59 protein-coding genes and 1 pseudogene (1 of these 60 running past the window's edge) are annotated in these 57,671 nt (G+C 40.5%); 40 read left to right on the forward strand and 20 right to left on the reverse strand.

What is annotated here, in order from left to right:
• The 6 genes from P2W72_RS01945 to P2W72_RS01970 form a co-directional block, all read right to left on the reverse strand.
• Positions 1–530 (reverse strand): sterol desaturase family protein (locus tag P2W72_RS01945; RefSeq protein WP_276359189.1); only part of this gene is annotated, 530 nt, incomplete at its 3' end.
• A gap of 97 nt (positions 531–627) precedes the next feature.
• A complete protein-coding gene (locus tag P2W72_RS01950) occupies positions 628–1,206 on the reverse strand; it encodes a class I SAM-dependent methyltransferase (protein WP_276359190.1) in 579 nt (192 codons plus the stop codon).
• 192 nt (positions 1,207–1,398) lie between these two features.
• Positions 1,399–2,415 carry a hypothetical protein gene (locus P2W72_RS01955; protein WP_276359191.1) on the reverse strand — a complete coding sequence of 339 codons (1,017 nt, stop codon included), beginning with the start codon at positions 2,413–2,415 and terminating at the stop codon, positions 1,399–1,401.
• Between the two features lie 230 nt (positions 2,416–2,645).
• The gene (locus P2W72_RS01960; protein WP_276359192.1) at positions 2,646–5,963 is read right to left on the reverse strand and encodes a vitamin B12-dependent ribonucleotide reductase; all 3,318 of its coding nucleotides are present in this window, start codon (positions 5,961–5,963) and stop codon (positions 2,646–2,648) included.
• A gap of 324 nt (positions 5,964–6,287) precedes the next feature.
• Entirely contained in the window at positions 6,288–7,718 is a 1,431-nt protein-coding gene (gene pyk / locus P2W72_RS01965) for a pyruvate kinase (RefSeq protein ID WP_276359193.1), read from the reverse strand.
• Between the two features lie 66 nt (positions 7,719–7,784).
• Positions 7,785–8,204: an IPExxxVDY family protein gene (locus P2W72_RS01970; RefSeq protein ID WP_276359194.1), complete on the reverse strand. Its 420-nt coding sequence runs from the start codon at positions 8,202–8,204 to the stop codon at positions 7,785–7,787.
• 147 nt (positions 8,205–8,351) lie between these two features.
• Here P2W72_RS01970 and P2W72_RS01975 point away from each other — a divergent pair, with 147 nt between their 5' ends.
• The 5 genes from P2W72_RS01975 to P2W72_RS01995 all read left to right on the forward strand — a co-directional run bounded on the left by P2W72_RS01975 (position 8,352) and on the right by P2W72_RS01995 (position 13,088).
• Positions 8,352–8,588 (forward strand): acyl carrier protein, encoded by a 237-nt coding sequence (locus P2W72_RS01975; RefSeq protein ID WP_008508386.1) that lies wholly within the window; start codon positions 8,352–8,354, stop codon positions 8,586–8,588.
• A 21-nt stretch (positions 8,589–8,609) separates the two neighbouring features.
• Positions 8,610–9,863: a beta-ketoacyl-ACP synthase II gene (gene fabF / locus P2W72_RS01980; RefSeq protein WP_276359195.1), complete on the forward strand. Its 1,254-nt coding sequence runs from the start codon at positions 8,610–8,612 to the stop codon at positions 9,861–9,863.
• 80 nt (positions 9,864–9,943) lie between these two features.
• Positions 9,944–10,672, forward strand: coding sequence for a ribonuclease III (rnc, locus tag P2W72_RS01985; protein ID WP_276359196.1), 729 nt, complete (start codon positions 9,944–9,946; stop codon positions 10,670–10,672).
• A gap of 2 nt (positions 10,673–10,674) precedes the next feature.
• On the forward strand, positions 10,675–12,348 hold the full coding sequence (locus tag P2W72_RS01990; protein ID WP_276359197.1) for a glycosyltransferase family 39 protein: 1,674 nt from the start codon (positions 10,675–10,677) through the stop codon (positions 12,346–12,348).
• Positions 12,349–12,419: 71 nt separating this feature from the next.
• Positions 12,420–13,088, forward strand: coding sequence for a lysophospholipid acyltransferase family protein (locus tag P2W72_RS01995; protein WP_276359198.1), 669 nt, complete (start codon positions 12,420–12,422; stop codon positions 13,086–13,088).
• Position 13,089: 1 nt separating this feature from the next.
• Here P2W72_RS01995 and P2W72_RS02000 read toward each other — a convergent pair whose 3' ends face one another.
• The gene (locus tag P2W72_RS02000; protein WP_276359199.1) at positions 13,090–13,863 is read right to left on the reverse strand and encodes a hypothetical protein; all 774 of its coding nucleotides are present in this window, start codon (positions 13,861–13,863) and stop codon (positions 13,090–13,092) included.
• A 108-nt stretch (positions 13,864–13,971) separates the two neighbouring features.
• On the opposite strand from P2W72_RS02000, the gene P2W72_RS02005 reads away from it, so the two are divergent.
• The 4 genes from P2W72_RS02005 to P2W72_RS02020 all read left to right on the forward strand — a co-directional run bounded on the left by P2W72_RS02005 (position 13,972) and on the right by P2W72_RS02020 (position 16,757).
• On the forward strand, positions 13,972–14,847 hold the full coding sequence (locus tag P2W72_RS02005; RefSeq protein WP_276359200.1) for a YicC/YloC family endoribonuclease: 876 nt from the start codon (positions 13,972–13,974) through the stop codon (positions 14,845–14,847).
• 76 nt (positions 14,848–14,923) lie between these two features.
• Entirely contained in the window at positions 14,924–15,505 is a 582-nt protein-coding gene (gene gmk, locus P2W72_RS02010; protein WP_276359201.1) for a guanylate kinase, read from the forward strand.
• Positions 15,506–15,521: 16 nt separating this feature from the next.
• On the forward strand, positions 15,522–16,094 hold the full coding sequence (gene nadD / locus P2W72_RS02015; protein ID WP_276359202.1) for a nicotinate (nicotinamide) nucleotide adenylyltransferase: 573 nt from the start codon (positions 15,522–15,524) through the stop codon (positions 16,092–16,094).
• Positions 16,095–16,154: 60 nt separating this feature from the next.
• Positions 16,155–16,757 carry a tRNA-(ms[2]io[6]A)-hydroxylase gene (locus P2W72_RS02020; protein ID WP_276359203.1) on the forward strand — a complete coding sequence of 201 codons (603 nt, stop codon included), beginning with the start codon at positions 16,155–16,157 and terminating at the stop codon, positions 16,755–16,757.
• An 89-nt stretch (positions 16,758–16,846) separates the two neighbouring features.
• Here P2W72_RS02020 and P2W72_RS02025 read toward each other — a convergent pair whose 3' ends face one another.
• Positions 16,847–17,557 (reverse strand): SAM-dependent methyltransferase, encoded by a 711-nt coding sequence (locus tag P2W72_RS02025; RefSeq protein WP_276359204.1) that lies wholly within the window; start codon positions 17,555–17,557, stop codon positions 16,847–16,849.
• A gap of 238 nt (positions 17,558–17,795) precedes the next feature.
• Here P2W72_RS02025 and P2W72_RS02030 point away from each other — a divergent pair, with 238 nt between their 5' ends.
• The gene (locus P2W72_RS02030; RefSeq protein ID WP_276359205.1) at positions 17,796–19,067 is read left to right on the forward strand and encodes a DUF6600 domain-containing protein; all 1,272 of its coding nucleotides are present in this window, start codon (positions 17,796–17,798) and stop codon (positions 19,065–19,067) included.
• Positions 19,068–19,185: 118 nt separating this feature from the next.
• Here P2W72_RS02030 and P2W72_RS02035 read toward each other — a convergent pair whose 3' ends face one another.
• The 12 genes from P2W72_RS02035 to P2W72_RS02090 all read right to left on the reverse strand — a co-directional run bounded on the left by P2W72_RS02035 (position 19,186) and on the right by P2W72_RS02090 (position 30,729).
• A complete protein-coding gene (locus P2W72_RS02035) occupies positions 19,186–20,442 on the reverse strand; it encodes an aminotransferase class I/II-fold pyridoxal phosphate-dependent enzyme (protein ID WP_276359206.1) in 1,257 nt (418 codons plus the stop codon).
• A gap of 26 nt (positions 20,443–20,468) precedes the next feature.
• Positions 20,469–21,803 carry an argininosuccinate lyase gene (gene argH, locus P2W72_RS02040; RefSeq protein ID WP_276359208.1) on the reverse strand — a complete coding sequence of 445 codons (1,335 nt, stop codon included), beginning with the start codon at positions 21,801–21,803 and terminating at the stop codon, positions 20,469–20,471.
• The gene (locus tag P2W72_RS02045) at positions 21,800–22,393 is read right to left on the reverse strand and encodes a GNAT family protein (RefSeq protein WP_276359209.1); all 594 of its coding nucleotides are present in this window, start codon (positions 22,391–22,393) and stop codon (positions 21,800–21,802) included. The genes argH and P2W72_RS02045 overlap by 4 nt, the downstream gene beginning before the upstream one ends.
• Positions 22,393–23,451, reverse strand: coding sequence for a M20 family metallo-hydrolase (locus tag P2W72_RS02050; RefSeq protein ID WP_276359210.1), 1,059 nt, complete (start codon positions 23,449–23,451; stop codon positions 22,393–22,395). The genes P2W72_RS02045 and P2W72_RS02050 overlap by 1 nt, the downstream gene beginning before the upstream one ends.
• Before the next feature lie 2 nt (positions 23,452–23,453).
• A complete protein-coding gene (proC, locus tag P2W72_RS02055) occupies positions 23,454–24,272 on the reverse strand; it encodes a pyrroline-5-carboxylate reductase (protein ID WP_276359211.1) in 819 nt (272 codons plus the stop codon).
• Positions 24,272–25,096 (reverse strand): acetylglutamate kinase, encoded by an 825-nt coding sequence (gene argB / locus P2W72_RS02060; protein ID WP_276359212.1) that lies wholly within the window; start codon positions 25,094–25,096, stop codon positions 24,272–24,274. Before argB ends, proC begins: the two co-directional genes overlap by 1 nt.
• Positions 25,093–26,055, reverse strand: a complete 963-nt coding sequence (locus P2W72_RS02065; protein ID WP_276359213.1) for an acetylornithine carbamoyltransferase — start codon at positions 26,053–26,055, stop codon at positions 25,093–25,095. Before P2W72_RS02065 ends, argB begins: the two co-directional genes overlap by 4 nt.
• A 22-nt stretch (positions 26,056–26,077) precedes the next feature.
• Positions 26,078–27,211: an aminotransferase class III-fold pyridoxal phosphate-dependent enzyme gene (locus tag P2W72_RS02070; RefSeq protein ID WP_276359214.1), complete on the reverse strand. Its 1,134-nt coding sequence runs from the start codon at positions 27,209–27,211 to the stop codon at positions 26,078–26,080.
• 89 nt (positions 27,212–27,300) lie between these two features.
• Positions 27,301–27,771 (reverse strand): four helix bundle protein, encoded by a 471-nt coding sequence (locus P2W72_RS02075; RefSeq protein WP_276359215.1) that lies wholly within the window; start codon positions 27,769–27,771, stop codon positions 27,301–27,303.
• Positions 27,772–27,823: 52 nt separating this feature from the next.
• On the reverse strand, positions 27,824–28,807 hold the full coding sequence (gene argC / locus P2W72_RS02080; RefSeq protein ID WP_276359216.1) for an N-acetyl-gamma-glutamyl-phosphate reductase: 984 nt from the start codon (positions 28,805–28,807) through the stop codon (positions 27,824–27,826).
• Positions 28,808–28,812: 5 nt separating this feature from the next.
• Positions 28,813–30,003 (reverse strand): argininosuccinate synthase, encoded by a 1,191-nt coding sequence (argG, locus tag P2W72_RS02085; RefSeq protein WP_276359319.1) that lies wholly within the window; start codon positions 30,001–30,003, stop codon positions 28,813–28,815.
• Between the two features lie 3 nt (positions 30,004–30,006).
• Complete coding sequence (locus P2W72_RS02090) at positions 30,007–30,729, reverse strand: GNAT family N-acetyltransferase (RefSeq protein WP_276359217.1); 723 nt, start codon at positions 30,727–30,729, stop codon at positions 30,007–30,009.
• Between the two features lie 773 nt (positions 30,730–31,502).
• On the opposite strand from P2W72_RS02090, the gene P2W72_RS02095 reads away from it, so the two are divergent.
• The 30 genes and pseudogenes from P2W72_RS02095 to P2W72_RS02240 all read left to right on the forward strand — a co-directional run.
• Positions 31,503–32,897 (forward strand): amino acid permease, encoded by a 1,395-nt coding sequence (locus P2W72_RS02095; protein WP_276359218.1) that lies wholly within the window; start codon positions 31,503–31,505, stop codon positions 32,895–32,897.
• 143 nt (positions 32,898–33,040) lie between these two features.
• Positions 33,041–33,307 carry a hypothetical protein gene (locus tag P2W72_RS02100; RefSeq protein WP_276359219.1) on the forward strand — a complete coding sequence of 89 codons (267 nt, stop codon included), beginning with the start codon at positions 33,041–33,043 and terminating at the stop codon, positions 33,305–33,307.
• 53 nt (positions 33,308–33,360) lie between these two features.
• Positions 33,361–33,849, forward strand: a complete 489-nt coding sequence (locus P2W72_RS02105; protein ID WP_276359220.1) for a nuclear transport factor 2 family protein — start codon at positions 33,361–33,363, stop codon at positions 33,847–33,849.
• A gap of 87 nt (positions 33,850–33,936) precedes the next feature.
• Positions 33,937–35,238, forward strand: a complete 1,302-nt coding sequence (locus tag P2W72_RS02110) for an amidohydrolase family protein (protein WP_276359222.1) — start codon at positions 33,937–33,939, stop codon at positions 35,236–35,238.
• A 24-nt stretch (positions 35,239–35,262) separates the two neighbouring features.
• Positions 35,263–35,427, forward strand: a pseudogene (locus P2W72_RS02115) (ORF6N domain-containing protein); the annotation flags it as partial.
• A 631-nt stretch (positions 35,428–36,058) separates the two neighbouring features.
• Positions 36,059–37,168 (forward strand): ATP-binding protein, encoded by a 1,110-nt coding sequence (locus P2W72_RS02120; protein ID WP_276359224.1) that lies wholly within the window; start codon positions 36,059–36,061, stop codon positions 37,166–37,168.
• Complete coding sequence (locus tag P2W72_RS02125; protein ID WP_276359225.1) at positions 37,161–37,838, forward strand: response regulator transcription factor; 678 nt, start codon at positions 37,161–37,163, stop codon at positions 37,836–37,838. The genes P2W72_RS02120 and P2W72_RS02125 overlap by 8 nt, the downstream gene beginning before the upstream one ends.
• Positions 37,839–37,940: 102 nt before the next feature.
• Positions 37,941–39,917: a KUP/HAK/KT family potassium transporter gene (locus P2W72_RS02130; RefSeq protein WP_276359226.1), complete on the forward strand. Its 1,977-nt coding sequence runs from the start codon at positions 37,941–37,943 to the stop codon at positions 39,915–39,917.
• A gap of 93 nt (positions 39,918–40,010) precedes the next feature.
• Entirely contained in the window at positions 40,011–41,069 is a 1,059-nt protein-coding gene (locus P2W72_RS02135; protein ID WP_276359227.1) for a porin, read from the forward strand.
• Positions 41,070–41,206: 137 nt separating this feature from the next.
• Positions 41,207–42,112: a prohibitin family protein gene (locus P2W72_RS02140; protein WP_276359228.1), complete on the forward strand. Its 906-nt coding sequence runs from the start codon at positions 41,207–41,209 to the stop codon at positions 42,110–42,112.
• A 382-nt stretch (positions 42,113–42,494) separates the two neighbouring features.
• Entirely contained in the window at positions 42,495–43,043 is a 549-nt protein-coding gene (locus P2W72_RS02145) for a hypothetical protein (RefSeq protein ID WP_276359229.1), read from the forward strand.
• Between the two features lie 54 nt (positions 43,044–43,097).
• Positions 43,098–44,159 (forward strand): outer membrane beta-barrel protein, encoded by a 1,062-nt coding sequence (locus tag P2W72_RS02150; protein WP_276359230.1) that lies wholly within the window; start codon positions 43,098–43,100, stop codon positions 44,157–44,159.
• A 35-nt stretch (positions 44,160–44,194) separates the two neighbouring features.
• Positions 44,195–44,812 carry a Pr6Pr family membrane protein gene (locus tag P2W72_RS02155; RefSeq protein WP_276359231.1) on the forward strand — a complete coding sequence of 206 codons (618 nt, stop codon included), beginning with the start codon at positions 44,195–44,197 and terminating at the stop codon, positions 44,810–44,812.
• A gap of 1 nt (position 44,813) precedes the next feature.
• Positions 44,814–45,401, forward strand: a complete 588-nt coding sequence (locus tag P2W72_RS02160; protein ID WP_276359232.1) for a Crp/Fnr family transcriptional regulator — start codon at positions 44,814–44,816, stop codon at positions 45,399–45,401.
• A 91-nt stretch (positions 45,402–45,492) separates the two neighbouring features.
• Entirely contained in the window at positions 45,493–46,029 is a 537-nt protein-coding gene (locus P2W72_RS02165) for a YceI family protein (RefSeq protein WP_276359233.1), read from the forward strand.
• 73 nt (positions 46,030–46,102) lie between these two features.
• On the forward strand, positions 46,103–46,894 hold the full coding sequence (locus P2W72_RS02170) for an SDR family oxidoreductase (protein WP_276359234.1): 792 nt from the start codon (positions 46,103–46,105) through the stop codon (positions 46,892–46,894).
• Between the two features lie 17 nt (positions 46,895–46,911).
• Positions 46,912–47,622 carry a pirin family protein gene (locus P2W72_RS02175; protein WP_276359235.1) on the forward strand — a complete coding sequence of 237 codons (711 nt, stop codon included), beginning with the start codon at positions 46,912–46,914 and terminating at the stop codon, positions 47,620–47,622.
• A gap of 20 nt (positions 47,623–47,642) precedes the next feature.
• Entirely contained in the window at positions 47,643–48,527 is an 885-nt protein-coding gene (locus tag P2W72_RS02180) for a pirin family protein (RefSeq protein ID WP_276359236.1), read from the forward strand.
• Positions 48,528–48,532: 5 nt separating this feature from the next.
• Positions 48,533–48,934: an OsmC family protein gene (locus P2W72_RS02185; protein ID WP_276359237.1), complete on the forward strand. Its 402-nt coding sequence runs from the start codon at positions 48,533–48,535 to the stop codon at positions 48,932–48,934.
• A gap of 201 nt (positions 48,935–49,135) precedes the next feature.
• Positions 49,136–50,281, forward strand: a complete 1,146-nt coding sequence (locus P2W72_RS02190) for a glycosyltransferase family 87 protein (protein WP_276359238.1) — start codon at positions 49,136–49,138, stop codon at positions 50,279–50,281.
• Positions 50,268–51,203, forward strand: coding sequence for a glycosyltransferase family 2 protein (locus tag P2W72_RS02195; protein ID WP_276359240.1), 936 nt, complete (start codon positions 50,268–50,270; stop codon positions 51,201–51,203). The genes P2W72_RS02190 and P2W72_RS02195 overlap by 14 nt, the downstream gene beginning before the upstream one ends.
• A 5-nt stretch (positions 51,204–51,208) precedes the next feature.
• Positions 51,209–52,003, forward strand: a complete 795-nt coding sequence (locus P2W72_RS02200) for a polysaccharide deacetylase family protein (RefSeq protein WP_276359241.1) — start codon at positions 51,209–51,211, stop codon at positions 52,001–52,003.
• 135 nt (positions 52,004–52,138) lie between these two features.
• Positions 52,139–52,582, forward strand: coding sequence for a 50S ribosomal protein L13 (gene rplM, locus P2W72_RS02205; protein ID WP_276359242.1), 444 nt, complete (start codon positions 52,139–52,141; stop codon positions 52,580–52,582).
• 8 nt (positions 52,583–52,590) lie between these two features.
• Complete coding sequence (rpsI, locus tag P2W72_RS02210; protein ID WP_276359243.1) at positions 52,591–52,977, forward strand: 30S ribosomal protein S9; 387 nt, start codon at positions 52,591–52,593, stop codon at positions 52,975–52,977.
• Positions 52,978–52,995: 18 nt separating this feature from the next.
• Complete coding sequence (rpsB, locus tag P2W72_RS02215) at positions 52,996–53,835, forward strand: 30S ribosomal protein S2 (RefSeq protein ID WP_276359244.1); 840 nt, start codon at positions 52,996–52,998, stop codon at positions 53,833–53,835.
• 96 nt (positions 53,836–53,931) lie between these two features.
• Positions 53,932–54,771 carry a translation elongation factor Ts gene (tsf, locus tag P2W72_RS02220; RefSeq protein ID WP_276359245.1) on the forward strand — a complete coding sequence of 280 codons (840 nt, stop codon included), beginning with the start codon at positions 53,932–53,934 and terminating at the stop codon, positions 54,769–54,771.
• A 134-nt stretch (positions 54,772–54,905) separates the two neighbouring features.
• Positions 54,906–56,015 carry an N-acetylglucosamine-6-phosphate deacetylase gene (gene nagA / locus P2W72_RS02225; RefSeq protein ID WP_276359246.1) on the forward strand — a complete coding sequence of 370 codons (1,110 nt, stop codon included), beginning with the start codon at positions 54,906–54,908 and terminating at the stop codon, positions 56,013–56,015.
• Between the two features lie 32 nt (positions 56,016–56,047).
• A complete protein-coding gene (gene pyrH / locus P2W72_RS02230; RefSeq protein ID WP_276359247.1) occupies positions 56,048–56,755 on the forward strand; it encodes a UMP kinase in 708 nt (235 codons plus the stop codon).
• A 72-nt stretch (positions 56,756–56,827) separates the two neighbouring features.
• A complete protein-coding gene (gene frr, locus P2W72_RS02235; RefSeq protein WP_276359248.1) occupies positions 56,828–57,391 on the forward strand; it encodes a ribosome recycling factor in 564 nt (187 codons plus the stop codon).
• 71 nt (positions 57,392–57,462) lie between these two features.
• Positions 57,463–57,671, forward strand: partial view of an ABC transporter ATP-binding protein gene (locus tag P2W72_RS02240; RefSeq protein WP_276359249.1) — the 5' portion only. Its footprint extends 1,540 nt past the window's final position; 209 of the gene's 1,749 nt are visible here — the first part of the coding sequence; the start codon lies at positions 57,463–57,465; the stop codon falls past the right edge of the window.

Below are 57,671 nucleotides of genomic sequence, written 5' to 3' on the forward strand. Positions count from 1 at the left end.
ATATACTCAAGCGTGCGGTAGATGATGTTTTCCATCCAATGGTAGCGAAGTAAAGCAGCAAAACCCATTTCTTTGGTACTATGATGCACTTTATGAAATTCCCACATCCAGTTAACATGGTGGTACATGCGGTGAATATTCCACTGCATAAAATCGCGTAAAACAAAGATAATGAGCAATTGCACCCATCCCGGCAGGTTCCCGACCTGAATGGCAACCAGATTATTTATGCCAAATAAGCTCAGAAAATCGCTAAAAGCCTGCACGGCTACCATCGAAAGAGCGTTGTAAACCAGGAGGGAAAAGAGAAAGTAATTCCAGAACAGGTAAAAGATATCGAGCCAGAAATGATCACGAATGAGGACCTGATTTTTGCGCCATGGAAAGGCAATTTCTGCCAGATAAATAAGTACTGAGGCAGCAATCAGCCAGTAAAAATAGTTATGCCAGCCCGGGTTCAGAATTTCATTTATAAAGTAATTCGCATAGCCTGTATAGCCATCCATTATTACTTTGACATACTTTTCCACGCTGCAAAGATTGAAATTTTGTTTGGAAATTATGGCCTGACTGAGATTTGGTGCTGAACATTTCTTAATCGGCACGAGCGGGGCCAGCAGCGAAAAATCATTTCTTTACTGCAATAATTATTCCTGTTGCCCAATGTTGTTTTGTTACAACTAAATCACTTCTGTTCTCCAAATATTTCACAAAATTGATGGCTTTTTCTTGATGTCCTTCTGGCCAATTTGGTTGTGGGAGCATATCATCAACAATATAAAAGCCACCCTTGCTTATCATCTCCAAAACTTCGTCTAAAAGAAGATATTTGCCATGCCAAGTGTCTGCAAAAATGTAATCAAATTTTTGTCCTTTGTTAGATTTAATCCATTCCTCTCCATCTGATTGAACTAAATCTAATCGCTTGTCTTGTCCAAGAAATGTTCTAGCAATCTGTAAAAGGGTTTCATCATTATCTAATGATATGATAGTTGAATCATTATCCATTCCATCAAGTATCCAAGATGTTGAAAGTCCAGTTCCTGTCCCAAGTTCAAGGAATTTGCCTGCTGGTTTTGAAGTTGCAAGTGTTCGCAACAAGGAGCACGTTAAAATATCGGAGGGCATTGTAAAGCCATTTTCCTTTGTTGCATTGTCGATGTCAAAATAGGAGTCAGGTACTGGTTGATAAATTCCGTCTGTCATTGTTTATTTATTTCGTCTGATAATTTGAACGTTTCTTTTCTTGCGGTTGCCATCAACGGTTTGGCGCTTGGCGCAGTGGCGGATTTCGGAGCACAAAACTGTCAATAAACTACAAAAGTTGATGCAAAGTAGAATGTTCAATTAACCACTTCACCCGCCATTGAGCCAAACGCCTGTTATGTACAGTAGCTTTTATTCTTGTCCTTTTGATGTAGAGTTTTTAATAATTTCTATAATCCTATTTGGTGAGTCACTTTCTCCGTCTTGGTTCAAATAGCCCGTTTGCTGGTTTGAAAAAATAGTATGAGTTGCCTCAAGTAATACAGCATTTTTTGTCTGAGTATCTGTTCCTGCTGCTTTTGAAAATGTCTCGAAAGTATTTAGTGCATTTTGCCTATGCTTATTCAATATTGAATTATGTTTGTGTGCTTTGTAATTTCTTGTACAGATCGCAAGTGCATAAAACATAACTGTCAATATAACTATTTTGGTTATTGTAAAATGAATTAAAAAGTGTGTCCCCTCGTCTGATGGTTTTATAAAAAGAAGCCCGATTCCGACTAATGTTATTGCAACAAGAACCCAAATTGTCCATTTGAGCCAATTTTCTGAAAGTTTCTTATGTTCACTTGCTTCTTCTTTAAAAATCATGTTGTGTTGGGCTACTCCAACTTCGACAGCAGCTTGTCTTGCTTTGTCAAGAACATCTTTTATTTCTGTTAAATATTTCTCCGATTCTTTCCTGGTTTTCTCTTTTTCTTTCTCCAATTCCGCTAATGCGTCATTGAGTTTAGTACGTTCTAATGAAAGGTCGTTTGAATTTAATAAACCTGTTGTCAATATTGGAATTGCTGTAGAGTAATATGATTCATATTGGTTTTCAAGTTGTGCTATTAAGCTATTTCTTTGATTTACTGGGTTATTTGTTGCAGGATTGAAAGATTTTATTTGGTCAAAGACACTTATTGCATGGTCAAGTTGGCCGTTAAAACCATTTAAAATGTTGTATGGCACATCTAAAAGTTCAACAGTGTTCACTCTCTTGAATAGTTCAATAATTATGACGAATAATCCTTCTGCACTTTTAAAACTTAGCTGTTGCCCAAGTTGTGGCTCTCTCGTCAGTTGGTCAATTGGTATAGTTAAAAACTGTTGAAGTTTGTTTTTTAACTGCTCTACAAGTTGTTTTTGTTGTTCTATTGTTGCCATGTTGTCTTTTTAGCTATTGTACATAACATATCGATTGCTGCAATCCTTTCCGTATTTAAACGAATCTACCCGTTTAATCACAGATTATCAACATCTTAACTATTTTGCACTCAATCCTGCTGTCGTAAAAAAGCCCCGCCATTTCCGGCAGGGCTTCAAATCTCAAAAGAACAAAAGGCTCTTTTCGTATCGCCAATTCGTAATTTTTAATTTTTAATTCGTAATTGACATTAACTACATCCTCCCTGAGTACCGCAGTTCAGACATTTGTAACAAGTACCTGATCTTACCATAATATGCCCGCAATTACCGCATGCCGGAGCATCAGACTGACCGCCACCTGAGATATCCAGAACAGGCTTCAGCTTCAGACTTGAGGTAGTGGTTGAAACAGTAACAGAAGCTTCAACGAATGTATTTGTTGTATCTGTATTCACATCATCGTCAGACATCTGAGGATTACCCAGAATAGCTTTCTGCTCAGTCATGACATGAACCAGATCAGTACGGTTCAGGTATTCATAGCCCAGCATTCTGAAGATATAGTCGATGATAGAAGTCGCGCTCTTGATATTATCATGTCCGCTAACCATACCTGATGGTTCAAAACGGGTGAAAGTAAATTTATCAACAAACTCTTCCAATGGCACACCGTACTGTAAACCTACTGAAACAGCAATTGCGAAACAGTTCATCAGTGAGCGGAAGGTTGCGCCTTCTTTGTGCATATCCACGAAGATTTCTCCCAATGTTCCGTCTTCATACTCTCCGGTACGAACGAATAAGGTTTGTCCGCCAACTGCAGCTTTCTGAGTAAAACCGCCACGCTTACCAGGCAGGTTTTTACGCTCCACAACAGAAGATAACTGACGCTTGAACTTGGTATCGGTTGAACGCTCAAGAATTGCTCTTGCGGCTTCCAGTACCTGATCAGCGGTAAGATCGCTCAGTTTAACATTTGCAGCCTGGCCAAGCACCTCTTCTACAGTATCAAGCTTATCTTCCTTGCTGTCTGATGATTTAGTAGAAAGCGGCTGAGATAATTTACAACCATCACGATAAAGTGCATTTGCCTTCAGCGCCAGTTTCCATGATAATTCATAACAATCTTTAATCTCATCAACCGTTGCCTCATTTGGCAGGTTGATGGTTTTTGAGATTGCACCTGAAAGGAATGGCTGTGCAGCTGCCATCATTTTGATGTGGCCGTGTGCATGGATATAACGCTCTCCTTTCTGACCGCATTTGTTAGCGCAATCGAAGATCGGTAAATGCTCTTCCTTCAGGTAAGGAGCACCCTCTACAGTCATAGTACCACAGATATATTCATTAGCTTCAGCAATTTGCTGGCGACTAAACCCAATAGCGCGAAGCAAATTGAAATCCGGTGAAGAATACTGCTCAGACTTGAACCCTAAACGGTTTAAGCACTCTTCGCCAAGGCTCCACTGATTGAATACGAAACCAATTTCGAAGGCTGCAAGCAGCGATTTATCGATTTTCTCCAGTTCATCCTGAGTAAATCCTTTAGCTGCAAGGCTGTCGAAGTTAATATGTGGCGCACCCTGTAAAGTTGCAGCTCCTTTTGCATAGTTAACAATCGCTTCAATCTCATGCTCTTTGTAGCCCTGATTACGCAATGCAGCAGGAACACCCTGATTGATGATCTTAAAATAACCACCACCTGATAATTTCTTGAATTTAACCAGTGCAAAATCAGGCTCGATACCGGTTGTATCGCAATCCATAACCAAGCCGATTGTTCCGGTTGGAGCAATCACTGTAGTTTGAGCATTACGGTATCCATGTTTCTCACCCAGTTCAACGGCCTTATCCCATGCATTGCATGCCGCTGACAATAAATAATCAGGACAGTATTTAGGGTCAATTCCGCGAGGTGCTATTTCAAGTCCCTCATAAGAATCATTATTATAAGCAGCATAACGGTGATTACGCATTACACGCATCATATGCTTCTTATTTTCATTGTATTTCTTGAAAGTACCCAGCTCTTTTGCCATTTCAGCAGAAGTAGCATAAGCAGTACCGGTCATAATCGCTGTAATCGCACCACCAATTGCACGGGCTTTATCGCTGTCGTAAGGAATACCTGCAACCATCAGCATAGAACCAAGGTTGGCATACCCTAAACCAAGAGTACGGTAATCATAAGATAATTGTGCCACCTCTTTAGATGGAAACTGTGCCATTAACACAGAGATCTCAAGTACTACTGTCCATACACGGCATGCATGCTCAAAGCCTTTTACATCAAATACAAGAGTATCGGCATCGAAGAAATGAGCCAGATTGATTGAAGCCAGGTTACAGGCAGTATTATCAAGGAACATATACTCTGAACATGGGTTCGAAGCGTTTATACGTCCGCCTTCAGGGCAGGTATGCCATTCGTTGATGGTAGTATCATACTGAATACCCGGATCGGCACAAGCCCATGCGGCAAAAGCAATATCCTGCCATAATTTCTCGGCAGAAATAGATTTTACCGGCTGACCACTGATTCGTCCAATCAGATCCCAGTTTCCACCTTCCTCAAGAGCTTTGAAGAATGTGTTTGGTACACGAACAGAGTTATTTGAATTCTGCCCTGAAACCGTACGGTAAGCTTCGCCTTCATAATCGGAAGAATATCCTGCCGCAATCAATGCTGCTACTTTTTTCTCTTCTTCAACTTTCCAGTTCACAAAGCCTTCAATCTCCGGATGATCAAGATCCAGACATACCATTTTAGCCGCACGGCGGGTTGTACCGCCTGATTTGATTGCTCCGGCAGCACGGTCGCCAATCTTCAGGAATGACATCAGGCCCGATGAATAACCGCCGCCTGATAATTTTTCACTTTCTCCGCGGATAGCTGAGAAGTTAGTTCCAACTCCTGAACCGTATTTAAAGATTCTTGCCTCTCTAACCCAAAGGTCCATGATACCGCCATCATTTACCAGATCATCATTTACAGAAAGGATGAAGCAGGCATGAGGCTGAGGGCGCTCGTATGCTGAGGTTGATTTCTCCAGTTTATCTGTATCCGGATTTACGAAGTAGTGACCCTGAGGCTTACCTGTAATGCCGTAAGAACTGTGTAATCCGGTATTGAACCATTGCGGTGAGTTAGGTGCAGCCAACTGTCCTACAATGGTATAAACCAGCTCATCATAGAAAATATCAGCATCTTCCTTGCTTTTGAAATAATTATAACGTTCTCCCCAAACTTTCCAGCAATTAGCCATACGGTGGGCAACCTGCTTAATGCTGTTTTCAGATGATGTTGTTCCGTCGGGCTGTGGTACTCCTGCCTTACGAAAATATTTCTGCGCAAGAATATCAGTAGCAACCTGACTCCAGCTTTCGGGCACTTCTACATTCTTCATTTCGAATACCGCATCACCTGCGGGATTACGTATCACCGAGGTACGCTTTTCATACTTGAAGAGATCGTACACATTTACACCCTCTTTGGTGAAATATCTTTGGAATCCGAGACCTTTTCCGGTTCCTTTTGCTGCTGTGTTTGTAGAAGCTTTGCCCATATTGAAAAATTTAACGTTGTAATTGAGTCAGTTACCCTAAAAAAAATGTTTGGGGGTTTTTAATCAAATCTATCAGTTGAGGACATTTTTATAGAATGTGAGTTTTCCACAGCTTGTTAGTGTATCATAGCCTCAGCACTTAAATAGGCATTAATGCCATGGATTAAAGCGAGTTAGCTATGTGGAAAACTCAAAAAAAGACCATTTTTATACTATTTTTATTACACCTGAATACACACAGAAAAGCCGGCTTTTTTTGCCGGCTTTTCACAGAATATTATAAGATCTTCCAGGCATCAAAAATGCACGAAAAGTATTTCAAAGTTATTCAACTATAGTAACCTTGATCATATTGGTTTTACCTTTTTTCTCAATCGGAATTGCTGCAGTATTGATGACCACATTACCAGGCTCAACAAGCTTCTCGGCTTTCAGTATCTGATTCACATCACGGAAAGTTTTGTCGGTACTCTCAAATTTATCGTAGAAGAACCCGCGTACTCCCCATAAAAGACTTAAGGTATTTAAAAGCTTACGATTACTTGTAAAAATAAAAGTAGCCGCTTTTGGACGATAGCTTGAAATTTCAAATGCCGTATATCCCGAAGAAGTCATTGAAATAATTCCTACAGCATTCGTTTTTTCTGCCAGGAATACTGCTGATCCGCAAACCGCATCTCCCATATATGTAGCAGAATTCTCATTCAGGTCTTTATGAGCATTGAAAGGATAATCGTTCTCTTCAACGTTCCTTACAATCTTATTCATAGTTTCAATAACAATCAGTGGATATTCTCCGACTGAGGTCTCGCCACTCAGCATCACAGCATCCGCTCCGTCAAGCACCGAATTGGCCACATCATTCACCTCAGCACGCGTAGGGCGCGGGGAAGTGATCATGCTTTCAAGCATCTGAGTAGCAACAATTACAGGTTTTGAGGCAGCACGGCATTTTCTGGCAATCATTTTCTGAAGCAAAGGAACCTGCTCCATAGGCATTTCAACCCCCAGGTCTCCACGGGCAACCATCACACCATCTGTTGCTTCAATAATCTCATTGATATTATCAATTGCCTCCGGCTTCTCGATTTTGGCAATAACCCTTGCCGATTTATCGCTTCTGGCAATAATCCTCTTCAGTTCTATGATATCATCAGCCGATCTTACAAATGATAAACCTATCCATTCCACATCATTTTTCAGGGCAAACTCCAGATTGGTAAGATCTTCTTCTGTTAAACTCGGAATAGACACCTTGGTATTGGGCAGATTTACTCCTTTACGTGATGTAAGAACTCCGCCATAAAGTACTTCGCATTGAACAGTATCTTTATTATTGGTACTTAATACACGCATCTGGATCTTACCATCATCCAGAAGGATGATTTCTCCGGAACGCACATCGCTTGGGAAACTCTGATAGGTTATATAGATCTGCTTCTCATCACCAACAAGTTCTTTAGTGGTGATTTCGATTTTGTGTCCGCTGGCAAGGTTAACTCCGCCATCTTTCACCAGCCCGATACGAATCTTCGGACCCTGAAGATCCGCCAGAATACCTACGTTGGTTTTATACTTCTTATTTATATCACGAATAATATCAATGACTTTTTGATGGTCTGCATGATCTCCGTGTGAAAAATTGAGCCTGCAAACATCAACACCGGCCTTGATCATGTTCAACAAGACTTCTTTCTTTGAAGAGGCCGGGCCTAATGTGGCAACAATTTTAGTTCTGTTGTGAACCGTTTTCATCTGCTTTCGTTTATTTAGATTGATTCCTGTCCTCATACGTGTACTTTATACACCATGTAGACAGGGCTAAAATATGAGATTTTCTTTGGATTTCAATTTTTTAGGATCTACTTCGGCTGCTACCAGCACTTCCGGAATCCTGTTTATACCATTAATAAGCTGCCTGAGGTCTTCATCATCAATATAATTCCTGATTAATAAAAAGAAATCCACTTTTTTCATTTCAGGTATTAAAAAACCCTCGGAGCCTTTATTTGCGAGAATATACAACTCCGTTTCAGATTCAGGAGGCAGATAAACATATCTGCTGAAATAGAAAGGATCCCCGGTTGTATCAAAGGGCAATTCGAGATCTGCTATCTTGCAAAAATCAGTCCCCAGCTGCCTGTTAAGCTTAAAACAGAACATATAATCTTTAAGCTGCGTAGTTATGGCAACCAGCACAAAGTCAAGATCAAGTTCAAATTTTAATGTAGTTTTATTCAATTTCTATCTCCTGTACAAAATTACAAAAGTAATATGCTTTAAGCCCCAAATTGTTGGATATTAAATTGCGAAAAACAAAAAGGTTTGAAAATTGATAGAATTTATTTTTCTTTGCACAGAATTATTTAACAATTAAATTAAAAAACCATGTCTGATATCGCTTCAAGAGTTAAAGCAATTATCGTTGAAAAATTAGGTGTTGACGAAAGTGAAGTTACACCAGAGGCATCTTTCACCAATGATCTTGGTGCCGATTCATTAGACACCGTGGAATTAATCATGGAGTTTGAGAAGGAGTTCAACGTGGCTATCCCTGATGACCAGGCTGAAACTATCGGTACTGTAGGTCAAGCTATCGCTTATTTAGAAAAGAACGTAAAGTAATTTACGATATCCTCATCATAAATGGAGCTTAAAAGAGTTGTTGTTACAGGATTAGGTGCGCTTACTCCAATCGGTAATACTCTTCCGGAATTCTGGAATAGTTTAATCAATGGGGTAAGCGGCGCCGCTCCTATAACTCATTACGATACTGAAAAATTCCGTACAAAATTCGCGTGCGAAGTTAAAAACTTCAATCCTGAAGAATTTATGGACAAAAAAGAGGTACGTAAACTTGATCCTTTTGTTCATTATGCAATTGTTGCATCTGATGAGGCTATTAAAGACGCAGGTTTAGACTTCCCTAATCTGGATACAAACCGTATTGGTGTAATCTGGGGTTCGGGAATCGGAGGTTTAAAAACTTTTACCGATGAAGTTGTAAACTTTGCCAATGGAGACGGAACGCCCCGTTTCAATCCATTCTTCATTCCAAAAATGATTCTGGACATCGCTCCGGGTCATATTTCAATCCGGCATGGTTTGCGCGGCCCGAATTTTTCGACTGTTTCTGCATGTGCTTCTTCAACCAATGCACTGATCGATGCATTCAACTATCTCCGCTTGGGGATGGCTGATGTAATTGTTTCAGGAGGTTCTGAGGCTATTATTAATGAGGCAGGTATGGGTGGCTTTAATGCGATGCATGCACTTTCGACCAGAAATGACGATCCTGCTACTGCGTCACGCCCATTCGACAAAGACCGTGATGGTTTTGTGGCAGGCGAAGGTGCAGGAAGTATCATTCTTGAAGAGCTTGAGCATGCAAAAGCACGCGGAGCAAAGATCTATGCTGAAATAGTTGGTGGCGGCATGAGTGCTGATGCAAATCATATCACTGCACCACATCCTGAAGGACTTGGAGCTAAACTGGTTATGACCAATGCGATGAGAGATGCGGGTTTAAAGCCTTCGGATATTGATTATATCAACGTTCATGGTACCTCTACTCCTCTTGGGGATATCAGCGAAGTAAAGGCTATTCTTCACCTTTTCCAGGAAGATGCATTCAAACTGAATATCAGTTCTACAAAATCTATGACCGGTCATCTTCTGGGTGCTGCCGGAGCTGTAGAAGCAATTGCTGCAATTCTTGCCGTTAAGAATGACATTATTCCTCCAACAATAAACCATTTCACTGATGATCCGGGTTTTGATCCAAGATTAAATTTTACATTTAACAAGGCTCAGAAACGTACGGTAAATGCTGCATTAAGTAATACATTTGGTTTTGGCGGACATAATGCTTCTGTTATCTTCAAAAAATATCAGGCCTGAGCTTATTAGCTGCAAATTTTCCCTTTCCGGATACATTAAACCTGTATATTAGTTTCTATTCACTTGAGTAACAGTAATTAATGCCGTTTTTCAGAATCTATAAGCTTTATTTTTCGCCTAACCGCAAGTATATCAGATCTCTGGAGAACCTCTTAGGTTTTGTTCCGGGCAATATCAGGCTCTACCGCATGGCATTCAGACACCGCTCTGTTGCTGTTCCGATAAAGAACGGAGCCAAAAACAGTAATGAAAGGCTTGAATTTCTTGGTGATGCTATTTTGGGATCCGTTGTAGCTGAGCTGCTTTTTAAAATGTATCCCTATAAGGATGAAGGCTTTCTGACTGAGATGCGCTCAAAAATTGTAAGCCGATCCAACCTGAATCAACTGGCAAAAAAACTGGGCATTGATGAGCACATTGAGTTTGATAATAAACTGCTGAACCATAACAGCAAGCAGGGTTCACTTCTGGGAGATACTTTTGAAGCTATGATCGGAGCTGTTTATATGGATAAGGATTATAATTTTACCCGAAATTTTCTTCTTAACCGTATCATCAAACCACATATTGATATCCATACGCTTGAGCTTACCGAAACTAATTTCAAGAGCAAGCTAATTGAATGGTGCCAGCGTCACGGAAAAGATATTACCTTTGAAATAATTCCAAACGAAGAGGGCGAAAACTCTAAACTATTCACGATCCAGGTGAATGTAGATGGCGAAAGTTGTGCTATCGGAAGAGATTATAATAAAAAGAATGCTGAAAAACTGGCAGCTGAAAAAGCCTGCGAGTTCTTAAAGATTTAAAAATGGAAAACAGCGCAGCAAAATCTTATCAGAAAAACCTGCTGACAGCCATTTTCATTCTAATCCCTCTTGCTTATTTCCTCCGTCTGAACTCCTATCAGCTGATCTTTGAGGAACCAAGAAGAGCTTTGGTAGCACTTGAAATGCTTTTGGCCGACAATTGGATAGTTCCCACGACGAACGGCGAACTTTATTACAACAAACCACCATTTTATAACTGGATACTGATCGGTTTCGTTGCAATTCTTGGTAAGGCTGAATGGGTTATCAGACTGCCTTCCATATTATCGCTTTTTGCAACTGCATTTATACATTACCGGATCAGTAAAAACTATATCGGCAAACAGGCTGCATTGTTTTCTGCTCTGTTTTACCTGACAAGTGCAGATATCCTGTTCTATTTTTCATTGCTGGGAGAGATTGATCTGTTCTATGCTCTGATTGTTCACCTTCAGGCAATCCTGATCTTTCATTTCTATCAGCAGAAAAAATGGCATTCATTGTTCATTTATTCTTACCTGCTGACCGCCGCCGGGGTACTCACCAAAGGTATACCGTCACTTTTTTTTCAGGCAATTACACTTTTAGTCATATTTACCCTGAATAAAGACTTCAAAAGGCTATTCTCTTTCTGGCATTTTGCAGGGATACTGCTGCTGATCGCCGGTGGAGGAGGATATTTTTACCTGTATTCAGGATACCATGATGCCGGGCCCTATCTTGCACGTTTGTTTACCGAAACATTTTCAAGAACCGGAATGGAATCAAGCCTGATGGATAACCTGAGGCATTTTCTGAATTTTCCGGTTCAGCTCATCAAAATTTCAGCACCCTGGTTCCTGTTGTTTTTACTGACAATAAATACAAACTGGAAAAGCATTTTAAACGAAAATCCATTCCTCAAATTTAGTCTCTGGTTCTGCCTGGCTAACGGTTTACTCTACTTCCTGTCGCCGGGAACAAGAGAACGTTATCTGTACATGTTTTTTCCGTTCATCTACTCTCTGCTAGCCTTCGCAGTTCATGAAAAAACTCCGGCAGGCAATAAAAAATGGATAAAGTATTTTTATCTGTTTATCGGAATCACTGTAAGTGCAGGATTAGCTGGAATAGCCGTTTTCGGAATAATCAGACAGGATTCATGGGTATACATCATACTATGCCTCACACCGGGACTATGTGTTGCGGCAGGATTATACTTCAGTAAACTGAAATCCAATGCAGACTGGATACTGGCAGCAGTTATGTTCATTCTGATAGCGCGAACAGGATTTGACATGATCATACTCCCAACAAAAAAAGAGCACGATCCCTATAAAGCTGATGCCATGAAAATGTCTGAGATTATTGGTAAAGAAGATATTTACCTTAGTGGTATACCTGAACATAAAGTGGATGATGTAAAATTTGCAGGCATGTATTTTACCAGATATGAAAGGGAGGAACCAACTTATATGGCCTTTCAAACTTCGTTTTACTTGTCGAGATTTACCGGAAAGATAGTAAAGTATACCCGGGACGAAAACGAAAAAGGTTTTTATATCAGGCTTGATGATAGTAAAGATCAGACAGAAAATAAATTTACCAAGCCTGATTCGATCCGGATATATTACCGTTTCAACAACCGCCTCAACAAGCAGGATCAATGGTATATTCTATATAAATACATCAGATAATGCCCGGGGCAATAAAAAAAATAGCTGCAGTCTTTTTTCTTTGTTGGAGCTTTTTTGTGTTTATAACTGCCATGATCCTGGTATTACCATTTATTCTGATACTTTCTGTACTGTTAAAGGGTAAAAAAGCACAGGATTCAATCTTCTTCTTTTTGAAAGTCTGGGCCCGGATATTTTCCATACTCTGTTTTTACCCGGTGCGTACTGTAAGCAGAAATAAAACCGATAAAGCATATATCTATGTATGCAATCATAACTCTTATCTGGATGCTATTGCGGTGGTTATAGCCATTGCAGGTTCTTTTAAACCACTTGGAAAGATAGAAATGGTTAAGACTCCTATCTTCGGACTGATCTACAAAAGAGTTGTGGTTCTGATTGACCGTAAAAGTAAAGAGAGCCGTGCACGTTGTGTGGAAGAACTCAAAACTGATCTGGCAGAAGGGCAATCCATTCTGATATTTCCTGAAGGAACGATGAACCGTACGAATGAAGTATTGACTGATTTTTACGATGGCGCATTCCGGATGGCAATTGAAACACAAACTGATATTGTTCCGATGGTAATATTGAATGCACGGAAACTGTTTCCCAGATCAAACCCGCTGGCCATTAAGCCAGGTCTGATCACCTGCGTTTTTAGCGAACCGGTGCAGGTACAGGGACTACAGGCAGATGATCTTGAAGCTTTGAAAATCCGGGTCAGGACAAAGATGGAAGAGATGATTAATAAAGGCTGATCTAATATTTCAGGTTCTTTTCTGAAAGGTCGGGAGCTTTAGGTAACGGAGGCAAACCCAAAATAGCTTTAGGACGGCCTTCCTGATTGAAACTCTGAGCCGATAATTTTATATATCTGATCAGTGAATATTCATCCCAATACTGAAATTGCTGATAATCAGGACGATATAAAATCATAAAATTCTTCAGATCTTCAGCTGCAAGTCCGCTTATTCGTTCCACAAAACCAGCATTAAAACGGCGGTCAATCTCAGTTTGCTGTAGTTCTCTGTTATAAAAAGAATTAAAACGGCGAGCTTGTGCAGGCGTTTTTCCAATCAGTTCATAAATTGCTGTCAGCGGCATAAAAATGTAGGAAAGCAATGGGGGTTTCCCGGCAAAATACGAACCCTTTTTCCTGTACTGATCTCGGACTTCCTGCAATTCCTGCTTTTTTGTCTGAGCCTCAATCCTGACTTCTTCCAGACGGATTACAGGTTGCAAGCGGATTACCAGATCTGAAAGATTGTATAAAATCACTGCCTGATCTGTATACCCTTCTTTCATGAAGCGTAGAGTATCACCTTTTGAAGCCTGAATATTGAATAAACCAAAGTCATTGGTCTGGGTTTTAAGATCTGCCTTTCTGTTGAGAACTGTTACACCCGAAATCTTTAGCGCACCCTTACTTTCTATAACCAGCCCTCTGACTAAGCTTTCCTGAGCATGGGCAGAAAAACTGCAGAATAGCAGCATCTGAAGGGCAAGGCAAAAAAAAGATAAACCTGGTTTCATCTGAGCATTTCTGTAGAATCAAAATTAACAAAAGCAGGCAATGGTTTATCTTAAATTATGTTAAAAGCCTTATTAATCAGGTTTCCAATTAAATCTTATCTTTACAAAATGATAAAATCCATGACCGGTTATGGCTTGGCTGCCAATGATTATGCCCGTGCAAAGTACACGGTAGAGATCAAATCTCTGAACAGCAAGTTTCTGGAGCTTTCTCTGAAAATCCCTAAATCATTTTCAGACAAGGAATTCCTGTTAAGGAATGAATGTACCAAACAGATTGAAAGAGGGAAGGTTAGCATCAGCATTAATATTGAATATGCTGAATCCACACAGAAGACATCTGTAATCAATCAGGATTTGCTGAAACATTATTTTGAACAGCTGAAAGCATCTGCCGATTCATTGGGTGATTCAGGAAGCAATCTGTTGCAGATGGCCCTGAACTTCCCTGAAGTTGTTCAGTATGCCGCAGACGAAGCCAGTGAGGATGAATGGAAAGCACTTCACTCGACCTTTGAACAGGCTTTAACAAACTTCCAGAACTTTCGCCGGGATGAGGGAACAGTACTTAAGCAGGACCTGATCCTGCGTATCAGCAATATACTGGAAGGCATGAGGCTTGTTTCTGAGCAGGAACCGTTGCGCATTCCGTCTATTAAAGATCGTCTGAATCAGTTTCTGGAAGATGCCGTCGGCAAAGAGAATATTGACCACAACCGCTTTGAGCAGGAGCTGATCTATTTTATCGACAAACTGGACATCACCGAGGAGAAAATCCGTTTGAAAAGTCATTGCGACTACTTCATAGCAGCACTTAACGATAAAGATGCAAACGGTAAAAAATTAGGCTTTATCTCTCAGGAAATCGGGCGCGAGATTAATACCATGGGTTCAAAAGCCAACGATGCCAAAATGCAGCAGATTGTTGTTGGCATGAAAGAAGAACTCGAAAAAATAAAGGAACAATTATTAAACGTATTATAAATCTCTAATTTACAATAACTTATAAAAAAAAATTAGCAATAAATCAAATTTTTAATTCTTAATTTTTAATTCTCAATTGAAAGGTAAACTCATCATATTTTCAGCACCTTCAGGAGCAGGCAAGACTACCATTGTACACCATCTGCTGAAGACTTTCCCTAACCTGTCATTCTCTATTTCAGCTACTACCCGTGAACAGCGCGGCGAAGAGGTGCATGGACAGGACTACTACTTCATCAGTCAGGAAAGCTTTCTGCATAAAATTGCCCAGAAGGAATTTGTTGAGTTTGAAGAGGTATATAACGGCACATTTTACGGCACACTGCGTTCTGAAATTGAGCGTATCTGGGCTCAGGGTAAACATGTAATATTTGATATCGATGTGGAGGGTGGCCTGCACCTGAAAAGAAAATACGGAGAGCAGGCTCTGGCAATTTTTGTTCAGCCCCCATCACTCGAAGTGCTGATTGAAAGGCTGACCGGAAGAGGGACTGATTTACCCGAAAAACTTGCCGAGAGAATCAGAAAGGCAGATAAAGAATTGAAATATGCCGATAAGTTCGATGTTATCCTGAAAAATTTTGAACTGGAAACCGCCTGTAAGGAAGCAGAGCAGTTAGTCTCTGATTTTCTGTCAAAAACTGATATTCTGTTGTAAATTCCGGCAACCAAATATGAAAGTAGGATTATTTTTCGGCTCATTTAACCCAATTCATACTGGTCATATGATCATTGCCAACTATATGGCAAATCATACCGATCTGCAGCAGGTTTGGCTGGTGGTATCTCCGCATAACCCACTGAAAGAGAAAAGCGACCTGATTAATATGTACGATCGTCTTGAAATGGCCAGGCTGGCAACCGAAGACGCAATGAACATCCGGGTCAGTGATGCAGAGCTCAAACTTCCGCAGCCTTCCTATACCATTGACACCCTGACATATCTGCATGAAAAATATCCTGAACACGAATTCAGCCTGATCATGGGTTCAGACAATCTCCTTTCACTGAAGAAATGGAAGAATTATGAACTGATCCTTCGCGATTATCACATCCATATTTATCCCCGTCCGGGATATGATAAGCACGATTTTAAAGATCATCCGTCGATCAGCTTTACCGAAACTCCTTTGATGGAATTATCTGCCACCTTTATCAGGAATGCGGTAAAGGCTAAAAAAAATGTCCAGTATTTCGTTCCTGATAAGGTTCTGAAATTTATTGAGGGGAAGAATCTATACAAATAAACCTGTATCCGGTTTTTATAGGCTGTCAGCGTTAACGCTGACAGGGTTAAAATAAAAAAAATGTCCAAAGAATCAACAATTCTAAAACTAAAACTCCCAACCGATCCTCTCTGGGTAAAAAACGTTGTGGAAAGCAATATTGAAGAAATTCTGACTGACCATGCTTTTTGCGAGCAGAAAGCGGCCAGTAATGCCATTACGCTGATCGTTCAGAATCCGAACCTTTCTGATCTGGTACAGGAAATGGCTATGCTGGTACAGGAGGAAATGGATCATTTTAAACGTGTACACGACCTGATTATTGCCCGCGGCTATGTATTAGGCCGCGAACGAAAAGATCATTACGTGAATGAGCTGATGCAGTTTATGATCAAAGGAGGAAGCCGCCATGCACAACTGATTGACCGTTTACTGTTCTCAGCCATGATTGAAGCGCGCAGCTGTGAACGATTCAAAGTAATGTCAGAACATATCAAGGATGAAGAACTTTCTGCATTTTACCATGAGCTGATGATCAGCGAAGCCGGACATTATACCATGTTCATCAAATTAGCCCGCAAATACGCAGAAGATATTGATGTGGATAAGCGATGGAATGAGTATCTGGGATACGAAGCAAAAGTGATTCAGAACTACGGAAAATCGGAAACAATTCATGGATAATTCTCTATAAAATACCAATTCCAAAACTACAAGAAGTAGCGTAACCCGTGAATAATCGAATCGGAGAAAAGCAGCTTTGTTTCCACGGGTTATTTTCCGTACAAAAGGAATATAGTAGGCCGCTTATGCAAATCAGGAACTTTTAATTTCCATTCCCTGATCCGTTTAGTTTGTACAAATTCTGTTTCAGCTGTCAGGTCGCAGGCGATACATAACCTGGTTTCAGCCTTGCAAGATCTTAATATTTCCTCCAGCATGGTATTGTTGCGAAAAGGGGTTTCAATAAAAAGCTGTGTCTGATGATGCCGCTCAGCAATTGATTCCAACTCCCTGATCTTATTTGCCCGCTGCACTTTATCAATAGGCAGATAACCATGAAAAGCAAAACTTTGTCCGCTGAAACCCGAAGCCATCAATGCCAGAAGTATTGAACTCGGCCCCACCAGAGGAATAACCCTGATTCCTTTTTCGTGGGCAAGGGCAACGATATCAGCACCGGGATCGGCAACACCCGGACAACCGGCCTCACTCATTAAACCCACATTTTTACCTGCCAGCAATCCTTTGAAAAAATCACGGGTATCTCCGTCACGGTTATGTTTGCCATAATCATGGATAATAAGCTCATTCTGTGGAGTTTTAAGACCTGCTTCCTTCAGAAACTTTCGTGCTGTTTTACTGTTTTCCACAATATATTCATCTATCTGATTGATTGTTTCTACCAGATAAGGGGTGAATGATTTTGCAGAGGCCTGCTCAGCCAATGGCACCGGAATAAGGTATAAGGAACCTAAAGACATGTTCTGTTTTTTGGACAAAATAAGCAAATTCTATACAATAGCCCGTATGAGCAGGGCCGGCAATAGCAGGAATACCCTATTTCTCATCTTAATACGATGACAAATTGCCATGGCACAACACTTGCCATATTTTTAACAGGATTATAAACAAGCCATCGTAATAAATCTATTACAATACAACCTTTGGCAGAATTTTATACTCATGATAATAAATACAAACAAATTAAATTTTAGAGCCATGGAAACGAAACTTAAATTCCGAAACTATCTGCCTGGTCTCATTTTAATACTAAGCCTTATGCTGCCGGGTCAGTCAAAGGCGCAGTATGATGATGATGTTTCACTGGAAACATTTTATGAAGAACTTTCTCCTTATGGGGTCTGGATTAATGACCCTCAGTATGGATATGTCTGGCGTCCGGATGTAGATCAGGACGAATTCAGACCATATTATACAAACGGACACTGGGAAATGACACAATATGGAAACACCTGGGTGTCCAATTATGATTGGGGATGGGCTCCATTCCACTACGGGCGCTGGGTCTTCCATAATCGCAAAGGCTGGTTATGGATCCCTGACACCAGATGGGGACCTGCATGGGTTAGCTGGAGAAGAGGTGGGGGCTATTACGGATGGGCGCCGCTTGGTCCGGGTGTATCAATCAGTATCAATATCGGACCACGAATCCCCGACTTTTACTGGGTTTTCGTACCAGACAGATCTATTTACTCATACAGATATCCGCGATACGACCGATACAGAAACGTGAATATCTATCATAATACTGTAATCATCAATAATACCTATGTACACAACAGATACAGGTATTACACCGGACCAAGAGTTGAAGAAATCAGAAGAGTAACAAATCAGCCGGTGAAAATCCATGATGTACGTGATTACAGGGATAATCGGTATGGAAGAACTAATGGCAGACCTGAAGTTGACCGTCGTCCGGAACAAAGATCTTATCCTTCTCAGAATCCAAGACCGGAACGGACCTATGACAACAATGAAAACAGAGGTTCTGTAACAGGTAGAGGGAATAATGGAATTCAGAACAGACCTGATACAAAAGAGCTTGAACGTCCGCAACAAAGGTCTTATCCTTCTCAAAATACAAGACCAGAACGTACTTATGACAACAATGAAAACAGAGGTTCTGTAACAGGTAGAGGGAATAATGGAATTCAGGGAAGACCTGATACAAAAGAACTTGAACGTTCGGGCACTAATCAGCCTCCTGCATCATCACAACGTTCTTCAAGAAGCTGGGATAACCAGGAAGTGAGAAGAAGTCAGGAACCGGTATATGAGCGTCAGAATCAGGGACAGTCAGCACCTGTAAGAAGGGAAGAAAGACCTGCAAGAGCTCAGCAATCAGCTCCTCATCAGGCACCGGAAAGCAGCCGTCAGGGAAATAACTCTGAGAACAGGGAAAGCAGCAGCAAGGAGCAGGGAAATGGAAATGGCCGCAGTCAGGGAAGGCCTTCAAGAGTACAATAAAAAAGATGCTGTCGCAAAAGTAATTTTTGTGCAGACCTTAGATGCACCTAAAACGGCAATTTTCGATATGAAAATTGCCGTTTTTTATTAGTTTTTGCTCTTGAGGCAGCCTCGTTTTTTATTTCAATTTGCTTAGTGCATCCCGCATTCTGGGGATCATCTGCTGAATATCCTCAAGCGAACATGCACCCACTGAAGCTCTGAACCAGTTCACGCCGCTGTCAGTACCAAAAGCAGAAAACGGAACAATACCTATTTTAGCTTCCTTGATGAGATAGAAGTTCACATCAGCACTATTTTGCAATATCTTACCTTCAGGGGTTTTCTTCCCGATATAATCTACCTTAACGGTAAGATAGATGGCACCCATCGGATTGACTGCATCAACAGCAAAGCCATCCGCCTTCATTTGGATTATTCCCTGATAAAGTGCATCCAGACTACGCTGAACCTTTCCCTTAAAAGTACTCAGGTAGTTATTTAACTCAACAGGCTGAGTAAGAAATTTCGCTGTAGCCATTTGCTCAGGCTTCGGTGCCCAGGCTCCGACATGACCAACAATGGTTTTCATCTGCTCAATCACGTGCTCCGGACCAAAAGCCCATCCTACACGAACACCTGTTGCTGCCAGACATTTGGAAATACCATCGATATAAATCACGCGGTCTTTCAGCTCAGGCCTTAAACTTACCGGATCATAATGAAACTGTTCTCCGAATGTCAGAAGAGAATAGATCTGATCATACATAATGTACAATGGCTTTTCATCAGCAGCACGACATTTATTTTCTTCAATTACCAGATCACATATCTCCTCCAGATCCTTTTTGGAGAACATAGTTCCTGTCGGATTCAGAGGAGAACACAAAGCCAGTAAGGTTGCTCCCTTTACATGCGGCCTGATATCATCAGCCGTAGGCATGAAGTTATTTTCTGCAGAAGTTTTTACAGGAACCTGAGTTGCCCCGCTGAACCTGCAATAGTGATTATTATTCCAGGATGGAGTAGGATAAATCACCTTATCTCCGGGATCTACCAGAGCCATATATGTTCCATAGATCAGTGGACGGGAACCTCCTGCTACCAGGATCTGATTGGTTTTATATTCCAGTTTGAAACGCTCCTTTAAAAATGAAGAAACATTCTCTCTTAAAACTGCAACTCCATCTGCCGGAGGATAATTGGTTTGATTATCGCGGTATGCCTCTACAATTCCATCCTTCAATTCATCAGGAATAGGGAAAATATTGGAATCAAAATCACCGATTGTGAGGTTAGCAATCTGCTCCCCTTTACGTTTCAACTCATTAATCTCTCCGGCAATTTTTATGATCTCGGAGCCCTCAAGGGTACTCGCTAATTTTGAAATGTTCATTGTATCTGATCGTATTTTTATCTTCTTTAGCTAAGCAATTTTTCAATCGCACTCTCTACTTTTTCAAATCTGAATCCCGACAAAATCTCTCTGAATGAGGCATTTATCCGCTCATTGCAAAGATTTCCTATACTGCCTTCATGCGTATGCTTCACACTTGCCGGTGCCTTAAACTCACCCCTTTCAATTTCAATTCCAACCTTCCTATACGCTTCACGGAAAGGCATCCCATTGATTACCTCTGCATTTACCGCATCAACGCTGAACAAATAAGCATATTTTTCATCCTTCAGGATATCTTCTTTAATGCGAATCGACTGAAGCATGAAAGAAGTCATTTCAAGGCATTCATTCAATGATTTGAATGCCGGAAACAGATTTTCTTTCAGCAATTGCAGATCACGGTGATAGCCTGATGGCAGGTTGGTGGTCATCAAAGCAATCTCATTCGGCAGGGCCTGAATCTTATTGCACCTTGCTCTGACCAGCTCAAACACATCCGGATTTTTCTTATGCGGCATGATGCTCGATCCGGTGGTCAGTTCATCCGGAAAGCTGATAAATGCAAAGTTCTGATTGATGAATAAACAGGCATCCATAGCCAGTTTCGCCAATGTAGCAGCAACAGCCGACATCGCCTGAGCCAGAATCCTTTCTGTCTTACCACGTCCCATTTGTGCATAAACCACATTATAATTGAGATCTTCAAAACCCAACAATTCGGTGGTCATGGTACGGTTCAGAGGGAAGGATGAGCCGTATCCTGCAGCCGAACCCAGTGGATTTTTATTACAGATCTTCCAGGCGGCCAGCATCAGCTCCATATCATCAGCAAGGCTTTCGGCATAAGCACCGAACCATAATCCAAATGAAGAAGGCATGGCGATCTGTAAATGTGTATAGCCCGGAAGTAATTTATCTTTATGCTCTTCGCTTTGTGCAATCAGTTGAGTAAATAAAATATCAGTATTTCTGACCAAATGCTGTATTTCGCTACGGAAGAATAACTTCAGATCCACCAGAACCTGATCATTTCTTGAACGTCCGCTATGGATCTTCTTCCCGGCATCACCGATACGACGGGTCAGTAATAACTCAACCTGTGAGTGCACATCCTCCACATCAGGCTCAATACTGAACTTGCCTTCCTGAACCTCTTTAAATATCTGTTTCAGTCCGGCCTGCACCTGATCAAGATCCTGCTTCTCCATCAAACCAATGCTCTCCAGCATGCGCGTATGAGCCAGCGATCCGAGCACATCAAATGCGGCAAGCTGATTATCCAGCTCACGATCATTTCCAACAGTAAACTTCTCTACCGACTGTTCTGTTCCTTTGTCTTTTTGCCAGAGCTTACTCATAAGTTTGAAGTAAAATTTGTAAAATATTGTTCTTTAATGGTATCCCATTCAGATTTCAGAATACTGTAAAACACTGTATTCCTGATATATCCGTTATGGATCTTCATATGTTCGCGTAATACACCTTCACGGCTTGCACCAATACCCAGCAATGCCTGCCTCGACTGATGATTGCGTTCGTCTGCTTTAAATTCTATGCGGTTCAATCCCAGCTTCTCAAAGCCATAGCTTAAGATCAGGAATTTCATTTCCCTGTTCAGTCCGCTACCCTGAAAATCTCTTCCAATCCAGGTCCATCCAATCTGACCGCGTTCATCTTTCCAGGATATTTCAGCAAGGCGGGTACAACCTGCTACCTTATTTGTACGTTTATCTATTATCGTCCACACTGCCGCAATACCCTGCTCACGGTCGGCAAGAGCATCAAGAATATATTTCTTCAATTCACCGGGCTGCGAGAGGTCTGTTAATCCATAGATCCACAAAGCATCATCATCCGCCACTTCCTGCAATTCAGATTCGTCTTCCAATGTAAGCGGACGTAACAATGCCCGTTCACTCTCCAGATGAATATTCAGGTCTCTTTCCATCAACAGATCTCCGAAATTAATTTGATATAGAGTTCAATCCCTTCTTTGATCTCATCCACAAAAACAAACTCGTCTGCCATATGTGAACGTGCCGAATCACCAGGTCCAATCTTCAGGGAAGTAATATCCAATAAGGCCTGATCGCTGGTTGTTGGTGAACCATAGGTCTTTCTTCCCATAGCAATGCCTGCCTTCACAATCGGATGATCAAGTGGTATAGACGATGGCTTCAGACGGGTTGATCGTGGATTTACATCACAGCTAACATGATTAGAGATAATCTTCAGTACTTCCTCATTTCGATAGGCATCAGTTACACGTACATCCACTGTAAACTTACAGATAGCCGGTACCACATTGTGCTGAGAGCCGGCTTCAATAACCGTTACACTCATTTTTATCGGGCCAAACAGCGCTGATTTCTTGGCAAATTCATAAGTTCTGAACCATTCAATATCCTTAATTGCCTTATAAATGGCATTCTCACCCTCCTCACGTGCCGCATGACCAGCCTTTCCATGTGCCACACAATCAAGCACCATTAAACCTCTTTCAGCAATAGCCAGATCCATCAGGGTAGGCTCGCCTACAATGGCAAAATCAAGTGGCCCCAATTCTGGAATAATCAGTTCAATTCCGTTCTTCCCTGATATTTCTTCTTCTGCAGTTGCTGCCAGGCATAAGTTATATTTAAGTGCCTTTTTATCGTAAAAGTGCCTGAAGACGGCAATTAATGCCACCAGACATCCCCCTGCATCATTGCTCCCGAGTCCGTAAAGTTTGCCTTCTTCAATATCTGCTGAAAATGGATCACGCGTATATCCTGAATTCGGCTTCACCGTATCATGATGCGAATTCAAGAGAATAGTAGGTTTCGAAGCATCGTAATGCTTATTGAAAGCCCATACATTATTCAGCTTTCTGTGAGTTTCAATACCATGCTCCTTCAAAAAGAGTTCAATTGCCGCCGCAGTATTTTCTTCTTCCTTACTGAAGGAGGGAATACTGATCAGCTTACACAGAAGGTCAAGACTGTCTTGAAACAGTGTATCGGTCATTATTAATCGTTTGTGTATAATTCACCGGCTTTTTGTGCCGATAATTTTATGCCTTTTATCATTGATGAGCTAAAGCCCTGATGTTCCATTTCATTCAGTCCGGCAATGGTGCATCCTTTCGGAGAAGTTACCTTGTCTATCTCTTGTTCCGGGTGACTGTTCTGCTGCAATAAAAGAGAAGCTGCACCTTTAGCCGTTTGAGCTGCCATGCGCAAAGCTTCCTCTGCATGGAAACCAATTTCCACTCCCCCCTGTGATGCTGCACGAACCGCTCTCAGGAAAAACGCGACACCACAGGCACATAAAGCTGTAGCGGCAGTCATCAGATCCTCATTAATTTTGATTACCTGTCCAACCGTTTCAAACATTCTGGTCACTTCTGTAATATTTTCTGCATCTGCATTGTCAGACGCCACACAAGTCATTGATTCACCAATAGCGATTGCTGTATTCGGCATAGCACGAACTACCTGAACCCGGCTGCCTAATTTGGCACGGACATCAGCACAGCTTACTCCTGAGATCACCGAAATAATCAAATGTTTTGCCGGATCAATGGCACCATCAATCTGCTCGAGCAAATTATCAAGCTGCTGAGGTAAAACGGCAAGGATCACCACAGAGGCCCCCGCAGCCGCAGCATAATTGTCTGAACTTACATTATAGCCCTGTGCCTGTTCGGCACTCAGATTTTGTACATTACGGCGGGTGAGGGTAATATCAGAAGCTGCGCAATAGTTTGCCTTAACAAGTCCTTTTGCGAGTGACATCCCGATATTTCCACTTCCCAGAATAGCTGTCTTTTTTGCGGTGTTTCCCATTAGTTAATATTTAGTCGTGTTCCGAAATTCTGTTCGTCCAGTTGGCTTAGGGCACCTGCCTTACCGATATATACATCTTTTACCCCCTGATTAATTGCCTCAAAAGCATTATCCAGTTTCGGGATCATCCCCTCGCTGATTACATCCTGACGCTTGTATTCATTATAGGCGTGCGGATCAATCGTTCTGATTAAGGAATCTTCATCGTTCACATCCTTCAGTACCCCTGCTTTTTCAAAGCAATAGATCAGGGATGTTTCATATTCTCCGGCCATCGCGATTGCAATTGCTGATGCAATGGTATCGGCATTGGTATTCAGAAGCTGGCCTTCACCGTCATGTGTAATGGCAGAAAACACCGGAGTAAATCCGGCTTCCAGTAGCTTGCTCAATCCTTTATGATCAACTGAGTCTTCTTTCAAATCGCCTGCAAAGCCATAATCAACCTGAATATTTTCTCCCTTTTCAGTGGAAAACACCTCCTTAACCGGACGGCGTTTCGCACGGATCAAATTTCCGTCGGCTCCCGACAGGCCGATTGCATTGCATTTTTCCTGCTGTAAGCCTGCCACAATATTCTTGTTCAGCAATCCGGCATAAACCATGGTTACCACTTTCAAACTTTCAGCATCTGTAATTCTGCGGCCTTCAACCATTTGCGATCTGATACCCAGGTCGGCGGCTAGCTTGGTGGCGATCTTTCCACCACCATGTATCAGGATCTTATGTCCCTTTAATCCGGCAAAGTCTGTAATAAACTTTTTCAAATCTTCAGGATGATCTATCACATTACCACCTATCTTGATAACGTTTAAAGATTTCATTTTAGTCCCTCCAGCATATTTTTTAATACGGTCTGTGCTGACCATACCCTGTTGGCAGCTTCCTTAATCACCAGAGAATGCGGTCCGTCAAGAACCTCTGCAGAAAGTTCGAAATCACGGCGTACCGGCAGACAATGCATTACTTTTGCTTCATTGGTTTGCTCCAGTTTTTTATGAGTCATCATCCATGATTCTCCACCGCTGACGGTCTTGCCGTAGTCCTGGTAGGAAGACCAGTTTTTGGCATAAACAAAATCAGCTCCCTGAAGGGCCACATCCTGATCGTATTCAATCCTTGCTCCGGGAGTAAATTTCTCTGCCAGCTCAAGTCCTTCGGGATGAGTAATCACAAAATCGATCATTCCATCAGCCTGTGCACGGCACATCCACTCTGAAAATGAGTTTGGAACGGCCTGAGGTAATGATTTTACATGCGGAGCCCAGGTTAATACCACCTTTGGCTTCACTACTTTCTTATTTTCCTCAATTGTGATCAGGTCGGCAAAACTTTGCAGAGGATGCAGGGTTGCACTTTCCAGACTTACTACCGGAACTCCACTGAATTTTACAAATTTGTTAAAGAGACCTTCACTGTAATCTTCTTCACGATTCTGCAGTTTTGGGAAAGAGCGGAAACCCAGAATGTCGCAATACTGCCCCATTACAGCAGCAGCCTCGCGGATATGCTCAACTGTTGTTCCGTTCATCACAATCCCATCCTCTGTTTCAAGTGCCCAGCCTTCCTTGTCCAGGTTCATCACCATCACATTCATACCCAGATTCATTGCTGCCTTCTGTGAGCTAAGACGGGTACGCAGACTTGGATTCAGGAATACCAAACCCAGAGTCTTGTTCTTACCCAAACCCTGATTTGCATAAGGATCAGCCTTCTGGATCAGCGCCTGCTCAACAAAGGATTTCAGATCAGCAACGTCATTAACGGAAGAAAATAATTTCATATAATTTAAAAATAACGATATCTTATTTATTCAATTCTGCTTTCAGGGCAATCAAAAACTGATCAGCATGTGCTTTGGTTATATTCAAAGCAGGTAATAGTCTGATCACATTCGGCTTAGCCTCTCCTGTAAAGATACGATGTTTAAAAAGTAAATCTTTTTTAACGTTTGCATACTCTTCCGACAGCTCAATTCCGATCATCAGGCCCCTTCCTCTTATCTCAGAAATCTGCGGAATCTGCTTTAATTCAGCAATCAGATAGTTGCCGATATCTTCTGCATTTTTCATCAACTGATCCTGCTCCATTACCTCCAGAACTGCCAGTGCCGCTGCACAGGCGAGATGATTACCGCCGAAGGTGGTTCCCAACATACCATGCCATGGTTTGAACTTCGGGCCAATGGAAATACCTCCAACCGGGAAACCGTTACCCATACCCTTAGCCATAGAGTAGATATCCGCATCCACGCCGGCATAATCATGAGAGTAAAAATTACCTGTCCGGCCATAACCACACTGTACCGAATCGGCGATGTAGACCGCATCATACTGATCGCATAGGCTTCTTATCTTCTGAAGAAAGCTCTTTGAGGCTTCCCTGATTCCTCCTACACCCTGAATTCCTTCAATGATTACTGAGGAAATCTCATTTCCGAAAGATTTGAATGCATCATCCAGCGCTGACTCATCATTGAATGGAAGGAATACTACATGATCAGTCTGATTTACAGGAGCGATGATCTTTGGATTATCTGTGGCAGAAACTGCCAGTGATGTACGTCCGTGGAAAGCACCTTTGAAGGCAATAATCTTTTTTCTGTTATTGTAGAAAGATGCCAGTTTCAGTGCATTCTCATTGGCTTCAGCGCCAGAATTACATAAAAACAGTTGATAATCAGGCTTTCCTGATAATTTACCAAGCTTCTCAGCCAGCTCAATCTGCTGTCTGATGATTACCGAATTAGAGTAAAACCCAACCTTATTCAGCTGATCAGACACACGTTTCACATAATGCGGATGTGTATGACCAATGGAGATCACAGCATGACCGCCATAAAGGTCGAGATACTCATTACCATCGCTATCCCATACATTACTTTGGGAAGCTTTTACTATTTCAATTTGGTTTAGGGGATATACGTCGAATAATTTCATTTTTTGGAAGTTATACGTTGTAAGTATTACGTTATACGTTCAATGATTACCAAAATCAGCTGAAACGCATTTGTTTAAATAACTACAACTCAAATTGTATTACGAACTTTACTTATCAAAGAGATCAGCATTGCTTTGATCTCATTTATATTATCATACAGAATATTATGTTCATTTCCCGGGAGATAATTCAAGTCACGGGACAGGAGCAAAAAGTACTCTGCTTCATTGGCCGAACCTAAAGCGATATTTAAAAAATTTGCTAAATCTTTTTGAGATTTTTTACCGCATCCTTCAGCGATATTGGCCGGTATCGCTGAGATACTTCGTCGCAACTGACTTGTTAAACTGTAAAGCTCTTCTTTTGGGAAGCAGGAAGTCACCTGATATACATTTAGTGTTAGCTGATGTGCTTTTACCCAAACATTTAATTCCTTATAATTCTGCATAAACAAATCTAAGGCTCCTAAACAGGAACCTATAAATGACTTATTTTGCAGTAAGGATAATGCACCTAACATTTTAATATTTACTAATTCATTTAACCACTTATGCTTCATATCAATCGAAGCTAAGTCTAAACGTAAAACGTAACAACGTAAAACGTAAAACTTAAAAAGCTGCCGCTTTCAACTTAAGTCCGGTCATCTCATCAATGCCAAACATTAAATTCATATTCTGCACAGCATGACCGCTTGCTCCTTTCAACAGATTATCTATAATGCTGATAATAAACAATTTGCTGTCGTGCTTCTCCAGATGAATCAGCGCCTTGTTGGTATTCACCACTTGCTTAAGGTCGATATTCCTTGTGCTGACATGAGTAAATGGATGATCTCTGAAATAGCTCTCATAAAGTACATAAACTTCATCCAGACTCAAATCAGATTCAGTGTACATCGCTGCCAGTATACCACGGGTAAAATCACCTCTCTGCGGTATAAAATTAAGCGCCTGATCAAAATCACTTTGCAGCTGTTTCAGGCTCTGACCAATTTCATTCAGGTGCTGGTGTTCAAAGGCTTTGTAAACCGAAAGGTTATTATTTCTCCAGCTGAAATGAGACGTCGGGCTAAGGCTTTGTCCTGCACCTGTCGAACCCGTTGTAGCATTGATATGAACCTCTGCATTCAGATTTCCGGAAGCTGCCAGCGGTAAAAGTCCAACTTGTATACAGGTTGCAAAACAACCCGGATTAGCAATATTCTGAGCCTCTTTGATTGCCTTTCTGTTCAGCTCAGGGAGTCCGTAAACAAAAGTTCTGTCGCCATGAACAGCGTTTTTACTTAATCTGAAATCCTGTGAAAGATCAATGATCCTGATCCCTGCATTGATTTCATGATTATCCAGAAATTTTTTGGCATCCCCATGTCCAACGCAAAGGAACAATACATCAATTTCCTGCGAAATGGAATCGGTAAACTTCAGATCGGTATCACCAAACAGGTCGGCATGCACATCAGAAAGGGGCTTACCCGCATTACTGTTACTGTGTACAAAAACAATTTCCGCCAAAGGATGATGGATCAGTATCCTGAGCAATTCACCTCCGGTATAACCTGCTCCGCCAGCAATTCCAATTCTGATTGTTCCCATTTTTTTTATTTCTTTTCATTCACCCGGTGCCAGATCATCGTCTGGTTACCAAATATTTTCGAGAAGCCTTTCACATCTTCTCCTGACCATGAATTATTCATTTCACCATAGCTTCCGAACTTGTTCGACATCAGATCATGAGCCGATTCGATACCAACGATCTCAAAACGGTAAGGATGAAGTTTCACAAATACCTTTCCTGTGACGGTTTTCTGAGTATCTGTTAAAAATGCCTCAATATTACGCATAATCGGATCGTGGAACTGGCCTTCATGCAGCCAGTTTCCGTAGAAACTTGCCAGCTGATCCTTCCAGCTCAGTTGCCATTTGGTCAGAGTATGCTTCTCCAGGGCATGGTGTGCCTTGATAATAATCATCGGCGCAGCCGCCTCAAAACCAACACGACCCTTGATTCCAATAATAGTATCCCCTACGTGAATATCGCGACCAACACCATAAGGCTGAGCAATTTCCTGCAATTTCTGAATAGCCCTAACCGGCAGCATACTTTCGCCATTCAATCCTACAAGTTCTCCCTGTTCAAACTCAAGCTCCAGCTTACGTGGCTCGGTTTGGGTTACCTGAGTTGGCCATGCTTCTTCAGGTAAAGTATCATGAGAAGTCAGTGTTTCTGCACCGCCTACTGATGTACCCCAGATTCCTTTATTGATTGAATATCTGGCCTTTTCAGCAGTATACTCAACACCGTGCTTATTCAAATATTCAATTTCAGCTTCCCGGCTTAACTTCAGGTCGCGGATTGGAGTGATAATCTCTACACCCGGAATCAGGATATTGAAGATCATATCGAAACGGACCTGGTCATTTCCTGCACCAGTACTTCCATGAGCAACATAATCAGCACCAATCATTTTTACATAATTAGCAATTGCAGTTGCCTGACTAACACGCTCAGCACTTACTGAAAGCGGATAAGTAGCATTTTTAAGCACATTACCAAAGACAAGATATTTAATACAGCTTTCGTAGTAATTCATGGTTTCGTCAACCACTGCGTGAGAGGTTACACCCAGAGCATACGCACGTTTCTCGATCTGTTTCAGCTCTTCCTCAGAAAAACCTCCTGTATTTACGATCACGGAATGAACTTCCAGATCACGGTCTTTAGTTAAGTATATACAGCAAAAGGACGTATCTAAACCTCCGCTGAATGCTAAAACCACCTTCTTCTTCATCATTTAATTTTGTAAAAGTTTAACAAATATTGTTCCTGCAGCTATCATTTTTAATGATCTGCGTAATTTTTCTTCAATGCGCTCAAACAATGTCTGTTTACGTGCAACCTTAGTCAAACGATCTTCAACCTCTTTTTCCAAACGATCCTGTTCTTCCTTCATCTTTCGTTCAATTTCCTTCGCTTTTTCCTCCGGATCCCAGAGCATTGCAGTACACATGCAGTTCTTACGATCTTTGCTTTTCAGGATCTCATAGTTTACACAACTCTGGCAGCCTTTCCAGAATTCCTCATCCTGAGTAAGTTCAGAATAAGTTACCGGCTCATAGCCCAGCTCTGAATTGATCTTCATCACTGCAAGCCCTGTGGTTAGTCCAAAGATCTTCGCATCAGGATATTTCTTGCGCGAAAGGTCAAACACCGCACGTTTGATCATTCTTGCCAAACCTTTGTTGCGATACAGAGGATTTACAATCAGTCCGGAGTTAGCCACAAACGTTCCATGACTCCAGGTTTCGATATAGCAAAACCCTGCCCATGTACCATCCTGATGAATAGCAATTACCGCTTTCCCCTCCAGCATTTTATTGCTGATGTATTCAGGGGTACGCCGGGCGATCCCGGTACCACGGGCTTTGGCAGACTCCGCCATCTCATCACAAATGAGTTCGGCGTATTTGATATGTTGTTCTGTTGCCGGGATGACAACAAACTCGTTTTCTTTCATTGATTTAAAGAAAAAGTCCGGTTTTTAAGCGGAAAAAAGAAACGATCTTATTATTTCTTTCTGTGAATAATTCAATTAATTGAACCGGCGGTCGAATATTTACCGCAGAAATGGAGGCAGATGCCAGGAATCAATTCCGGGGCATAAAGGGTCGTCGGAAACGCAACACTAACTTTTCAGGCCTGAAATGACTACAAACAATACCCCTCAGTGAAGCACTGTAGCTTCCCGATCCCGTACTGGCCTGGTAGTTTAAACTATTCATTTTTAATAGTATATGTGTTTCTGATTTTTTTTACAAAAGACCAAAAAAATACTGAATAATGCAATAAAAATGGTTTTTTTTAAGAAGCGCCCTGCTGCCTGTAAATTATATTTTTTATACAAGAAGATATCTAAGGTAATACATTGAAAATGAAAGACTAATATGAAGACAGGCGAGGTTTCAATGCCCTTAAAAGAATGCTAATCGCCTGTGCCGGGTTTAAGATGACAAATTTCGGAAATGTTGCGGCCTGATATCCTCCATTTTTATTGGGGAAATTATACCTGATTCTCCTTCCTTTACGAGGAAGTATAAGTAAATATTCTCTCCTGTTTTGCTGCTCAGCAAGGGCTTGGATATCCTTTCGTTGGCAACACCGGCAGGTGCCTGATAAAACCCCAATTCAAAAAAACTATGTATCTCTTGATTTCATCAGACAAATCTTTAAATTGCTGAATATCTTGTTTCTAAAAGCAGGTTTTTCAAAAATAATAAGTCCGGTAAGTCCATGAACAATAAGTCCAGTCAGCAAGCATCACTAAAAAGAACTCTCGGACTTTTCGCAAGTACATTAATGGTTGTGGGTATCGTCATTGGGAGCGGGGTGTTTAAGAAGATCGTACCAATGTCCCAGACAGGATTGGGAGAAACTGCCATTCTGATGGCGTGGGTACTTGCCGGTGTGATCAGTTTATTTGCCGCATTCACGGTAAGTGCATTGGCATCGCTGACAGAAGAATCGGGGGGATTGTATGAATACTTCCGCTTAGCTTACGGAGATTTTCTGGCATTTATTTCAGGCTGGGCTGATTTCATCATCATCAGTCCGGCAGCCATTGCAGCACTGGCATTTCTATTCGGAGAAATAATCAACTCATTTGCCCCTCTGCCAAACCCTTTTGATCAATGGAAGGATTTCTCCATTGGCGGCTTCATCTTTCCTTTTGCGAATTCGGGCGTTAAACTGGCCGGGATTTCGGTAATTATCATACTTACAGCTATCAATTCATTGGGGTCTCGCGAAAGCGGCGTTTTCAATTCCATTATTACAACAGCCAAAATTTTAGGGATATCGGTTTTGATCATTGTCGGACTTGCCTACTCAGGCCCTGAGCCAGAAAGCAGCAGCAACCTGATCAATTCTGTAGCTCAGCCCGGAGGAATGCTGTTTTACAGTGCATTTTTTGCAGCCATGCTAAGCGCCTTCTGGGCCTATAATGGCTGGGAAACAGCCACTAACATTTCAGGAGAAATCATCAATCCTAAACGTAATCTTCCGCTGGCACTCACCATTGGATTATCGCTGGTGGCACTCATTTATACTCTGTTGAATTATACCTACATGAATGTGCTCAGTCTGGATCAGATCAGGGCAATCAGCCCGAACCAGATAGGAGCTTTTGTGGTGGCTGAAACCTTACTTGGTACTTTTGGAAAGATTTTGCTGATTGTGTTGCTGGTGATCTGTGTATTTGGTGCATTAAACAGCAATATTGTAACCGCTCCCCGAAAGTTCTACCGGATGGCTCAGCAGGGATATCTGTTCAGCCATTTGCAAAAAGTTCATCCGCGATTCAGAACACCTCACATATCCCTTAACTACATGATGGTTTTGGGCTGTATCATGCTGATTTCCGGATCATTTGATATGCTCACTAATATGGTCATCTTTTTGAATTTTGTCTTTTATGGATTTCTTGCTTTCGCGGTTCTGCGACTTAAACGAAATGGAGTGATCAGTGCTAAAGTAACCGGATATCCGATAGCACCATTCATCCTTCTTCTTTTCTCTGTTGCCCTTACTTTCAACACAATATGGGTACAACCTCAGCAATCATTTTTAGGGCTGATATTCGTAGCCAGCGGTGTGCCCGTTTATTTTTATTTTAAAAAAAGAAGGTAGATTATTACGAATCCAATAAGGTAACTCTATGGCTGTGTTTCAATATAAAAACTGAAAACAGAGATAAAAAATGGTTTCGTCTGATCTTTAAAGGAAAGTTCAAATAAGTAACAGGAATAAAATTCAACCAGCAGACCTGCTATATGAAACGTCGATCCTTTGTTAAAAACTCTACCCTATCCGCTTTCGGTATCGCAGCTTTTGGTGCCTTTCACTGGAACGGTAAAAGTTTTGAAGGTGATAACATTACTACAACCGATATTCTAGGATCATATTACCGGCCTGGTTCACCAATGCGCAGTAACCTGCCCCCCGGCCCAACTGGCCAGGTATTATATAATTCATTTCAGGGTGGTTCCGGTGCTAACCAGCTTAAATTTGAATTATTAGCCAACAATGAATTTAATTGAAGCTGTAACATCCCGGTAACCGGGATAGTCCAATCATGGAACAAAAATGATCAATGATGAATACTAAAATTGTCCTGAATAAATTTAATCTGATCTTCATATTTCTTCTCAGCATCGCAATCTCCGCTTCAGCTCAGGAAAAGAAAGTGGCACCCGCATCCAAAGAATTATACAAAGAGATCGAACTGATGGATAGCATCATGTTTCGGGCTTTCAACTCTCAAAATATGGAGAAATTCAAGTCCATGTTTACAGAGGATCTGGAATGGTTTCAGGATAATGTCGGACTCATACCTTATAAAACCGTGTTTGAAAATTTTGGAAACACCTTCAAAAATGAAAACAAGCTGAGCAGGGAGCTTGTTAAGGGCAGTTTAGAAGTTCATCCGATTAAGGATTATGGTGCCATTCAGATCGGGAGCCATCAGTTCAAACACATGGAGAATGGGAAATTAGAGATCGGAACCTTTAAATTTCTGATGATCTGGCAGAAAAAGGAAGGACAATGGAGAATTTCCAGAGTGGTAAGTTATGATCACTAAAATTTGTTCAGATTTAATAATAGCCGGAACATCATTAAGCTTTAGATTATCTTTATTTTTCCGGATATGAATTTAAATAAAATCTTCATGAAACTACCGCAGCTCCTCCTGCTTGCTTTTGTGGCCCTAACCACTTCCGCTGCAGCCCAAACTAAAACCCAAAACCCTGTTCAAAAGCTGATCAGGCCAGTCAATGATTCAGAATTACCCAAGGGCCGGAAAACCATAGCCATTGTTGGGGTCAACCTGATCGACGGGCGTGGACTTAATGCCATTCCGGATGCAACTGTAATTATTCAGGGAAATAGAATTCTGGCGGCAGGGCACTCAGCCGGAATTCAGATTCCTCAGGGCGCAGAGTTTGTTCAGGGGAAGGGTTTTTCGCTGCTTCCTGGATTAATCGATTCTCATTTTCACCTCGACCGCACCAAAGACCTTCCGGCCATGTTCCTCCAAAATGGAGTAACCTCCCTTCGTGATCCGGGAGCATGGATAGAGGCTTATGCACAAGAGCGCAAATCAGGAAAACAAATGCCCCGCCTTTATTTGAGCGGTCCGCATCTGGATGGTGCCCCTCCGGCATATCCCTATGATGCCTATGTAGTTCGCGATGAAGCTGAAGCGATCAGACAGGTAAATGAACTTGCGGATGAAGGCTCTACTGTTATCAAGATTTATTTCAGGATCCCTCCGGGTATGATCAAAGCAATCACCGAAACTGCCCATAAACGTGGAATACCGGTAACCGGACATCTGGAAATTACTGAAGCAAAACAAGCCATTGAAGCCGGCCTGGATGGTATTGAGCATATTACTTCTTTCGGACTTTCGTTAACTCCAAAGCGGGATGCTGAAAAATACCGTCAGGGAATGCTGGCAGATAATAATTTCAGAAAGCAAGGCAGGTACAATACATGGGCAGGACTTGATCTCAACAGCAGGCTTGCCGACAGTCTGGTAAGATTTCTGGTCCGGAAAAAGACCTTTATTAGCCCTACACTCGGGGCTTTTGAATATCAGGCTGAAAAAGATAAAATAGACAGCATCAAACTCAGGGGCTTTGAATCCATGAAAAAACTAACAGCTAAACTTCAGAAAGCAGGTGTACCACTTGTATTGGGATCTCATTCTATGATTACTTATGCTGAAAAAGGCTGGGCATACCAGAGAGAAATGGAAATCTGGTCAGAAAGCGGTATCAGTAACGCAGCGATAATTCATGCTTCCACTTTACAAAATGCCCGTTTTTTCAGAATTGACCGCGAGCTTGGAAGCATTGAGAAAGGAAAACTGGCCGACCTTATTCTGGTGAAGGGAAATCCATTAGAGAATATCAGGGCTATGAGGGATATTCAGAAAGTGATGATCAATGGGACTTGGGTGAAGTAAGAGTTCAGTTCATTGTAGGACACAATTATTGTAAACAAAATTTACGAGATCGGGGGACAAAAAGTCATGCCCGATAGTGACCTGGCAGAGCTTTATGGAGTTGAAACCAAACGGCTCAATGAACAAGTCAAAAGGAATTCTAATCGATTCCCGCCGGATTTTATGATGCAGCTTAACGAAACAGAATGGTGTACTGAATAATGAGATCGCCATTCAGGTAACTATTCAGCTCGTCAGAATATTTACACACCTGCGCCTGATTGCAGGCGAAAACAGCGAATTAAAACTGGCGACAGATAACAGACAATTCAATCTTGCCAAAGAAAAGGGAAAATTTGTCGCATTGCATTTTCTGCTTAAAACAGAATGCCCATATTGTATCCGTCATACTCAGGATTATTTTAAAAAAGCCAGCACTCTAAAAAATGTGCTTCAGGTATTTTCAAACCCGATTCAGAGCTGGAAATCAGATCCTGGTCGGGGAAACCTGCCGCTGAGGATCTGAAAAACTTCCCGATCTACCGTGATCCGGATGCTAAATCAGCCAAACAGTTAGGCATACCTGATGGTTATAAATTTCACAACCAAATCGTTCATTATCCGGCAACCATCCTGATTGATCCAAAAGGAAAAGAAGTTTACCGCTATATAGGTAAAACAATTCTGATCGTCTGAGCTTTGAACAGCTTGTTTTAAAAGTAAATGAGCTACGTAAAAAATAAAACCAAAGAAAAAATTCCAAAATAAAAAATGAGTAGATATAATATATGTTTTATCGATCCCGCAATAGCACATTTCTTTATAAAATCTATATACCTGAATGTCTACATTTGTTAGTCAGTCAGATGCTTTGAGACTCCTGGAAACCAGACAACTCCCAATGAAGACGCAATACTTATTGAGTATTGCTTTTGTTGCATTGGTTTCTGCCCTATGTTATCTTTCAGATAGTTATCTGGGATACAAAACCGTCGCATTAATTCTTCTCATGGTTGTATCTTTTATAGCTATGCTATTTGAAATTCTTCCTGTTTTACTTGCTGCATTATTGAGTGCGCTCATCTGGAATTTCTTCTTCATCCCTCCCATATTTACCCTTCACATCGATAATACGGAAGATATTTTAATGTTCTTGTTATACTTTCTGATTGCTCTGGTTCATGCTGTACTAACATTCAAGCTCCGGGAAGCAGAGGTAAAAGCCAGAGACAAGGAAGAAAAGGAAAAAACTATCAAGCTCTATAATACCTTACTTAACTCACTTTCACACGAATTGAGAACACCTATTTCAACAATTATAGGTGCCATAGACACTTTAACTGAACATAAAGACAAACTATCAGCAACCAATCAAACAGAATTATTGAATGAAATTGATAAAGCAAGTATTCGCTTAAACAGGCAGGTTGAAAATCTCTTAAGTATGAGCAGGCTCGAAAGCGGGATACTTAAACCCAAAAATGACTGGTGCGATATCAATGAACTCATCTGCTCACATATTGATAAACTACCTGATTCTACTGGTCACAAGATCGAATTCAGGGAGGAGGAGGGATTGCCGCTCTTTAAATTAGATGCTGGTTTATTAGATCAGATATTGCACAACATCATTCATAATGCTTTACAATATACCCCCGAACATTCCATAATTACCGTTTCTGCACATCACATGGAAGGCATCTGTATCATCCGTATCAGCGATAATGGAAATGGATTCCCCGATGGTGAAATAGATCTGGTATTTGAAAAATTTTACCGTTTGAGGAATACTAAAACGGGCGGCAGCGGACTAGGCTTATCCATCGTCAGAGGATTTACTGAAGCTATGAACGGGAAAGTAACCCTTGAGAACGATCCAAAAGGGGGAGCCCTGTTCACTATAGAAATTATGGCAGAAACTTCATTTATAGGTAATTTGAAGCATGAATAAAGCAGAAATACTAATCATAGACGATGAACCGCAAATCCTGAAGTTGCTTGAAATTACTCTTGAAAGCCATGATTTTAAAGTATGGAAAGCCGAAACAGGAAAAGCAGGAATCATTTTGGCCGCCAATCATCCGCCTGAATTAATTTTATTGGATATTGGATTACCGGATAAAAGCGGGCATGAAATACTAAAAGAGCTAAGAATCTGGTATAACAAGGCAATCATCATTCTTTCCGTTCAGAATAATGAAAACGATATTGTTTCAGCACTGGATAACGGAGCAACCGACTACCTGTGCAAACCTTTCCGCACTGCAGAATTACTGGCAAGGATACGTTCGGCTATTCGTCTGTATCAAACTAAAAACAATAGCAGCATTATTGAATCCGGCGATCTCCGGATTGATCTTGCAGCAAGAACAGTCAGTAAAAATAATGAACTGCTCAAACTTACTTCGACAGAATTTAATCTGATGGCTATTTTTGCTAAAAATCAGGGTCGTGTTTTAACACACCAATTCATTTTAAAAGAGATCTGGGGTGTTGGTTTTCAAACCGAGACCCAATACCTGAGAGTTTTTGTCGGGACTCTTCGAAAAAAAATTGAGGAAGTCCCAAACCAGGCCAAAAGAATTATAACTGAAAACGGTGTTGGCTATCGCTTTTCATAAAAACAACTTTCCAGTCTTTATCTTTCCTTTATACAGGCAAGCTGATCTTTTATAATTTACCGATGATCTAAGAGCCAACTTTGCATAGTCAAAATAAGGCGTATGGAAAAGTTGAACAATGATATAAACAGTAAAGTAACTGCCGCCTCTCTCTTGGTCGCATTGGGTATTATTTATGGAGACATCGGAACAAGTCCATTATATGCCTTGAGGGCAGTTATTGGTGAAAGACCTATCGAACCCATCTTAGTTTATGGAGGAGTTTCCTGTATCTTCTGGACTCTGGTGCTTCAAACCAGTATTAAATATATCTGGCTAACCTTAAAAGCAGATAATGAAGGAGAAGGTGGCATTTTTTCGTTATATGCCCTGGTAAGACGATATGGAAAAAAATTAGTTATCCCAACTATTTTAGGCGCCACTACTTTGCTCGCAGATGGCATTATTACTCCGCCAATATCCGTTGCTTCGGCCATCGAAGGTCTTGGAATGGTTAAGGGATTAGAAAACCTTATTGTACCGGGAAACGGTTTAAGTATCGGAATAGTGGTTTGTATTCTTTCTATTCTGTTTTTCTTTCAACGATTTGGCACCCAAATAATTGGTAAATTCTTTGGACCGATCATGACTGTCTGGTTCACTATGCTGTTAGTTGTTGGTATAAGCCAAATTATACATTTCCCGGATGTTCTAAAAGCATTAAGCCCGTACTATGCTTATGAATTACTTGTAATATATCCCCATGGGTTCTGGTTATTGGGTGCAGTTTTTTTATGCACAACCGGAGCTGAAGCATTATACTCAGACCTGGGACATTGCGGCATCAAAAACATCAGGATTACCTGGATTTTTGTTAAAACAAGTCTGGTAGCTTGTTACCTTGGTCAGGCAGCCTGGATGATGCATCAGGAGCAATTTACATTGAATGGCAGAAATCCATTTTATGAAACTATACCTGATTGGTTTTTACTGCCCAGCATTGGTATTGCTACAGCAGCTACTATTATTGCTTCTCAGGCCTTAATCAGCGGAAGTTTTACATTGATTAGTGAAGCAATAAACCTGAATTTTTGGCCAAGAGTAACGGTAAAGCAACCTACTGAAACCAAAGGCCAGATTTATATTCCAAGTGTCAACTCAATTCTTTGGTTTGGTTGTGTTCTAATGATTCTATACTTCAAAGAATCGGGACATATGGAAGCAGCCTATGGCTTTTCAATCACCATTACAATGATGATGACTACCCTGCTATTAAGCTATTTTCTTTTTTACAAACTCAAATGGAACCGGTTTTTAGTATTTGGATTATTGCTCTTATTTGCAACAGTTGAAACATCCTTTTTTATAGCCAATGTGGCTAAAATTAAAGAGCGCTGGATGTTCCTGTTCTTCGAATTATTTATTTTCTCAGTGATGTATGTGTGGTACTACGCCAGAAAAATAAATAACCGATTTACAAAATTTACTGACCTCGGAAAGCACGCACCTCTAATTAAAGAATTGGGAGAAGATAATGCCATACCTAAATTTTCAACTCATTTGATTTATCTGACTAAAGCAAATAACAGGCATGAAATCGAAGAGAAAATTATCAGATCCATTTTTGCAAAGAAACCTAAACGTGCAGATGTCTATTGGTTTCTTCATATCAACCGGACTGAGCATCCCTATACACTTTCTTATGATGTTTCAGAACTTATTGACGATAAACTCATCAGAATTAATATCAACGTGGGCTTCCGGATTCAGCCAAGAACAGAACTATACTTCAAAAAAGTGGTTCAGGATTTGGTTGCAAGTAAAGAATTGAAATTACATATCCGACCGGATGGTTCAAGCAAATACAATAATGAACCCGATTTCAAATTCGTGGTCATAGAAAAATTCCTTTCGGTAGAAAACGAATTCGCATTGAAAGAAGGTTTACTTCTTAACTCCTATTTCTTCCTAAAACGTATGGGGCAAAGTGATGAAAAAGCATTTGGCTTAGACAAAAGCGATGTAGCGATAGAGCAAGTACCACTGATTTATCAACCCAGTAACAATATCCCAATCAAAAGAAATAGCGACGTTTCCTAAGGTTCGGATTAGTTAATCAGGAATTTTTTTAAATTAAATGAGTCTGAATAAATTTGAGTAAAAGGTCAGGCCAGAAAAAATCAAAACAACCAATTGAAAAGAATATTATTGACCGTTTTAGTCTTTCGGACTGTAAGTTTATTTGCCCAGGATGACTCGCTAAAAAATCTGACGTTTAGTGCTTATGCTGAACTATACTACAGCTATGACTTTGCGAAACCCGCAAACCATGAAAAACCGGATTTTATATATAACCACAAAAGACATAATGAGATAAATGCAAACCTTATTTTGCTTAAAACAAATTATTCGGGCGCAAATGTACGGGCAAATTTGGGTTTAATGGCCGGGAATTATTCCAGATACAACCTAAGTTCGGAGCCGGAATGGGCCAGACACCTGTATGAAGCTAATATTGGAATTAAATTATCAAGGGGGCAAAACTTGTGGTTAGACGCAGGTATTCTACCTTCCCATATTGGATTTGAGAGTGCGATAAGCGCCGACTGCTGGAACTTAACAAGAAGTATTCTAGCCGAAAATTCTCCTTACTACGAAACAGGGATCAAACTAGGCTATTCCACAAAAAAAGGAAATCTCAATCTGACATTTTTGGTTTTAAACGGATGGCAAAGAATTAAAAAACTGAATTTAGTTCAAAAGCCATCCTTGGGGATCCAGATAAACTATAAGCCTTCTGAAAAATTGCTCCTGAACTACAGCAATTTCACGGGGACAGACATTCAGAATAATTTCAATGCATTACGAACTTTCCATAATCTGTATATGCAATTTGAGGTGAGTAAAAAAGTCGGGATGATAGCCGGTTTTGATATTGGAAGAGATAAATACAACAGTACCGATTATGGAATATGGTATTCACCGGCATTAATTATGAGATATTCGGCCAACGAGCGGGTTAAACTGGCCATCCGGGGAGAATATTACAACGATAAGAACCGGATCATTATCGCAACAAATAACCTTTATGGTTTAAGAGTATCAGGCCTTTCGGGTAATTTCGACTATCAAATAAACAAAAAGCTTCAGTTCAGGATCGAAGGCAAGGTCTACCATGCAGGGGAAAGGGATTTTAGTAACAATTCAGCTGAAAACTATTCTCTTACTACGAATATGACCATTAAACTCTGATACAGAAATGGCTCTTGGCGCTCATTACCAGCCTTTCTTTATTTTTTAATGACTGTTTACCTATTCAGCTCTGAATTCAGAACAATTATTTACATTTTAATTTATCTTACCTTTATTAAAATCTAAAGCCAATTCTTATGTTTTTAATTATCATTGGAATATTTGCCATTATTGCCAGTTTTTTTATGGCCTCTCAGGATGGCCCGGCAGCACGATTCAGTACTATCACCCGTATTGGAGCGGTCATATTAGTAATCATCGGTGCATCCTTATCGATGTTCAAAGTGGTCGAATCCGGCGAAGTTGGCGTTAAAACACTTTTTGGAAAAGTTAATAATGATGTTTTGTATAGTGGTTTGAATATTGTAAACCCCATGATGAAAGTGACTACTTTTGATGTAAAAACCCAAAATTATACTATGTCCGGGGTGAATGATGAAGGCCATAAAGTTGGCGATGATGCTATCAGGGTTCTTTCGGCCGATGGTCTTGAAGTGATCATTGATCTCTCGGTACTATTTAAAGTTAAGCCCTCTGCTGCACCCGAAATTCTTCGCACCATCGGTACAGATTATCTGGATAAGATCGTTCGACCAATTGCACGTACAGCCATTAGAGATAATGCCGTTTCTTATGATGCTGTGGCACTTTATTCAAGTAAGCGAGATGAATTCCAGAATAAAATATTTAATACAATCAACAAAAGTTTTACTAAACGCGGACTAGAGCTTGAGCAGCTGCTGGTCAGAAATATTACTTTACCCGCATCGGTAAAAACGACCATTGAGTCAAAAATCAATGCAGAACAGGACGCCCAGAAAATGACCTTTGTACTCCAAAAAGAAAGACAGGAAGCAGAACGAAAACGAGTTGAAGCGCAGGGTATCGCAGATTACCAACGCATCTTATCTACCGGATTGAGTGATAAGCAGCTCCAATATGAAACCATTAAAGCTCAGAAAGAGATTGCACTTTCACCAAACACGAAGGTAATCATCATTGGAAACGGCAAAAATGCTCCGATCATACTGGGAGGGAATTAATTTATCAGGATATTTAAGGATGAATTTCAAATTTCCGGATTCTCAATAAACTGATAAGGAAGATCACCATTCATAAAAATTAATCAATAAGATACTTCATAAAGTTTATAACAGGAATATCGCTTTAAATTACAATTAAACAATACCGGGCATAGAAAATCCAGATCCTTTTTTTACCTCATTTAAGTCCTCCACAGCAACGTACAAACTGCCTGATCGCTTCCTACTCATTGATGAAAGTAAGCCTCATCCTCTGTGCCTGCTTGCGGCAAAGCAGTTACAGGAATATCTGAAAAATCAATATGAATGGAACCATAACTTTGGTCTGATACCGGGGCAGGAAGGCGCAATAATCGGTAAGATGTTCGGTGTGCTTGCGGTCATGAATTCAGAAAATGAAATCGGCTTCCTGGCTGCATTTTCAGGTAAACTGGCAGGAGGGAATCATCATTCAGGATTCGTCCCCCCTGTATTTGACAGTCTGAGTGAAAATAGTTTTCTGAACATCGGCATGACCGAACTAAGCCACATTAATCAGGAAATCAAAAATATCCAAAAACTAAAAGAAGAAGGGTTTCAGGAAAGGGTTAACCGGCTAAAAAATTTAAGAAAACATCATTCGGTTTTATTGCAGACCAAACTTTATAACAGCTATGCTTTTTTAAACCAATATGGAGAAGAGAAAAGTCTGAATGAATTATTTAAAGCCGCATCTTACAAGAATCCGCCTGCGGGAGCCGGCGAATGCGCTGCACCCAAGCTCCTTCAATACGCATTTGAACAAAAAATGAAACCGCTGGCTCTTGCTGAGTTCTGGTGGGGACAATCGCCAAAATCTGAGCACTGGAAGCATAAACATTTTTACCCATGCTGCAAAGAAAAATGTGAACCCATTCTTACTCATATGCTGCAGGGATTAAAGCAGGAATGATGAAAAAACAGTACTTTTAGTGTGTTCTATGAGTCTCAACAGAAATTCCGGCAGATGAATAAAATTTTAGTGTTTCTCTTCTTCACTATGCACACCGGAATACTTTTCGGACAAAAAGATTCACTGAAAAATTTATCAGTCAGCGCTTACGGAGAATTTTACTACAGCCGCGATTTCTCAGATTCAAAGAGTACAGAAAAACCAAATTTCATATACAATCATAAAAAGCTTAATCAGCTTAGCGCAAATCTGCTCCTTGTAAGAGCTAAATATGATAATAAAACCTTAAGGGCCAATCTCGGATTAATGGCAGGTGATTATGCCAAATATAACCTCAGCTCTGAACCTGAACTAAGCAGGTATTTATATGATGCAAATATTGGTATTCGCTTATCAGACAAAAATAATATTTGGCTCGATGCCGGAATTTTTCCGTCCCATATCGGATTTGAAAGTGCAATCAGTGCCGATTGCTGGACATTAACCAGAAGTATTCTGGCTGAAAATTCACCTTATTATGAAAGCGGAATTAAAATGTCTTACACCTCAGATTCAGAGAAACTGAACCTTGCATTTTTGATCTTAAACGGCTGGCAAAAAATCAGAAGACCCGATCTGATTCAAAATCCATCTTTTGGATTGCAGCTTAATTACAGAATATCAAACAAATTATTATTTAACTACAGCAATTTTACCGGAAGAGAAAGGCTTAATGATATCAAGTCCATTCGGAGCTTTCACAATTTATATCTGCAGTATGACCTCGGAACTAAAGCAGGTCTGATTGCGGGTTTCGACTTTGGAACTGATAAATTCAATCCCGATGAGCATGGAATCTGGTTATCGCCGGTACTCATCGTAAGATATGAGATAGTTAAGAATCTAAGTATGGCAGCCCGTGCAGAACTGTATCAGGATAAAAAACAAATTATCATCCCAACGAATACAGCTGGCGGATTTAATGTATCCGGATTTTCCGGTAATATCAATTATCAGATTAATGAAAAAATACAATTTAGAGTTGAAGGTAAATTGTACAGCTCTCCTGACAGGATTTTTGACAATAATTTAAACAGGAACTATAATATGACCACAAGCCTTAGTTTTAAAATATAACCGGAACAGTTATAAATGATTATTAATTTGCTCTGATGAAAAGGAATTTAAGTCTGATTTTGGCAATAATTACATGGTTTGCAATAATTACGGAGTATATTCTTTTCATGGAGATTCGTATTGTTTCTGCACTTGAACTAAGTATTCGATTTTTAAGCTATTTTACCATTCAAACACATCTTATGGTAGCAATCCTGCTAAGCTACCGTGTGCTGAAACCTAAAGAACCCTCAAATAATCTATTAAACAAAGCCGGAACATTAACTGCTCTCACGGTTTATATTACGGTTGTTGGAGCTGTTTACCAGATTATGCTACGGCCCGTCTGGGACCCTCAGGGCATGTTCAGAATTGCTGACGAATTACTTCACTCTATCATCCCGCTTGCATTTATTGCTTACTGGTACCGATTTGAAGATCACACAAAAGTTCAATGGAGGCAATTTTCATACTGGCTCATCTTTCCCTTTATCTATTTGATTTATACGCTCATTCATGGTTATCTATCGGGATACTACCCTTATCCATTTGTCAATGTTAGTGAAATCGGGCTGCAAAAGGTATTACTGAATTCACTGGCATTGCTTTTTATATTCACATTCTTGTCGCTGGCTTATATCTTTATCGGAAAACGAAGTATAAAAGAAAACTGATATGGAAGATATCCTCCGATCAAATATGGAGCGAACTATCGCTCATCCAATCAGTGATGAAGAATTTAAACTCTTCTCCGGTTTCTTCTTTGAGAAATCATTCGATAAAAGAGCAATTCTCGCAGAGGAAGGAGAACAATGCAAATATGTATACTTTATACTGAAGGGCTCTGCTTATTCCTATATACTGAATGAGCATGGCGATAAACATGCAGTTCAGTTTGCTTTGGAAGGTTATTGGATAACTGATCATTACAGCTTCTTCTCAGGCAGGTCTGGTATCTACACCATTGAAACTCTTGAACCATGTACTGTACTTATTTTGAATCATGAGAAATATGAAAAGATATGCAGTATTAACCATGCGTTTGAGCATTACTTTCATAAGTTGATTCAAAATGCCTTTATTTCACTGCAATACCGTCTGGCAAAGACCAATAGTGAGGATGCTGAACATCGTTACAAAGAATTTTCAAAATTACACCCTTCATTCGTTCAGCGTATTCCTCAATACCTGATTGCATCATACCTTGGAATTAAACCGCAATCACTAAGCCGCATCCGAAAAGAGATGAGCCAAGAAAAATAAAACTGATTTCCATTTATTAACCTATGTGAACGAACGTCCACCTGACTTGACGGAACTTTGTATCGTCAAACAAGACATATCACATTAAAAAATGGAAAATTTAACAAATTGGGTATTAGACCCTACACACAGCGAAATTATTTTCAAAGTAAAACACTTAATGATCACCAATGTTAAAGGTGAGTTCAGAAACTTCAATGCCAGCATTGTATCTGAGGGATCAGATTTTAGCAAAGCAAAAGTGCAGGCTAAGATTGATGCATCTTCCATCTTCACCAACAATTCAGACCGTGATGCCCATCTTCAAAGTGCAGATTTCTTTGATGTGGCCAATTTTAAAGAATTAAACTTCGAAGGAACCTCATTCAACAAACTGGATGAGGATAATTACCAGCTAAGAGGTATTCTGACTATTAAGGATGTATCAAAAGAAACAACATTTGATGTAGAATTCGGTGGATTAGTACAAGACCCTTATGGAAATCAAAAAGCTGGGTTCTCATTAAGCGGAAAAATTAACCGTAAAGACTGGGGATTGAACTGGAATGCAGCCCTGGAAGCGGGTGGAGTAATGGTCAGTGAAGAGGTAAGAATCAACGCAGAAGTACAGTTTGTAAAACAAGCATAATTTATATCCTCATCCAATATAGAATTTAGACAGATGCCAGTGAATTTCACGGGATGAATAAAATACAGGAATCATGAAAAAACTAGAAGACAAAGTCATTGTAATTACCGGTGCCGGTATGGGACTGGGATTAGCAACTGCCATTGAGGCTGCAAAAGAAGGGGCAAAACTTAGTCTTATCGACTATAATGCAAAAGCTTTGGACGATGCCAGGTCAAGCATACAAAAAGCTTATCCTGAGACAAAAATTTTAACAATTGTTGCCGATGTTTCAAAAGAGGAAGCAGTAAAGGCCTATGTCGATGAAACAGTGAACGCTTATGGAAGTATTGATGGATTCTATAATAATGCCGGAATTGAAGGCAAGCAGGCTCTTTTAACCGAATATGATCTGGATGTATTCAAAAAAGTGGTAGACATTAACCTGATGGGGGTTTATTACGGTATGCGCTACATCATCCCGGTTATGCAAAAACAGAACTATGGCCGCATTGTAAACGTGGCATCCGTTGGCGGGATACGCGGGGTTATGAACCAAACTCCCTATGTTGCAACCAAACATGCAGTTAGCGGAATTACCAAAAACGCAGCTCTGGAATACGGCAGATATGGTATCTTAACCAATGCCATTGCTCCGGGAGCGATTCTTACACCAATGGTTGCAGAAGCTTTCAGAGAGATCAATCCAGCTGATCCGAAAAAAGCAGAAACTGAATATGCTCAGTTTAACCCTACAAAACGTTTGGGCTTACCTGAAGAGGTGGCTAAACTTGTTGTATTTTTAATGAGTGAAGATTGTTCTTATGTAAGCGGACAAACAATAGCCATTGATGGCGGACAATCAAACAGTTACGGTTTTGTTTAATTTTATAATAAAAAACAATGAAAACAGTACTTCATAAGGCCAATACACGTGGTGATGCAAATCATGGATGGCTGCACAGCAAACATACCTTCAGTTTTGCGGGATATTACAATCCGGAACGAATGAACTTTGGTGCGCTAAGGGTATTAAATGACGACAGCGTAGATGCAGGAATGGGCTTTGGTGCTCATCCTCACGACAATATGGAAATTATCTCAATTCCTTTGGAAGGCGATCTGGAGCATAAAGACAGTATGGGTAACAAGACTGTGATCAGAAAAGGTGATGTGCAGGTAATGAGTGCCGGAACAGGAATCACACACAGCGAGTACAACAAAAACTCTGATAAAGCTGTAAAATTCCTGCAGATCTGGGTATTCCCAAACAAAAAGAATGTACAAGCACGTTACGATCAGATCACATTAAATCCGGACGAACGTCACAACAAGCTGCAGCAGATTCTGAGTCCTGATCCTGAAGATGCCGGAGTATGGATTCATCAGAATGCCTGGTTTCATTTAGGTAAACTGGAAAAAGGATTCAATACAGAATATGCTATTAAAGGTGCGGGAAACGGCGTTTATGCTTTCATTCTAAGCGGAGATGTAAGCATCAATGATCAAAAACTAAATACCCGCGATGGTTTTGGCATCTGGGATACTGATAAATTCACAATCAATGCCGATTCGGATGCAGAAATTCTGTTGATGGAAGTACCTATGTCCTGAACAACAAAATAAGACCTGTTATGTCAACAATTGAAATGATCATCGAAGAACGCGCAGCCAGTATTGGAAACTTTCTGGTGGGGCGTTTACTTCCTTTCCGCGAAAAGAGGATGGTGGGGCCGTTCATTTTCATCGACCATATGGGGCCGGTGAAAATGTCTGAACGCGAAAATTTTGATGTACTTCCACATCCTCACATCGGGCTATCCACTCTTACCTTTCTTTTTGAAGGCAGCATTATGCACCGTGATAGCCTGGGAAATGAACTCGAAATCAGGCCCGGAGCAGTGAACTGGATGACAGCCGGAAAAGGAATTGTCCATTCTGAACGTACCCCTGACTATCTTCGTCATTCTGAAAAACACATGCACGGACTTCAGATATGGGTAGCCCTTCCAAAAGATCTTGAACAAATGGAGCCAGAGTTTTTTCATATTGACAGCACACAAATCCCATCCTGGACAGAAGATGATATCGATTTTAAACTCATAGCAGGTGAGGCAATGGGTAAAAGATCTGCAGTTCCTGTATATAGTAAATTGTATATGATCGAGATTAAGAGCCGCAAACGGCAAACCGTCAGAATTGGTCACGAGCTATATGGAGAAGCAGGAATGTATATCCTTGAAGGTAGTGTTGAAAGTGATGGAAATATCTACCAGCCTAAACAACTTTTAATTGCAAAAGACAGCTCACTTTGCGAATTTGTTATGGAAGCAAATTCAGCTATTTATCTTTTCGGAGGGGAGGTTTTCCCTGAAGAACGTTTTATCGACTGGAATTTTGTAAGTAGCAGCAAAGCAATACTTGCTGAAGCACGCGAAAAATGGATTGCCCAAAATTTCCCTAAAATAAAAGGAGAAGAAAATGAGTTTGTTCCCTACCCATCACGAATCAAAAAATAAATTTTATGGCCTCTGTTAAATCACATATTGGTAAAGATCTCTACAAAGTAAAGATTGAGTCGCCTGGTGGCAACGTAGTTATCGCTGATGAACCTGTTTCATCAGGAGGACAGAATACCGGCTTTTCTCCATTTGAACTTCTGGGCGCTGCACTGGCAGCCTGCACATCAGCTACCCTGCGTATGTATGCCGACCGGAAAGCATGGGACTTGCAGGAGGTGAATCTGGAAATAGAGGTAAAACAGAACGACACCAGAACCCAGACTGATATCTCAAGAAAAATTGAACTCACAGGTAATCTGACTGAGGAGCAAAGAGCAAGATTAATTGCTGTAGCCGAGGCCTGTCCGGTTCATAAACTGCTGATGAACCCTATTGAAATCAGCACTGCAGAAGTAAAAAACTGATCGTATAAAGAAATTTATCTGCGATTTCAATCGAATTATGAATATTAATCATTTTAATGTAAAAATGTATATCTTTATGAAATGTAATATTTTCGTTTCAATTAAACCTTTTGAGTTTTACAGAACGGCGTTATTATTTTCAATAAAATATTCTAACATTTTGTGGAGTCAGATAAGACCAAAAAGTTTACCGCTATATTATTGGACAAGAGATTTGTAGTCTCTCTATTCATTACAATTGCGCTGATCACAGGAGTAAAGCAATACATCCGTGGTTCTTACAACAATTACAAAATCTTTAAATACACTTTCCAGCACAGTTTGGAGGAAAAACCCTTGTATGAAGAATACCCTTCTGAATACAGGGACTCTAATCACTATGGCCCTGCTTTTGCATTGGTTATTGCACCCTTTGCATTGCTTCCTGATGCTTTTGGAACATCGTTATGGAACATTGCCAATGTGCTGATTCTGTGCATGGGTTTTTACAGTCTTCCATTACCGTTGAGAACACGATCCATTATTGCTTTACTATGTGCGCATGAAGCTCTGGTAGCACTGCTTAGCTTTCAGTTTAATGTAGGTCTTACAGGACTGATCATGCTTAGTTTTTCTTATATTATTAGTAGAAATGAAACAAAATCAGCATTTTCTATCGCATTAGGCTCACTGATTAAACTTTACGGAATTGTAGGTCTTGCATTCTTTTTCTTCAGCAGGAATAAAGTGAAGTTCATTATCTCAGGATTAATCTCAGTTTTTGTTTTGCTGATCCTTCCTGTGTTTATTTCTTCTCCTGAATATGTAATCAGGTCTTATTCAGACTGGTATATCTCGTTAACAGAAAAAAACATGCATAATGTCTCTCTGACATCTATGCAGGATATTTCATTTATGGGAATTGTACGCCGGGTGATGCAGGATGCCAGCATTCCGAATCTTCCTTTTCTTGCCGGCGGATTAGTTTTGTTCCTTTTGCCATATACAAGAATCAGCCAGTATCAGTTTACAAGCTTCAGGTTGATGCTTTTAGCCTCAGTATTAATCTTTACGGTAATCTTTAGTTCCGGATCCGAATCACCTACCTATATCATTGCATTTGCAGGAGTTTCTATCTGGTTCATGACTCAGCCTTCTCAAAAAAATAAAGGAATACTGTCCCTGTTCCTCTTTGCTTTTTTACTGACCAGTATGTCGCCATCAGATCTGTTCCCGAAGTTTATCCGCAATGAATATATCCGGCCTTACTCATTAAAAGCATTACCATGCGTGCTCATATGGTTCACTATAATCTTCCAGATGTTAATCACTGATTTTAAAAATTACAAAAATTATGCTGCCGGATAAGTTAATCTCGATCGTTATTCCTGCATTCAATGAAACTGAAAACATCCCCAGAATTGTTGATGCGATTGATAAGCTGTTCAGGACTATTCCACACAACTATGAGATCATTCTGGTAGCTGATGGCTGCACGGATAATACCATGGAGACCATTGAAAAACTCACTGAAACAAATAAACAGGTATATTTCATCGAGCTTTCCAGAAATTTTGGCCATCAGCTTGCCCTTAAAGCGGGTCTGGATCATGCAAATGGCGATTGCGTAATCAGTATGGATTGCGATCTGCAACACCCTCCGGAAATCATTCCTGAATTGTTAGCAAAATGGGAATTAGGATACGAAGTTGTTTATACCATCCGTCAGGAAGATAAAAAACTTCCGATGGGGAAACGCATCACTTCTAACCTGTTCTACAAATCCATGAATAGCCTTTCAGATGTGGAAATCGAAACCGGATCAGCTGATTTCAGGCTATTGGACAGGAACGTGGTTTCTGTTATCAGAAATTTTCATGAAAATGAACCCTTCCTGAGGGGATTGGTAAAATGGGTAGGATTTAGAAATATTTCGATCCCGTATTACCCAAATCAGCGATTCTGTGGTAAAAGCAAGTACAGTTTAAATAGAATGATCAAATTCGCTTTGCAAGGTGTAACTTCATTTTCTGTCAGACCACTTTACGGTGCAATTTACCTGGGTTTTATTTTCTCGATGTTATCTGTGATGTACCTGCCTTATGTTTTACATGCTTTTCACAGTGGAAAAGAAGTTTCAGGATGGGCCTCCATTATCATGACCATTGTTTTTTTTGGCGGCTTAAAACTGATTATTCTCGGAATCATCGGCATATACGTTGGTAAAATGTTTATGCAGGTAAAAAACAGGCCTAATTATATAATCCGTTCAACAAATCTTAAACAATAATCGATTTGGTTTTGTTAAGTTTCGATATTGAAGAATTTGATATGCCATTTGAATATGGCAGGGAAATATCTTTCAGCGATCAGATTAAAATTTCAGAACAAGGAACTAATTACATCCTCGATATTCTGGACAAACATCATGTAAAGGCTACCTTTTTCAGCACCGTGGTATTTGCTCAGAATGTTCCTGAACTTATCCGGAGGATTGTAGAAGGAGGACATGAACTTGCTTCACACGGTTATTATCATTCAAAATTTGAGTGTGAACATCTAAGATCATCCAGAATTGCTCTGGAAGAAATTTCCGGAAAGGAAATCAAAGGATACCGCATGGCGAGAATGATGCCTGTAGATGAGTTTGAAATAAGTAAGGCAGGATATCAATATAACAGTTCCATCAATCCAACCTGGTTACCGGGGAGGTATAATAATCTTGCCAAACCCAGAAGCATCTATGAACAGGCAGGCATCCTGCAGATCCCTGCATCAGTTAGTCCATTACTGCGTTTCCCTTTATTCTGGCTGTCATTTCATAATCTGCCTTTAAAAATATACTTGTGGCTTGCCCGCAAAACATATGAAAAAGATGGTTATCTGAATATCTATTTTCACCCCTGGGAGTTTACCAACCTGAACGACTCTGAGAAATTTGGCTTTCCGGGATATGTCAGCAGAAATTCCGGAATAAAGATGATCGAAAGAATGGACTCTTTTATTACAACCCTGAAATCTGAAGGATATAACTTCAGTTCTATTTCAGATTATTTATCTTTTCATCAGATAAACAGGGCTAAAAGTTGAGTTGGCATCTGATACCTTAATTAATTCGCTCTAATTTTTCCTAAGTATTTGTGTTTTAATCAAATTCTCGTATCTTTGCAGTCCCTATTTTTTTAGGGGAAGAAAAAATAAATTATATCATTTAAATTCAAGCAAGTGAATACGTTAAGTTACAAAACTGTCTCTGCCAACAAAGCGACCGCCAACAAAGAATGGGTAGTTGTTGACGCTCAGGGCGAGATTTTGGGGCGCTTGTCTTCTAAGATCGCAATGATCATCAGAGGAAAAAACAAGTCATCGTACACCCCACACGTAGACTGCGGAGATAATGTGATCGTTATCAATGCAGACAAGGTTAAACTGACAGGAAACAAATTTGCTGAAAAGCAGTATGTTTCTTACACCGGTTATCCTGGAGGTCAGAAATTCATTTCTCCTAAAGAGTTAATGGCAAAGCATCCTACCCGTGTGGTAGAGAAAGCTGTACGTGGTATGTTACCTAAAAACAGTTTGGGCCGTGCATTGTACAAAAACCTGTTCGTTTATGCAGGTTCAGAGCATCCGCATGCAGCACAAAATCCTAAAACCATTAAACTATAATTAGAGAAATGTCAACAACTAACACTTCAGGAAGAAGAAAAACAGCAGTTGCCCGCATTTATCTAACAGATGGAAGCGGCAAGGTTACCGTGAACGGTAAAGATTACAAGGAATATTTTCCAACATTGCCATTACAATATATCGTTATGCAGTCAGTAGAAGTTGCTGATTCTGCAGGTAAATTCGATGTTATTGTAAACGTTGCAGGCGGTGGTGTTAAAGGACAGGCAGAAGCTGTTCGTTTAGCTATTGCTAAAGCAATTGTAGAGCTTGACCCAGAGAAGAAACCTTCATTGAAAGCTAAAGGACTTATGACCCGCGATGACCGTATGGTTGAGCGTAAGAAACCAGGTCGTAAGAAAGCCCGTAAGAAATTTCAATTTAGTAAACGTTAATCTCAGGAGGATCAGACAATGGCAAGAACAACATATCAGGATTTATTGGATGCAGGTGTACACTTTGGTCACCTTACCCGCAAGTGGGATCCGAAAATGGCTCCGTACATTTTCATGGAACGCAATGGCATCCACATTATAGATTTAAATAAAACTTTAACAAAATTAGAAGAAGCTGCTGCTGCGATCAAACAGATCGTAAAATCAGGACGTAAAATCTTATTTGTTTCTACAAAGAAGCAGGCTAAAGATATCGTAGCTGAGCAGGCACGTTCTGTAAACATGCCTTACGTAACCGAGCGTTGGTTAGGTGGTATGTTAACTAACTTTGCTACAGTTCGTAAATCAATCAAAAAGATGTCTAACATCGATAAGATGACTAAAGACGGAACATTTGATGTATTATCGAAAAAAGAAAAATTAATGATTCAGCGTGAGCGTATCAAATTAGAGGCACTTCTTGGAGGTATCGCTGATCTGAACCGTTTACCGGCTGCATTATTTATTATTGACGTTAAGAAAGAGCATATCTCTGTTGCTGAAGCGATGAAATTAAACATCCCTACTTTTGCAATGGTTGATACCAACTCTGATCCGTCAAACATCGATTTCCCTATCCCTGCAAATGACGACGCAACCAAGTCGATCACTTTGATCACTGACGTTATCATGAAAGCTATCCACGAAGGTTTGGAAGAGCGCAAGCGCGAGAAGGAAGAAGAAGCAGACAAAGAAGCAGCTTCTGCAAAAGCAAAAGTTGATACTGAAGGTCAGGACGAAGCAGCTGCACCTAAACGTGCACGTAAAACTGCAAGTGCTGAAGGCGCAGTTGAAGCTGAAGCTAAAAGCGAAGAGTAATCCCACCCTTGCGATTCGTTCGCAATGACAATCAAATTTTAGTTTAATAATATTTCAGCCCCCTTTTTCAGGGGGCTGAATTAAAAAGGAAATAACATGTCTACAGTACAAATTACTGCCGCAGATGTAAATAAATTACGCCAGCAAACCGGTGCCGGTATGATGGATTGCAAAAAAGCATTAACCGAAGCTAACGGTGATTTCGAAGCAGCTATTGATTACCTTCGTAAAAAGGGTGCTAAAGTTGCTGCAAGTCGTCAGGATCGTGAATCAAATGAAGGTGTTGTTATCGCAAAAACTACCGCCGACGGAAAACGTGGTGTAATTGTTGAATTCAACTGCGAAACTGACTTCGTTGCAAAAAATGCCGATTTCGTTGCATTCGCAAACAGTATCGCTGATCTTGCAATTGAGAAAAACCCTGCTTCTCTTGAAGAACTGGTTAATCTTGACCTTAACGGCGAAAAATTAGCTGATAGCATCATTTCTCAAACCGGTAAGATCGGCGAGAAAGTTGGCGTATCAAAATACGAAAGCATCACCGGCGAGAAGGTTATCGCTTATATCCATGGAAACTACCGCTTAGGTGTATTGGTTGCTTTAAGCTCCAACCCGGCAAGTGCTGAAGAAATTGGAAAAGACGTAGCTATGCAAATTGCTGCTATGAATCCTGTTGCCATCGATAAAGGTGATGTTGATTCCAAGACTATCGAAAGAGAACTTGAAATCGCTAAAGATGTAATTCGTGCAGAAGGTAAACCTGAAGAAATGGTTGAAAAGATCGCTGCAGGTAAACTGAATAAATTCTACAAAGATTCTACCCTCCTGAATCAGGAGTTCGTAAAAGACTCATCTAAAACTGTTGCCCAGTTTTTAAATGATGTAGAAAAAGGCCTGACCGTAACCGCATTCAAGCGGGTTCAGTTAGGAGCATAATATTGATACTTTGAAATCCTCTCCTTTTTGGAGAGGATTTTTTTTGCCTGAAAATTCCTGAGCTATGAACCTGACATGATTAAAATAATCATCAAAGGCTCCATCTGACAAATAAAAACAAGAAAAATAAACAGATGAAAACTGCACTGATAAACGCAACAATATTCACCGGGGCAGAAAAACTGGAGCATAAAGCCCTTCTGATTGAAAACGGGCTAATATCCTCAATTACAGATATTTCAGAGGTGCCTTCAGACTTTCAGGTTAACAACCTTTCCGGATTAACAATAGCCCCTGCCTTACTCGACCTTCAGATCTACGGAAGTGGAGGAAAACTATTCGGTGCCCTTCCGGATGTTGATGGTCTGGAACAAATGGAAAAAGATTTACTCGCTCAGGGAACCAGTGGTTTCTTTGCAACATCTGCAACCAACAGTGATGAGGTAGTGATCAAAGCCATTGATGCCGCAAAGGAATATCGTAAAAAAGCAAAAGGAAACTTTCTGGGGCTCCATCTTGAAGGACCGTACCTTAATGCTGTGCGAAAAGGCGCACATCCGGAAAAATTTATTAAAAAAGCAAGCTTAAACGAAATCAGAAGCTGGGTTGAACGTGCCGAAGGTGAGATCAGAATGATGACTATCGCGCCTGAGTTGCAGGACCGTGAAATTATGGATTATCTGCAATCTGAGAATATTATTATTTCAGCGGGCCACAGTAATGCTACATATGAAGAAGCTATAGATTTCTTAAATAATCCTGTACAGACCTGTACCCACCTTTTCAATGCAATGCCTCCATTGCACCACAGAGACCCGGGATTAATTGCAGCCATATTCAAGGTTAAGCCTTATGCAAGCATTGTGGCTGACGGGGTGCATGTAAGTTTCCCAATGATCGAACTGGCAAAACGCGAATTAGGCGGGCACCTGTTCCTGATAACAGATGCAGTTACCGAAACAAACCTGGGTGAATATCAACATATATTCAAAGGCGATCGCTATGTAATGCCCGACGGAACCCTGTCAGGCTCATGCCTTACCATGCTGAAAGCTGTTGAAAATTGCGTAATAAAAGCAGGAATACCATTGGATGAGGCATTACGAATGGCATCCACATATCCTGCAAAACTGATGAAAGATAATAAACGCGGCTTACTTAAGCCCGGATACAGAGCAGATATCATCGTGATAAACAATGATTTGAAGCATCACAGCACTTACTTTTCAGGCATTCTGAACTAAAATAAATTAATAACTTTACAAAAAATCACTTCATGAAGTACAAACGTATCCTGTTAAAATTAAGTGGCGAAGCATTAATGGGCGAAAAGCAATACGGAATTGATATTGACCGTGTTGCACAATATGCCAAAGATATTCACGCCGTGCATGCTAAAGGAATAGAGATCGCGGTGGTGATTGGAGGTGGTAATATTTACCGCGGACTTAGCGCAGAAAAAGCAGGAATGGATCGTGTACAGGCTGATTATATGGGTATGCTGGCAACCGTAATCAACAGCATGGCACTTCAGGATGCATTAGAGAAAACAGGAGTAAAAACACGCTTGCTTACTGCAATCAAAATGGAGCAGATTTGTGAACCTTTTATCCGCCGCCGGGCAGTGCGTCACCTTGAAAAAGGAAGAATTGTAATATTCGGTGCAGGAACAGGAAATCCTTACTTCACCACTGATACCGCAGCTTCATTAAGAGCAGTTGAGATCAATGCAGATGTGGTTATGAAAGGAACCAGAGTTGATGGTATTTATACTGCAGATCCATTAAAAGATCCGGAAGCAAGCAGGTATGATGAGATCACATTCTCAGAAGTATATAAAAAGAATTTGAATGTAATGGACATGACCGCATTCACCCTGTGTCAGGAAAATAACCTTCCGATCATCGTATTTGATATGAATAAACCGGGGAACTTCATGAAGCTTGTTGAGGGTGAGCCAATCGGGACACTGGTAAAAGGTTAAACCGGAATTCAGCAAGCTTAAAATCTGAAATAGCAGGATTTTAATTATTTTTACTGATCGAACAGACAGATTATGAACGACCTTATAAAGAAACAATTAGATGACGCTAAAGCTCATATGGAAAAAGCCATTGAGTTTTGTGATGGCGAACTGGTTAAAATTCGTGCTGGAAAAGCAATGCCAAGTATGCTTGATGGTATTTATGTAGATTATTATGGTACTGCAACTCCATTAAATCAGATCGGAACAGTAAATACACCTGATGCACGGACTCTGGTAGTACAGCCATGGGAAAAATCAATGATATCTGCGATTGAAAGAGCAATAATGGAAGCAAATATTGGTCTGAATCCGCAAAATGATGGTTTAGTTATCCGCCTGAATGTTCCCCCGCTAACTGAAGAGCGTCGTAAAGACCTGGTGAAAAAGGTGAAGGAAGAAGCTGAAAAAGGACGTATCGCGGTGCGCAATATCCGTAAAGATGCCAACGAAAAGATCAAGCGTACCAAATCAGAAGGAGTTTCAGACGACGAGATCAAAGGTGGTGAAAACGAAGTGCAAAAATTAACTGATAGTTGTATTTCCAGAATTGACCGACTGATGGAGGCCAAGGAAAAAGATATTATGACTGTCTGATCTTATATAAGACAAGAGGAAAAGGGAATAGGATAAATGCTTATTCCCTTTCTTTTTTAGAACAAACAAAAATGAAATTACTGGCCGAATATCTGAAGAACTATACCGGATTGATTTTGTTTGCCTTATTGCTGGCAGCTATTAATCAGATCTTTTCTTTGCTTGACCCATGGATTTTTCGCAAGATTATAGATACCTATGTAACACGTTATCAGGAATACAGCACTGAAGAGTTCTTTAAAGGAGCCGGACTACTGATATTAGCAGCAATGGGTGTTGC

It is taken from the genome of Daejeonella sp. H1SJ63 (assembly GCF_029360775.1).
Classification (GTDB): Bacteria; Bacteroidota; Bacteroidia; order Sphingobacteriales; family Sphingobacteriaceae; genus Daejeonella.

Excerpts from the sequence above, each read along its gene's own strand:
- P2W72_RS01950 (WP_276359190.1), bottom strand. The coding sequence starts at position 1,206 with ATGACAGACGGAATTTATCAACCAGTACCTGACTCCTATTTTGACATC.
- P2W72_RS01955 (WP_276359191.1), bottom strand. The coding sequence starts at position 2,415 with ATGGCAACAATAGAACAACAAAAACAACTTGTAGAGCAGTTAAAAAAC.
- P2W72_RS01960 (WP_276359192.1), bottom strand. The coding sequence starts at position 5,963 with ATGGGCAAAGCTTCTACAAACACAGCAGCAAAAGGAACCGGAAAAGGT.
- pyk (WP_276359193.1), bottom strand. The coding sequence starts at position 7,718 with ATGAAAACGGTTCACAACAGAACTAAAATTGTTGCCACATTAGGCCCG.
- P2W72_RS01975 (WP_008508386.1), top strand. The coding sequence starts at position 8,352 with ATGTCTGATATCGCTTCAAGAGTTAAAGCAATTATCGTTGAAAAATTA.
- fabF (WP_276359195.1), top strand. The coding sequence starts at position 8,610 with ATGGAGCTTAAAAGAGTTGTTGTTACAGGATTAGGTGCGCTTACTCCA.
- rnc (WP_276359196.1), top strand. The coding sequence starts at position 9,944 with ATGCCGTTTTTCAGAATCTATAAGCTTTATTTTTCGCCTAACCGCAAG.
- P2W72_RS01990 (WP_276359197.1), top strand. The coding sequence starts at position 10,675 with ATGGAAAACAGCGCAGCAAAATCTTATCAGAAAAACCTGCTGACAGCC.
- P2W72_RS01995 (WP_276359198.1), top strand. The coding sequence starts at position 12,420 with ATGATCCTGGTATTACCATTTATTCTGATACTTTCTGTACTGTTAAAG.
- P2W72_RS02000 (WP_276359199.1), bottom strand. The coding sequence starts at position 13,863 with ATGAAACCAGGTTTATCTTTTTTTTGCCTTGCCCTTCAGATGCTGCTA.
- P2W72_RS02005 (WP_276359200.1), top strand. The coding sequence starts at position 13,972 with ATGATAAAATCCATGACCGGTTATGGCTTGGCTGCCAATGATTATGCC.
- nadD (WP_276359202.1), top strand. The coding sequence starts at position 15,522 with ATGAAAGTAGGATTATTTTTCGGCTCATTTAACCCAATTCATACTGGT.
- P2W72_RS02020 (WP_276359203.1), top strand. The coding sequence starts at position 16,155 with ATGTCCAAAGAATCAACAATTCTAAAACTAAAACTCCCAACCGATCCT.
- P2W72_RS02025 (WP_276359204.1), bottom strand. The coding sequence starts at position 17,557 with ATGTCTTTAGGTTCCTTATACCTTATTCCGGTGCCATTGGCTGAGCAG.
- P2W72_RS02030 (WP_276359205.1), top strand. The coding sequence starts at position 17,796 with ATGGAAACGAAACTTAAATTCCGAAACTATCTGCCTGGTCTCATTTTA.
- P2W72_RS02035 (WP_276359206.1), bottom strand. The coding sequence starts at position 20,442 with ATGAACATTTCAAAATTAGCGAGTACCCTTGAGGGCTCCGAGATCATA.
- argH (WP_276359208.1), bottom strand. The coding sequence starts at position 21,803 with ATGAGTAAGCTCTGGCAAAAAGACAAAGGAACAGAACAGTCGGTAGAG.
- P2W72_RS02045 (WP_276359209.1), bottom strand. The coding sequence starts at position 22,393 with ATGGAAAGAGACCTGAATATTCATCTGGAGAGTGAACGGGCATTGTTA.
- P2W72_RS02050 (WP_276359210.1), bottom strand. The coding sequence starts at position 23,451 with ATGACCGATACACTGTTTCAAGACAGTCTTGACCTTCTGTGTAAGCTG.
- proC (WP_276359211.1), bottom strand. The coding sequence starts at position 24,272 with ATGGGAAACACCGCAAAAAAGACAGCTATTCTGGGAAGTGGAAATATC.
- argB (WP_276359212.1), bottom strand. The coding sequence starts at position 25,096 with ATGAAATCTTTAAACGTTATCAAGATAGGTGGTAATGTGATAGATCAT.
- P2W72_RS02065 (WP_276359213.1), bottom strand. The coding sequence starts at position 26,055 with ATGAAATTATTTTCTTCCGTTAATGACGTTGCTGATCTGAAATCCTTT.
- P2W72_RS02070 (WP_276359214.1), bottom strand. The coding sequence starts at position 27,211 with ATGAAATTATTCGACGTATATCCCCTAAACCAAATTGAAATAGTAAAA.
- P2W72_RS02075 (WP_276359215.1), bottom strand. The coding sequence starts at position 27,771 with ATGAAGCATAAGTGGTTAAATGAATTAGTAAATATTAAAATGTTAGGT.
- argC (WP_276359216.1), bottom strand. The coding sequence starts at position 28,807 with ATGGGAACAATCAGAATTGGAATTGCTGGCGGAGCAGGTTATACCGGA.
- argG (WP_276359319.1), bottom strand. The coding sequence starts at position 30,003 with ATGAAGAAGAAGGTGGTTTTAGCATTCAGCGGAGGTTTAGATACGTCC.
- P2W72_RS02090 (WP_276359217.1), bottom strand. The coding sequence starts at position 30,729 with ATGAAAGAAAACGAGTTTGTTGTCATCCCGGCAACAGAACAACATATC.
- P2W72_RS02095 (WP_276359218.1), top strand. The coding sequence starts at position 31,503 with ATGAACAATAAGTCCAGTCAGCAAGCATCACTAAAAAGAACTCTCGGA.
- P2W72_RS02100 (WP_276359219.1), top strand. The coding sequence starts at position 33,041 with ATGAAACGTCGATCCTTTGTTAAAAACTCTACCCTATCCGCTTTCGGT.
- P2W72_RS02105 (WP_276359220.1), top strand. The coding sequence starts at position 33,361 with ATGATGAATACTAAAATTGTCCTGAATAAATTTAATCTGATCTTCATA.
- P2W72_RS02110 (WP_276359222.1), top strand. The coding sequence starts at position 33,937 with ATGAAACTACCGCAGCTCCTCCTGCTTGCTTTTGTGGCCCTAACCACT.
- P2W72_RS02120 (WP_276359224.1), top strand. The coding sequence starts at position 36,059 with ATGTCTACATTTGTTAGTCAGTCAGATGCTTTGAGACTCCTGGAAACC.
- P2W72_RS02125 (WP_276359225.1), top strand. The coding sequence starts at position 37,161 with ATGAATAAAGCAGAAATACTAATCATAGACGATGAACCGCAAATCCTG.
- P2W72_RS02130 (WP_276359226.1), top strand. The coding sequence starts at position 37,941 with ATGGAAAAGTTGAACAATGATATAAACAGTAAAGTAACTGCCGCCTCT.
- P2W72_RS02140 (WP_276359228.1), top strand. The coding sequence starts at position 41,207 with ATGTTTTTAATTATCATTGGAATATTTGCCATTATTGCCAGTTTTTTT.
- P2W72_RS02145 (WP_276359229.1), top strand. The coding sequence starts at position 42,495 with ATGAATTCAGAAAATGAAATCGGCTTCCTGGCTGCATTTTCAGGTAAA.
- P2W72_RS02150 (WP_276359230.1), top strand. The coding sequence starts at position 43,098 with ATGAATAAAATTTTAGTGTTTCTCTTCTTCACTATGCACACCGGAATA.
- P2W72_RS02155 (WP_276359231.1), top strand. The coding sequence starts at position 44,195 with ATGAAAAGGAATTTAAGTCTGATTTTGGCAATAATTACATGGTTTGCA.
- P2W72_RS02160 (WP_276359232.1), top strand. The coding sequence starts at position 44,814 with ATGGAAGATATCCTCCGATCAAATATGGAGCGAACTATCGCTCATCCA.
- P2W72_RS02165 (WP_276359233.1), top strand. The coding sequence starts at position 45,493 with ATGGAAAATTTAACAAATTGGGTATTAGACCCTACACACAGCGAAATT.
- P2W72_RS02170 (WP_276359234.1), top strand. The coding sequence starts at position 46,103 with ATGAAAAAACTAGAAGACAAAGTCATTGTAATTACCGGTGCCGGTATG.
- P2W72_RS02175 (WP_276359235.1), top strand. The coding sequence starts at position 46,912 with ATGAAAACAGTACTTCATAAGGCCAATACACGTGGTGATGCAAATCAT.
- P2W72_RS02180 (WP_276359236.1), top strand. The coding sequence starts at position 47,643 with ATGTCAACAATTGAAATGATCATCGAAGAACGCGCAGCCAGTATTGGA.
- P2W72_RS02185 (WP_276359237.1), top strand. The coding sequence starts at position 48,533 with ATGGCCTCTGTTAAATCACATATTGGTAAAGATCTCTACAAAGTAAAG.
- P2W72_RS02195 (WP_276359240.1), top strand. The coding sequence starts at position 50,268 with ATGCTGCCGGATAAGTTAATCTCGATCGTTATTCCTGCATTCAATGAA.
- rpsI (WP_276359243.1), top strand. The coding sequence starts at position 52,591 with ATGTCAACAACTAACACTTCAGGAAGAAGAAAAACAGCAGTTGCCCGC.
- rpsB (WP_276359244.1), top strand. The coding sequence starts at position 52,996 with ATGGCAAGAACAACATATCAGGATTTATTGGATGCAGGTGTACACTTT.
- tsf (WP_276359245.1), top strand. The coding sequence starts at position 53,932 with ATGTCTACAGTACAAATTACTGCCGCAGATGTAAATAAATTACGCCAG.
- nagA (WP_276359246.1), top strand. The coding sequence starts at position 54,906 with ATGAAAACTGCACTGATAAACGCAACAATATTCACCGGGGCAGAAAAA.
- pyrH (WP_276359247.1), top strand. The coding sequence starts at position 56,048 with ATGAAGTACAAACGTATCCTGTTAAAATTAAGTGGCGAAGCATTAATG.
- frr (WP_276359248.1), top strand. The coding sequence starts at position 56,828 with ATGAACGACCTTATAAAGAAACAATTAGATGACGCTAAAGCTCATATG.